Here is a 55963-nt window from a genome sequence, read left to right as displayed (position 1 = left end):
AGCTCGACATCACTGGTCAGCAGATCTTCGTAAGTCAGAGCCGTCAAATCCGCACGGGTTGCCAGAGCGTCTGAAAATGTCAGCAGGTCAATCTGGGCAACGGCCAATGCTTTATAGTCCAGCACAGTCAACGAAATTTCGCTGCCTGTCGCCTCTGACAAAAGCGCGTTCAACAGCCCCTCATTCATCGAAGACAGTCCCGATGCCAGACTGAACGAGGCCAGATCAAAGCTCGCGGCGGTCGCACGGGCCCCCAGCTGCGTCGTGTCTTGCGCTAAAAAACTGCGGGCAAAATACAGCGGCGCGGCCTCTTGCAGGGACACGGTGGCCGCGTTCACATCCAGATCACTCAGCTCACGGTCGGTCAGCCTGTCGTCTGGATCCAGTGCCGGATCGCGTTGGTAATGCCCATAGTTGATGGACGTCATCGCACTCGCATCAAGCCCGTTACCCTCGATGGTGGTCAGGGCGTATGCGGCGGGACTGTCGCTCAGATTGTTCACAGCGCTGACCGCAGCAAGATCAGCGCGCGTTTGCAGCGTCTTTTGCCGGAAGTATAGCGAACTCAGGTCAACCCCCAGCGCGACAAAGCCCAGTAGAACCGTCAGCACCAGCGCAAAGATGATGATGACGGCGCCGCGTTCATCCGCCCAAAACGCCTGAATTCGCAGCTTAATAGGCAAGATAGCTACTCCGCGTCAGAGTGGTCAGCTCAAGCCCGAGAAACCCGCTGGCCACGTCCACCGCTGATCCTTGCAAGTCATAGGACAGTGACACTTGAATCCCGTCCGGATCGGTCCCCGAAAATGTGGTGATGGTGCGGGCCATCTTGTCTTGCCCCAGAAATGTAAACCGCGCGCCTGCATTGGTTATGAACGCATTCGCAAGATTTTCACGTTCCGTGGTGGTGATCCCGATGGCGGAATAGCGCGCCGCCTCGGCGGCCAGTTGTTGCAGGCTGTTGGCAATCGCAAAATACTGACCAAAGCAGATGATGCCGAACACCATCGACAGCAAAATGGGCAGAACCAACACGAATTCAACCGCCGTGGCGCCGTCTTCGCCTTTTAGGAAGTGGCGTGCCGTTCGTTTCATCCGAACCCACCCTCCATGATATTGTCCAGAATGCTCAGCACTGCGGGACCGATCAAAACGATGAACAAGGGCGGCATGATGAACAGGATCAGCGGCATGGTCATCAATGCGGGCGCGCGGCCCGCCTGTTCTTCGATTTTCAACAGCCGCCCTGCTCTTTCGTCGCGCATCAACGTACGCATGGCCCCGGCAAAGGGTGTGCCATAGCGTTCCGCCTGCATCAGCGCGTTGGAAAAGATCGTGATTTCCGTCAACGGAAGGCGCGTGCTGAAATTGCGCCAAGCATCGTCACGACTGGGCAGAATGCTAAGCTCGATCACCAGTTGTTGCAATTCGAACGCCAATGGTGGGCAGAACATCCGGATTTCATTCGCCACGCGGCTGAGTGACGGATTGGCACTGAGGCCGGATTCACTGGCGATGACCAGCAATTCAAGCATATCAGGGAAGCTTTTGCGCACCTGTTTGAAGCGGCGGTTGCGGATATGGGTCAACACGATGTCCGGCGCCTTGGACAGGGCAAGCGCAATACCACAGGACCAAATCACAACGACCAACCCACTGGTGGGGGTATCACTGCGGGCCACAAGGAACCACAACACAGTCAACAGTGCACCCGCGATCGGCAACACCAGTTTAAGAAAAGCGTGAACCAACACCGCGTCGCGACTGCGAAAACCGGCGGTGCGCAACAGTTCAGCCGAGATTTCAGCCTCGCCGCCGCGCATCACCGAAACCCGCTCAAGCGTTATCGTGGCAAGCCTGCGAAACACCTGTGCAATCCGCTGAAGAATGGATTGACGCTGCGAGGCACGGCGCGCAGGCATACGCCCCAGACTGCGGTTGATGCGTGCGACGCGGGCGTGTCTGTCAATCATGTGCAGCACACCAAGCTGCACAAGGATCAGGGCCGGCACACCGACAGCAAACTGGACAAGCAAGGGAGGAAGATCAAACATCGATACGCGACAATTTATACATGCTGTAAATTCCCAACCCAAGGCTGAGCAAAGCTGCAGCAGCCATGACCTGACCGCGCGCGTCGGTGATCAGCGGGTTCAGATAGCCAGGGTTCATAAAGAACAGAACAACAGCCACCACAAAGGGCAGACTGGACAGGATCAACGCGCTTACACGAATTTCGGCAGACAGCGCGGCCGCCTTTCTGCGCAGTTTTTTCCGATCACGCAGCAACTCGGCCAAATTTTCCAGCGTTTCAACCAGATTGCCGCCGGTTTCCGACTGCAGGCTGGTGGCCACAGTAACAAAGTGGGCCTCGGGTGAACCGATCCGTTCTGCAACACCAGTCAGCGCCTTGATCAGCGGCACGCCCAGTTTCAACTCCTCACAGCAGCGTCTGAACTCTTCCTGCGCGATACCCCTTGCGTGCTGTGCCACAACAGCAAGGGCTGCCGGGATGGGCTGACCCGCCCGCAGGCCGCGCGCCAGTATGTCCAGACAATCCGGCAACGCCTCGTTGAAGGTGCGCACCCTGCGGGCGCGCATGGCGCTTAGCAGGACATTGAACACCACCCACCCCGCACCTGCGCCCAAAACAGGGGCCAAAGGCAGAGGGAACAGACCTGACAGCCAGAACCCGCCGCCCGCCACCACCGCAATCGCGCACATCAGCCCGATCGCGGCCATTGGTGAAATCTCCAGCCCCGCCTCCTTCAAACGCACTTCAAGCAAGCCGATCAGCCCGCCCTTGGTGTGGCGCAACCCGTCCTTCTCAGCAGTCTGCGTGGCCTCAAGACGGCGCATCACACGGGCCGATGTCCTGCCCGGATGATCCGAACTGAAGCGGACAAGACGCGCGCGGCGCACGCGACGGGACCGGTCAATCAATATGATCCCGGAAAACCCCAGAGCAAGACAGGTCATAAAGGTCAGCCCGAAATAGACGGTGATCGGCGTCATGTGCTGCCCACCAGAATATCCCGAACCGCATTTTCCAGACCGTGGTCTTTGGCGCGTTCGATAAAATGGGGCAGCGTGCGGGTGCTTTGGAATTCCCCGACAATCTCTTCGCCAACCTTGCCCTGAGTGCGGTGAAACCGGAACAGTTCCTGCATGCTGATGATATTACCCTCCATGCCGACCACCTCGGCAATAGAGGTTACCCGCCGCACCCCGTCGTGCATCCGCGAAATTTGCACGATCAGATGCAGTGCTTCTTTCAACTGGTCGCGGACAAAATCAGCAGACAGTTGCACCCCTGACATCGCGATCAGATTTTCCATCCGCGTCAACGCCTCGCGGGGGTTGTTGGCATGCAAAGTGCTCATCGAGCCGTCGTGGCCGGTGTTCATTGCCTGAAGCATATCAAGGGCTTCGTCGCTGCGAACCTCGCCGATGATGATCCGGTCGGGGCGCATCCGCAACGCGTTGCGGAACAGGTGGCGCATGGTGACTTCACCGGTCCCCTCAAGTGTCGGTGGACGGGTTTCCAAACGCACCACATGCGGCTGTTGCAGACGCAGTTCTGCCGCATCCTCGATTGTAACAATCCGCTCGTTTGCAGGAATCTCGCGGGATACGGCGTTCAGCAATGTCGTTTTACCCGCGCCGGTCCCACCCGAAAACAGGATGTTCAGCCGCAGGTAGGCCGCAATCCTCAGAAGCTCGGCCATTTGCGGCGACAGGGTGTTCCGGCTGGCCAGATCGGCCAGCGTCAACTCGTCCTTGGGGAATTTACGGATCGTTATGGTGGGTCCATCCACCGCCAGTGGCGGAATGGTCACGTTGATCCGGCTGCCGTCGGCCAGACGCGTGTCCACCAACGGCGTGCTTTCGTCGACCCGCCGACCCGCAGCCGATACGATGCGGCTGGCGATGTTCATCACATGCTGATCATCGCGAAACGACACATCGGTCAGTTCCAGACGCCCGGCGCGTTCGACATAGACCTTTTGCGGTCCGTTCACTAGAATATCGGACACTTCGTCGTCAGCAAGCAGACGTTCCAAGGGGCCGAACCCCATCATGTCATCGACCACATAGCTGACCAGATCAGCGCTTTCTGCGCCGTTCAACTCAAGCTTTTGCGACGCGCAAATGCTGAGAACCGCATCGCGGATGGTGTCACGCTGCGCCTCGGCCGAAAGACCCGCCAGCGCTTGCAGGTCCAGAAGGGTCAACGCCTCGGGCAGAATCCTGCGGCTGAGCGCATTCAGGCGTTTGGCAAATCCCGGCATATAGCTGGTCGGCGCGACGCGCACCTTGGATTGGGGTCCGGCCAACGCCTCGGTTTCGGTCGGGGGCGCGAAATGTTGCATCAACTGGCGCTGGCTTTCGCGCGGGACGGTCTGGCCCGTCTGCGTTTCGTACCAGTCGATTGCACTGCTGATCTCGTGCAGCCCAACGCTCTCTCCCGCGCGCGCCACTTCGGTCAGCCGCGTCTCGATGAGGGCACGAAGTCGTTCCAGATCGTCCATTGGCAAGGTTGCGACGTCAGTCATGCCCGCCTGCCTTCTTCCAACGCCAGATGCTGCGTTTGGTATCCGTGGGGTTGAACAGCGGGGTTTCCAACCGCGACACCAACTGCGACACCGACCGAGAATACCCGTTGCGCGGAGCCAGTTTTTGCAACGGGATCCCCTTGACCGACGCCCGCGCCAATTCCGATCCGCATTGCGGCAGCACCATGTCGATATCCCGATCCAGCGCGGTCGTGATTTCGGATTTGCGAAGCCCTGCGTCGCGCCGTGTCTGCGACAGCACACAAGAGATACGTGGCCCGTTTGTCTGGTCCGCGATCCGGTGCAACAGCCTGCTGCAACTACGAATAGACGTGAACCCTTGCCCCAGAACCAGGACCAGCTCGTCCAAGCCCTCTGCGATCGTCGGCGTCTCGGCCAAAAGCGTGCGCGGCAGGTCCACGATCAAGGTGGGGTAGTCGGCCTTGATCTGCTGAAGCAACGCGGGGAACCCCGCTTCAAGAGCACGTATCCGGCTATGCTCGCTTGCCTCGGCGGAATACACCGCCAGTCCTGCCAATGGCGTGGCCATCGTCGCATTCAGAAATGTGCGATCCACACGTTCGGGCGCCAGCAATGCTTCAAGCAGGCCGGGGGTGATGTCCATGTCGAAATCTATCGCCAACGAGCCAAAACACAGGTCCGCATCCACCAATGCAACGCTGCCCACACTGTCACGCGCCAGCTTGCCCGACCGTGCGTGGCCCAGATAGCCGACCGCCAGATTTGCCGCCAGAACGCTGGCGCCGACGCCGCCGCTGACACCGCAAATGCCGATTGTGCGGGCGCTGGCAACCTTGGGAGTTGCAAGAGTGGGTGTTTCATCCAGACCCAACGCCACTTCGGTTCCGTCTGCAAGCGGCAGCACCAGATAGTCTCGCGCGCCAGCGGCGATAAAGCTTCTGTAGGTTTCAACACTGTTCTGTCGTCCCAACAGGACCAGACCGACACCCTCTGCGGCTAGATCCTGTATCATCGGCAGACTGGCCGCCGCATCCTCGGACCCCAGTTCGACCACAAGCACGTCGCCCAATGATGTCATGCCTATCAAACGGGCGGCCGTCGCCAACGAACCTGCATGAAAGTTGACGGTGCCGCCGCGCCCGATCTGGCGACCGATCTGTTCGACGGCGGTCTTTGCGTCTTCGGAATTGATGAATGCCTCGACCCGCACGGTGCCGTTGCGGATGGTCGCGGCAGATATGGGACGATTCACATCATTCTCCTTGCCAGCGGCATTATTGCAGCGCCGTTCGCGCCGTTGGTGCGGGGGCCAGAACATCACCCGGCTCGTCAATCATGACCGCAAGGTTGATCGCATTTGCACAACCCAGATCGTCAGCGCCCGGCGTGCAGTCCACACGAATACCACTGGCCCGCACCAACCGGATAAGGCCCGTTTGCCTTGGCACCGTCGGATAAGTGGCAAAGCTTTGATCCATACCGATACGAACGCGCGACGGCACAAAGGCCAGTGCGGCGTGTATGGTTTCCACGCGCCCCGCGTCTGTCTTGGGCGATCCGCTGGTTGGGATGGTCACAATCAGCACATCCCCTTTGCGCAGGGCATTGCGGTTCAGGAAATGGTTGATCCCGTGCCGTTCCGATTTTGACAGTCCCGACGATTTCGCCCCGAACCGGTAGGTATGCTGCGTTTCGACATAGTCAGCCGACAGCCGGTCAACGACCCCGACATCGGGTTGCGGAGTGCTGCACCCTGCCAACAATGCGCCAAGGGCAAACACTACGATTGCAATACGACCTGAAAGAAATTGCATGATCATTGAAGAAGAAGCCCCGCCTTGCCATTGATGCTTTTGACCGAAACCGGCCCCCCGTCATCCGCTGCGCCAAAAGTCAGTTCACCAAGAAAATTGCGGCTCAGACGGTCCGCAGGGGCGAACTTTTCCAGCGGCGTCTTAAGCTTGCCGGGCGCGCTGGGTTCGACAAGATAAGGTGTGACGATGATGACCAACTCGGTCTCGCCCTTTTGAAAGCTGGTGGACCGGAACAGCGCCCCCAGCAGGGGAATCTCGCCCAGTCCGGGGATCTGTTTGATGTTCTGTTGCGATGTCGCCTTGAACAGTCCCGCGATGGCAAAGCTTTGGCCGCTGCTGACCTCGATGGTGGTGGCCGCACTGCGTTCCAGAATCAGCGGCAGGTTCTGAAGATCTGTCGTGCTGCCATTGGAAAAATCCAGTTCGCGGATCTTGGTGTTTACCATCAACTTGATCTTGTCCGACCGCATAACCTCGGGTTCGAAATCCAGTTCGACACCGAAGGGTTCAAAAACAACGCGCACTTCGCCGTCACCCGATTGGGTCTGGTACGGGAAACGACCACCGGCCAGGAACGTCGCCTTGTCACCGGAACGTGCTGTCAGGTTCGGCTCGGACAGGATGGTCACAAGCCCCTCGTTCTTCAGCGCCTCAAGCGTTACCCCTTGAAGCGAGTTGCCAACACTGAACTGGGATGCCAGAGAATAACCGCCCGATACGGCGTTGCCGCCCGTCAGCCCGTTGCCAGAAAGCGTTGTCCAGTTGGTGCCCAGATCTTCTGTCACCGTGCGCGAAACCTCGGCGATCTTGACCTGAAGATTGACCTGCGCGGGTGTGTCCAGCGACAGGCTGTTGACCACCGGCACGGCATCGCCAGCCAATGTCTGCACGATGTTTTGCACCTGTTCCGCGTCGCGGATTGTGCCGACGCGGCCGGTCATAACCAACGCCCCGTCCACTTCCACAATCGAAAATTTCCCGCCTTGCACCGACGCCCGCGCCGCGCCGTTCAACGCTTTTACATTCGTGGAGACCTTGACCGAACTGGCAACCGAAACCTCGTCCGATGCATCAATGACGAACAACGTCGTCTCGCCCATAGACTTGCCGTAGATATACAACAATGTGGGAGACTTGATCTCGACATCTGCAATTTCGGGGTTAGCCAGAAACACCGTCTCGGACGGGGTATCAAGCTTTATCAGCTTGCCTTCACCAGCAAACAACTGGACCGGACGGCCATTGCTTTCGATAAAGGTCTGCGCGTGACTTGCTGCGGGCAGGTACAGCAGAAACGCACCCAGCATGAAAATCACATGAAATTTTGTGGCAGGGGGCAACAATCGTAACAACGTAATGATCCTAATTAAAAGCAGACCAGGGGTTAGTCAGACCCCGTTGTGCTGGGTGGAGGACTGTTGGCGGAAGCGCTTGGGTCAGGAGCAGATTGTCCCAAAATGCCTTTTACACGGGTGGCGGTGCTTCCCCGAATGATCCGCACGTTGGGCGGCTTGGCCGGTTCAGTACGCGGCGCAGCCAGTCCGGAAATCTGCGTCGCAAGCATCGGTGTATCGTTTACGATGGTCGGCATGTCGTCACCTGTCCGATCGCTCAGCACCAGAATAATTTCCCCGGTATGCTTGGCCAGCGCGAGTACCTTTGCGCCTTCTGGATGCAGTTCAAGCGTGATGGTCTTGGGCATTCCCGCGCGCCCCTGCCCTGCGGGCGCGTTCGTTTGATCCGTGGCAAGCACCTGAACATTGTGCAGAACCGTGCGCACAGCCCGCACGCCATCCTGATTGTCGTAAGATACCAGAACGTCGATCCTGTCCCCCTGAGCAATTAACCCCGCAACCGCCGTTTCCCCCGTAAGCGGAAGGGCAATTGCCCGCATTCCCGGCCGCAGCAGTGCGGCGGCGCCTTCGATCATAGGAGGTTCCGGTACTTCTTCGGCAACAACCTCAGGAGGTGAATATACCGCAGGTTGTAAATCCGACTTGACGAAAGGCGTGCCCATCGGGATCATCCGGTTCGCGCTTAATTGAATAAGAGCAGACCGGTTTTCTGAACTGTCTTCAATTAGATTCTCGCCCGCCTGATCAATCTGCATTTCCACAGGCTTTAATTGATCATCCGAAATAACTCCGCCCTGCTCAATTACCGCATTGGCGAAAAGATAGGTTTCTCTGGGCGGCACGGATAGCGCAATTGGCTGGCTTACAGGAAGTGGCTCAGGCGCATTGTTTGCCTGAACACCAACCCAAGCCACGCCTCCGGCAAGCACGAAGGAGGTTATGACGACAACGAGTGTGCGCGCTGAGAACTCCATGATCAGGGCACTGCGATGCCCGCGGTAGTCAAAGCAGTGCGTACTGCTTCAAACCCTGAGTTTACTTGTCCGCCAATATTGCTTACAGCCACAACAATTACCGCAGCAATCAGGGCTGCAAACAAACCGTATTCAATTGCAGTTGCGCCGTCTTCATCACGTGCGAATTTTTTGATAAATTTCAATGTCATGATTTTTACTTAACCTCGCTCATTATCAACATTACAATTCGCAACAGTCCTTCTGGCTGCCACGAATGACCATAGGCAGCTTCCCGCCTAAGAGATTAGGCGCACAACCTGAACGGTCGTGCAACAATGATTGATAAAAATTGACCCCAACAACTATGTTTTTGTTGAGTTTGGGGAATATGCCACACAAGTTACATACTTACGTATTTCGCAAATACATACTTTTGATTTCAATTAAATACTAAAGAATATATTCGGAATCCGGCCCAGGCGCTCGCATCCACGGCGCATTGACGAATCTTTCGTGCAGATGCGACAGCGACGCACTGACCAGCCCAAGACACACCTACAGGCGGGGTATCCGGCCCGAAATGGCCCGGACCATAGTCAAAAGGCGCAGGCTAAAATCAAGCCTTACCTGCTTTCCCCGCAGCCATATCACGACGCATCTGGCCCGAGAATGTCTTGAAATCCACCTCAAGCACATAACGCTTGCTATCAAGATAGGTCTTGCGCTGAACCTGCTGGTGCCGCTCGATCTCTTCTGTCCGGGCCGCCCGATCGGGCATTCTCATCGCGCCAGAAAGATAGGCGGCGATCCACTTGCCCTGAATTTCCACCAGCGGAATCGTCGGGCCAACTGGCTGTACCAATCCGGCAAAGATCAATCCGGGATATTTGAGTGAAACCATCCGCCGATAAAGCGCACCCACTTCTTGCGCCGGATCAAAAACTGTCTCTGGCAAAAAGGGAAAGGTGATCTTGTAGCCCGTCGCAAAAATGATCGCGTCCAGCTTTTCCGTACTGCCGTCGGCAAAGGCCACGCTGTCACCGCGCAGCTCTTTCACGTTGGGCTTCACACTGATGTAGCCATGACCGATGTACGGCAAAAGTTCTTGGCTCAGAGTCGCATGTTCGCGCCACATCGGATGCGCGGGGCGCGGCAGATTAAAGCGGCGCTGGTCACCCACACCCAGCCTGATAAGCCATGACATCACCAGCCGGGTCGTCTTTGTCGGCAACCGTAAACGGCGCGACAGTCCGGCCGACACCTGGTCAATCGGAATGCCCCAAAGATATTTCGGTATCACCCAGCCACTGCGCCGCGTGGACACAAAAACATGCTCTGTCCGTCGCGCGATATCCACGGCGATATCCACCGCCGAGTTGCCCAGCCCCACCACCATCACCCGCTTGCCCTCATAGGGGTCGGCGTTGCGGTAGTGGTGCGAATGGATCACCGGCCCATTAAAGCTGCCGGAAAAGTCAGGCATCTGCGGGTCTGCAAGATGGCCGTTGGCAACAATCACCGTGCCGAAATTCAGCACCTCACCCGTAGCAAGCCGCACGTCAAAACGGCCATCTTTGGGAATAACCTCTGCCACCTCGGTGCGAAAACGCACCAGTTTGCGCAGCCCGAAATGGTCGGCATATCGTTCCAGATGGGCAAGAAACTGGCGGTGGCTTGGAAAGTCCGGCAGCGTTTCATCAAGCGGAAAGTCGCTATAGCCTAGGTTGGGCCGCGAGGTATCAATATGCAGCGAGGCGTAACACGAGCTTTGCCCGTTGTCGTTCTCGTACCGCCACATGCCCCCAATGTCCGAACCCTTCTCAAAGACCTGCACCGCTAGCCCCCGTTCCTGAAGCGACTTGGCCACTGTCATCCCCGAGGAACCGGCGCCGATGATACAAATATCGGCCTGTTTTTCCGCGGCTGACACTGCGTGCGTCGGGGTCACTGTTTCAGCCATTGTGGCTTTCCTTCTGGCTCTGAAAATCATCAATCACCGCCTCGATATCCGTGTCCGGCCCGATCCCCAGCCGCGCAGCGGCAACCGAAGTAAAGCGACGGGGCCAACCATCGACAATCCGCTGTACTTGCGTATCGGGGGCATAGGTCACTGCGCCCTTTGCCCCCTTGCGAACACCTGCGGCAACCATCTCTGCGACGGTTACGGTCAGGGCGGGCAGGTTGAACGCCCGCTTGGGCGGCAGCGCTTCGGCAGGTAGGTCGACCAACGTGAGAAAGGCCGAGATGGCAGCACCGGCAGAGACGATGGGCACCGGCGTTTCCGGCGCGAGCGGGGCGGCAAGGTCGTGTCCCGTCAACGGCTCGCGCAGGATGCCGGCGACACGGTCAGAAATGGCAGCAGCAGGGGCGCCGGGCCGCGTGACCACAATGGGCAGGCGCAGACAGCACCCGTCAATCCGTCCAAGGCGGGAATGATCGGCAATTAACAACTCGCAAATTGCCTTCTGGGTGCCATAGGTTGTCTGCGGCAGCGGAACGACGTCGTCACCCACCTCTTCGGGCAGTGCGCCACCGAAAATGGCGATCGACGAGGCATAGATCACCTTTGGCGCACCCTCTGCCGTTTCGATCAGATACCGCAACGACTCCACACTGACGTCCCACGCAAGGCCGGAGTTCTGCTCGGCCTCAATGGTCAAAAGAGAGGCGAAATGAAACAGGGCGTCAAAGCCATCGGCAACCAACGCGGCCAGATATGCTCGATCCGATAGATCACCCTCGCGCCCTACAATTTCCACACCTTTGGCATTTGGCAACTCCGGCAGCCGTCGGTCTGCCAGTGTGATCCGGCCAATCGCCTGTCCCCCCAACCGTCCCTGCGCCAGCAAGGACGAGACCAGCCGTTGGCCCAAAAAGCCTCCTGCACCCGTGATCAGAACATGGATCATATCTTCAGCATCTTCTAAACATCCTACTAAGTCGTATGTTTTTGTGAAAAAGTCACCTCCCCCTAGAGAGGTTTCTTGAACCATTTTGCCAGGATGCCGACGATCCCTTCGCGGAACAAAAGTACCCCAATCACAAAGATCACGCCCTGAATCACCGTGACCCATGCGCCAAAACCAGCAAGATAGTTTTGCATCGTCACGATGATCGCCGCACCCACAATCGGACCAAAGATTGTGCCCATGCCACCAAGCAGCGTCATCAACACCACCTCGCCCGACATCGACCAATGCACATCCGTCAACGAGGCAAGCTGGAACACCTGACTTTTGGTCGCCCCCGCCAGCCCGGCAAAGGTGGCCGAGATCACAAAAACCGTCAGCTTATAGCGGTTCACGTTATAGCCCAGCGAGACGGCCCGCGCCTCGTTCTGGCGAATGGCCTTCAGCACATGCCCAAAGGGCGAATGTGTGACCCTGTAAAGGAACAATATCCCACCAAAGGTGATAACAAGCACCAGCCAGTAAAGCGCCATATTGTCAGCCAAGCTGAAGATGCCAAACAGCGCATTGCGCGGCACCGACTGGATTCCGTCCTCCCCGCCAGTAAACTCGGCCTGAAGTGCAAAGAAATAAACCATCTGCGCAAAGGCCAGCGTGACCATCGCAAAATAGATCCCCTGCCGCCGGATCGAAAGCGCCCCGATCAACAGTCCCAACGCGGCGGCCACCGCAGTGCCCGACAAAATCGAAAGTTCGGGCGTCAGCCCCCAGACCTTTGCGGCATGGGCAGCAACATAACTGGCAGAACCGAAAAAGGCCGCGTGTCCAAAACTGAGCAATCCGCCAAAGCCAAGCAGCAAGTTGAAGGCACAGGCAAAGAGCGCAAAGCACATCACCTTCATCGCAAACACCGGATAAACCAGCCACGGCAGCACAACGAGCAAAGCCAGAAGCAGGGTGAACAGGATCAGATGGTGGCGCGGGGTTCCCGTGCGCTGCGCAGTGGTGGTCACAGGGGTGGCACCAGTATCGTTGTCCGTTGTCATGGTCATGCTTGCCTCCCGAACAAACCTTCAGGTTTCACCAGCAGCACGATCGCCATTATTACAAAAATCACCACTGACGAGCCTTCCGGGTAGACCACACGCGTAAGCCCCTCAATGATGCCAAGGCCAAACCCTGTCAGGATCGCCCCGATGATCGAACCCATGCCGCCAATCACGACCACGGCAAAAACAAGGATAATAAGATCGGCACCCATGTTGGGATTTACCGAATAGATCGGCGCGGCCAGCACACCCGCCAGACCCGCCAGCGCGGCACCAAAACCATAGGTCAGCGTCACCATGCGCGGCACGTTGATGCCAAAGGCACCGACAAGTTCCGGATTTTCGGTCGCGGCACGCAGATAGGCGCCCAATTTCGTTTTCTCGATCATGAACCATGTGCCAAAGCACACCACAACCGACACCACAATCACCCATGCACGGTAGTTTGGCAGGAACATAAAGCCCAGATTCTGCCCCCCGCTCAACGCGGGTGGGATGGTATAGGGCAGGCCCGAAATACCATAGTAGTTCCGGAAAAGCCCCTGAATGATCAGCGCAAGGCCGAATGTCAGGAGCAACCCGTAAAGGTGATCAAGCTTGTAGAGGCGGGCAAGCATCAGCCGCTCTGCGAGCATCCCGAAGGCGCCCACCACCAGCGGCGCAAGCACCAGAGCGAACCAGTAATTTACGCCGAGATAGTTCAGCATCATCCACGCCACGAACGCACCCATCATGTATTGCGCGCCGTGGGTAAAGTTGATGATGTTCAGCAACCCGAAGATCACAGCCAGCCCCAGCGACAATACCGCGTAGAACGACCCGTTGATCAGCCCGATCAGCAACTGGCCGAACAGAACCTGCACCGGTATCCCGAAAATATCCATTTGGAGAGCCCCTTGGCCATTGCCGGCAGCGCGATCCGCACCGCGCCGCCCTGTGTTTCTCTGGACTTATTCGCTCATCGCAAATTCACAGCCGCCATCCTCAAGCGCACGAAACGCTTCTTCTCCTGGGATCGTGGCCAGTGTTTTATACAGATCCCATTCGCCGGTGCTTTCTTCCGGGGTTTTCACCTCGAAAAGGTACATGTCGTGGATCACCCGGCCATCCTTGCGGACATAGCCTTCGCCGAATAGAGGATCAGAGGTTGGCATTTCCTTCATCTTCTCGACCACAGCAATGTTGTCATCGGCCGAGCCCAATGCCTCGACTGCCTTGAGATAGTGCAGCGCTGCGGCGTAGTTGCCCGCCTGCACCATAGTTGGCTTCGCGCCCATCTTCTCTTCGAAGCGGGCAGACCATTCGCGGGTTTCGTCGTTAAGATCCCAATAGAACGCCTCGGTCAGCACCAGCCCCTGCGCAGTCTGCGCGCCCAGCGAGTGCACGTCGGTCAGGAACATCAGCAGAGAGGCCAGCGACTGGCCCGCCTGCGTTACGCCAAACTCAGACGATTGTTTGATCGAGTTCACCGTATCCGAACCGGCATTGGCAAGGCCAATCACCTTGGCGCCGCTGGCCTGGGCCTGAAGAATGAACGAACTGAAGTCGGTCCCCGGAAAGGGATGCGCGACCGAACCGACAACCGTGCCGCCATTGGCCTCGATCACCTGCGTTGCGTCACGCTCAAGCGCGTGACCAAAGGCGTAATCCGCAGTCAGAAAGAACCACGTGTCGCCACCGCTTTGCGTCACCGCCTTGGCGGTTCCGTTCGCCAGCGCAGCGGTGTCATAGGTCCAGTGAACCGTGGTCTCTTCGCAAGCCTCACCAGTCAGGTCCGAAGTGGCGGCGCCCGAGTTCAACATGATCCCGCCCATCTCGGCAGTGATCCCTGCGACGGCAAGCGCGGTGGACGATGTCGGCAGATCCATGATCACATCCACCCCGTCCTGATCGTACCACTGCCGTGCAATGGTCGAAGCGATGTCAGGCTTGTTCTGGTGATCCGCCGAGATCACCTCGACGTTGATCCCCTTACCCGCGGCGTCGAAATCTTCGATCGCCATCCTCACCGCCACGACCGAACCCTCACCGGCCAAGTCGGCATAGGTGCCCGAACGGTCGTTCAGAACCCCGATCTTGATGTCGAAAGCCTGAGCTGGCAGCGCCAGCGCGATACTTGCGACTGTTGAAAGTGCCAATGTGCGTACCATGTTTTTCCTCCCAGAAATGACGCCCAGCTTGCGCTGGCGCCGGTTGCAGATTTTTTACACGCCCAGATAGGCGTGCAGCTTGTCGATATTTGCCTCCAGATCCTCGTTCGGGATCATGTCCACGACCTTGCCTTGGTCGATCACCATGTGGCGGTTTGCAACCGAGGCGGCAAAGCGAAAGTTCTGCTCCACCAGAACGATCGTAAAGCCTTCTTGCTTCAGCGCGGCGATGGTGCGACCGATCTGCTGCACGATCACCGGAGCCAGCCCTTCCGTCGGCTCGTCCAGCAACAGCAGCTTGGCACCTGTGCGCAGGATGCGCGCAATCGCCAGCATCTGCTGTTCGCCACCAGAAAGCTTTGTGCCTTGGCTGCGGCGCCGGTCCTTCAGATTTGGGAACAGATCATAGATGCGCCCCAGCGTCAGCCCGCCTTCTGCGATCTTCGGCGGTAGCATCAGATTTTCTTCCACCGAAAGCGACGCAAATATGCCGCGCTCCTCGGGGCAAATGGCATTGCCAAGCCGCGCAATATGGCGCGGCTCCATGTTGATGGTTTCGGTTTCGCCGACCTTCACCGAACCGGCGCGGCGGCCAATCATGCCCATGATCGCGCGGATCGTCGTCGTCTTGCCCGCACCGTTGCGCCCAAGCAGGGTCACGACCTCGCCGGGCCAGACCTCGAAATTTACACCATGCAGCACATGACTCTCGCCATACCACGCCTCAAGGTCGCGCACAGTCAGGGCGGGCGTCCCGCTGTGCGGCACATCGGTAGAGGCACTGGCGATCAACACCGTCTCACTCATGGTCAACTCCGATATAGGCCTCGATCACCTTCGGCGACTTCGAGACTGTCTCGTAATCGCCCTCTTCCAGAACTTCGCCTTGGGCCAGCACCGTGATCTTGTCCGAAAGATCGGCCACCACCGAAAGATTGTGTTCCACCATCAAAATGGTCCGCCCCTCCGAAATGCGCCGGATCAGCACCGAAATCAGTTCCACATCCTGCTGCGCCATTCCGGCCATCGGCTCGTCGAGCAACAACATTTTGGGTTCAAGCGCCAGTGTCGTCGCGATCTCGAGCGCCCGCTTGCGTCCATAGGAAAGTTCCGCCGCCCGATGATCGACAAACTCGGAGAGTCCCACGTCGTCGATATAGCGCCGCGCATCGCCGTCGAACTGGTTCAAGGTGCGGTCAGAACGCCAAAAATCATAGCTTTCGCCCCGCTGCCGCTGAAGCGCAACGCGGACATTTTCCAGCACGGTCATCTCGCCAAATACGGCAGAAATCTGGAAAGAGCGCACCAGCCCAAGCCGCGCGATATCTGTGGGCGACATCGCAGTGATATCGCGCCCGTCATAGGTGATCTTGCCCGACGTCGGGCGCAAAAACTTGGTCAGAAGGTTGAAACAGGTCGTTTTTCCAGCACCGTTCGGCCCGATTAGGGCATGAATCGTTCCGCGCTCGACTGTCAGGTCGACATCACGCACAGCCAGAAAGCCATTAAATTCCTTCGTCAATCCGCGCGCTTCTAGCATGGATGGTCGTTCCCCTCCCCTGTGGCAGCACCTGTCCGGGGCGTAGTCCGGAGTTCCGCACCGCCCGATAACATACTACCAAGTAGGTTTCTAGGATGGTATTGGGAACTGTGTCAACGCTTCATTCCCGGACCAACCGCCTATCGTATAATGCACGCGGGCAACCGGGAAATTTGCACGTTTTATGTGCGCTGGTCATGGCACTTTCAGGGCCGTTGCGGTGGGTGCCACCGAACGGCTAATATGGGTTTTTCGCGACCGAACAAGGAGAAGGCGAAGGTGGACAAACCGACCATGGGCAATGCGGGGGAACTGCGCCCCACCCAGCGCAAGCGCAACAAGGCGCGGCGCAAAGACGAAATCATCGAGAGCGCCGCCAACTGCTTTATGGAGCGCGGCTACCATGCCACCTCGATTGATGACGTGGCCCGTCGTCTCGACAGCACCAAGGGCCATATCTATCACTACTACAGTTCGAAAACCGACCTGTTCTTTGATGTGCATCGCGTGGGCATGGATTACCTTTTTCGCGCCCTCGCACCGGCGCTTGAGATCCAGAGCACAGCCGCCGCCCGCCTTGAGGCTATGCTGCTGGCACATGCCAACGCCTTGTTGAAATACCACACCTATGAAAACGTAGTTGCGCAGGGTGTGCAGGTCCACCGTTTTGGCAAGACAACACCCGCACAACGCGAGACAGTACAAAGCCTGATCGACGAGCGCGACCGTTTCGAGACCCATTTCAAAGAAGTGCTGGCGGCAGGTGTCGCGGACGGATCACTGCGCAAAACCGATATCGCAGTCACCGCCAAAGTGCTTTTGGGCGGGCTGCAATGGTCGATTTTCTGGTATCGCCCCACCGCAAAGGACACCATCAAAAGCCGCGGACAACTGGCACGGGCGATGGTTGACCCCCTGATGCGTGGCCTACTGCCATAGCGCACCAATGCTGAGGACACCCGTTAATCTACTGTGCCGGTATCGTTTCAAACTTCGCGGATGCGACCTGCTTGGATCCAAGAACGCTTTCCAGAATTTCAATGTTTTTGGACAGGGCTCTGACCTGAACACGACTACAACCCGGCATCCGGAAACCTCGGCACAAATCTCCGGCACCCAAGCAAGGCCATCCCGCACCGGATTGCACGAGAGGGGTATTCACACGGTGCGATCTCCATCTGATAAGGGACCAAGCCGCCTACATCCACCGCACCCTATGGCAGATTTTCGCGAAAATAGATATCAAGCTTGAGCGGTCGGGGCCTACAGACCGGCAGGGACAGAAGTTGGATGGCCCTGTCGATCAACGTGTCAGGGTCCAGATCAAAGATGGCATCGACTGTGCCGTCCAGCATCGCGCGACGGGTGTCTGGCGTCAGGCCATGCCCGATGAACACCAGTTCCTCGCGCTGTCTTTCGCAAATGGCGCGGGTGATCCCGCCGGACGATCCGCCCACGTTGTAGATTCCGACAAGATCGGGAACCTGCTCGAACAGATCCAGCGCATGCCGGTAATTCTCGGCGGCGTCATCGTGGCCTTCGCGCATCCCCACAACCCGCAAATCGGGGAACATCTCGTCCAGAATACTCAGAAAGCCCGCTTCGCGCTCTGAATGTGCCCGATAGTGCCGCGAGCCCGCAACAAGCGCCACAGACCCCGTCGTGGTTTTGGCAAGCCGTCCAATCAACAGCCCCGCAGTACGGCCCACCGCCCTGTTGTCCAATCCTAAATGGCTGACCTCAGGGCTGTTCCCCAGGTCCGAGACAATCGTGACCAGACGGGTTCCCGACGCCGCGATTTCGGCGGCGGCATCGCGCACCTCGGGATGTTCGATGGCGAAAAAAATGATCCCGTCCGACCAGTCCGCATTCTTGTGCAGCGCCTTGACCAGTGCGGCGGCATTGAAACTCTCGATAAAAAAGCACCGCAGAAACGGATCATTAACGCCAGACTGGCCGATGCGCCCTTTTACGCGCGCGCCCAACAGCCGAAGATAGGGATTGGTGCCCGCAGGCAGCAGCACGGTGACATTCAGCGGTCGCACCGCACCATACAGTTCCGCATCCTCGGCACTGAGAAAGCCCATGTCACGGGCAACGTCCAGAATATGACGGCGCGTGCGGTCCTTGACTCCCTTGCGCCGGTTGATCACCCGATCAACGGTCGCAAGCGACACGCCCGCGCGGTCGGCCACGTCTGCAAGCTGGGGACGCTGGATCTCGGTCGTTCGGGATTTCACATTTGAAGCACCTCAAAAACCATCAACCAAATTTCTTTGACGAAAGCTGACCCAAAACCCTACCCTGCGTCAATACCGTGTTTATTGGGGAACTCTCGACGCTTCCGTTGTTCGACACCTCAAAACACATCAGAAACTCTGGGAGGAGAAAAGATGCAAAAGTCGAATTTGATGAACCGCCGCACGGTGATGGTGGCCGGTGCCAGTGCATTGGCCGCGCCCTTTCTGGTCCGTCCGGCATGGGCTGCAACGCAACTGCGCTATGGCCACAACAACGAAGTCTCGTCTGTTGCAGGGGCCCAAGCCGACTGGTTCGCCGAAGCGCTTGGCCAGACCTCGGGCGGCAACATCGAAGTACAGGTCTTTCCCAACAGCCAGCTTGGCAAGCTTCAGGAACTGGCCGAGGCTGTGTCCCTTGGCACCATCGCGTTTTCCCACAATACGGCCGGTGCGCTGGGGTCGCTCTATCAGCCCTTCGCGGCGCTCGACACGCCCTATCTGTACCGCGATGTGGATCACCTGATGGCGGTGACGGACGTTGACAGCCCTGTGATGCAAGAGCTGAACCAAGGTCTGATCGCCGCCGCAAACGTGCGGGTGATCTATGCCCACTACTTTGGCCGCCGGAACCTGACCTGCAACAAGGCAGTAATGTCGCCCGACGACCTTGCGGGCACCAAAATCCGCGCGGTGCCCTTCCCGATCTATACCACCGCCGTTGAAGGGATGGGCGCCGTTGCCGTGCCCGTCGACTGGTCCGAAGTTCCCACCGCTCTGGCCACCGGAGTGGTGCAGGGACAGGAAAATCCGGTCAACGTGGTGCTGAACGTCAAACTGTACGAGGTGCAATCGCACCTGATGCTGACCGGCCATATGTCCAACGCCGAGGTCGTCGTAATGAACGAAGATGCGTGGCAGGGTCTGGACGACGTCGGCAAAGATGCCGTGCGCAAGGCCGCCAACCAGACACGCGAAAAGGCAACTCGGGCCATTCTTGACAACGAAGAGTCCGAAACACAGCAGCTGCGCGATCTGGGCATGACAGTGATCGGTGCCGAAGACGGGCTGGACGTCGACGCCTTCCGCACCTCGGTAAAGACCTTGGTGGATGAACGGTTCGGCGCGGAATATGGCGACCTTTATGCCAAGATCGCGGCTGTCTCCTGATGCCGGATACAACAACGGGCCGCGCATTTCTTGCGCGGCTCGCCCGGTTCGGCGTTGTCTTGGGCATGATCCTTCTGGCGCTGATTGCCAGTCTGATCGTGCTACAGGTTGCCGCACGAAATTTCTTTGACGCGGGCCTGCCCTGGGCCGACGAGCTGGCGCGGTTCAGCGGCATCGGACTGGTGTTTTTTGTCGTGCCCTGTCTGGCGGGCCGTCAGGTTCTGGTCACGGTGTCGCTGGTGCCCGACCTGCTGGGGGCTGCGGCACGGCGCTGGCTGGTGTTGGTCGCGGATATGGCAACATTGGCCTTTGCCGGTCTGATGATCTGGAGCTTTGCCGAATTTCTGCCGCGCGCGGGCAAGTTTCTGACCCCTGCGATGCGTCTGCCCAACTGGGTGTATTACAGCCTTGCCCTTGCCGGTTGTCTGGTGCTGGCCCTGATCGCGATCCTGCGCGTGGTGGACGCACTGCGCGGCCACGACCCCACCGAACCCTATCGCGACGCGCGCGACGCTGACGGATTGCCCCTATGAGCTTGATCCTCGTTTCCATCTTTCTGGTGCTGCTGATCCTTGGCGCGCCGATTGCAGTATGCCTTGGTCTGTCCTCGGCCGTCGTTATCGTGACCCACGGCCTGCCGGTGTCGGTCGTCGCACAGCGCAGCCTGAATGCGCTCGACAGCTCACCCCTGCTGGCGGTGCCACTGTTTATCTTTGCGGCCAGCCTGCTGAACGCCACCGGTGTCACCACCCATTTGTTCGAACTGGTGCGCATGGTCTTTGGCCGTATCCGTGGCGCTGTGGCACAGGTCAGCATTCTGGTTTCACTGATCTTTTCCGGCATCTCGGGCGCGGCACTGGCCGACATCGGCGCACTTGGCGCGATCCAGATCAAACAAATGAAAGCACAAGGCTACCGCGAGGAATTTGCGGCGGGCCTTACTGTCGCCGCCGCAACGATCGGCCCGATCTTTCCCCCCTCGATCCCGATCATCATCTACGCCTCTGTTGCCAACGTTTCAGCGGTAAAGCTGCTGATTGCAGGGATCATTCCGGCGCTGATGCTGACTGCCCTGCTTATGATTCAGGTCGCCATCATCGCCCGCATCAAGGATCTGCCGCGTGACGATGTGCGCCCCAGCCGTCGCGACGTGGCGCAAAAGGCACTGATTTCCTTTCCCGCGCTTCTGGCTCCGGTCCTGCTGATTGGTGGATTGGTCAGTGGCTATTTTGGCCCCACCGAAGTGGCAGGCGTGACCGTGGCCTATGCCACGCTGATTGGCATCTTTGTGTACCGTACCCTGACAGTGCGCGGCATTATCGGCGCGCTGCGTGAAACCGCTGAATCAACGGCAAATATTCTGTTCGTCGTGTCCACCGCCGCACTGTTTGCATGGGTTCTGACGCTGGATCAGGTGCCGATGAAAGTGTCGGGAATGTTGCTGGCCCTGTCTGACAATCCGCTGGTTCTGCTGTTGCTTGTGAATATCCTGCTGCTTGTCGTCGGCATGGTTCTGGAAAGCATCGCAGCCATTCTGATCATCGCGCCGATCATCGCGCCAGCCCTGACGGCGGCCGGGGTCGATCCGCTGCAACTTGGCATTGTCTTCGTGCTGAACCTGATGATCGGGCTGCTGACGCCCCCCGTCGGCATGAGCCTTTACATGATCACGATCATAACACGCATGCCCATCGGGCGTGTCATCGCCGGGGTGATGCCGTTTTTTATCCCGCTCCTGCTGTCGCTGCTTGTGGTGTCCGCCGTTCCGGCGCTGTCGACCTGGCTGCCTGAACTATTGATGAAATGAGGTCTGAAATGAGCAACCTTCTGGGGCCGATCCGCCAATTGGGCTATGTGGTCGACGATATCGAAGCGGGCATGAAACACTGGTCCGAGGTCATGGGCGTCGGACCGTGGTTCTACAACCCGCGCGTGCCGATCCAAGATTACACCTATGACGGTGAACGCTACGAGCCGCACAATTCGGTGGCGCTGGCCAATTCCGGCGATATGCAGGTCGAGTTGATCCAGATCCGCAACGACGTGCCGTCGATGTACCGCGATTTCCGCGAAAAGGGTCTGCGCGGCTTGCAGCATGTCGCGTTCTGGACCACCGATTATGACGCCGATCTGGCCAAGATGCTGGCGCGCGACTTCACAGTGAAAATGAGCGGTTGCGTAGGCAAGAACGGGCGGTTCGCCTATTTTTCCGAACAGGACCACCCCGGAACCTGCATCGAACTGTCCGAGGTGCTGGGCCCAAAGGGCAAGATGTTCGATCTGATCCGCGACTCCTCGGTCGACTGGGACGGCACAGACCCCATACGCCCGTTCCCGGATTTGTCGGCGCTTTGAGGATCACATGGAACGCGTAATCGCAGAATACCTTCTTGAAACACCCTTTCCGCTGGAGGATGTCGCCGCCATGATGGCGGGCGAACAGTCCAGCGGAACCTTTGTACGCGTCACAGGGGAAACGGACGAACTGCGCGCCCGCGCCGCCGCGCAAGTGCTGTCCATCATCCCGCAGGACGTGGTCGCAGAGCCCACCCTGTCGTCGGCCTATGTGGACCGTAAAGCCAAGACCGGCCCGTTCCGTCAGGCGCGTGTGCGCATCGCCTATCCCACCGCCAACATCGGTCGCAATTTGCCAACGCTCGCGGCAACCGTCTCGGGCAACCTCTATGACATAGGCCAGATAACCGGCCTGAAACTCCTGTCGCTGGAAATCCCCTCTGCCTATCGGATGCGCTATCCCCTGCCAGCGGTCGGGGTTCAGGGCACGCGGGACAGCCTCGGCGTCGCCAATGGCCCGATCTTTGGCACGATTATCAAACCCAACGTCGGCATGTGTTCCGCAGACATCGCGACCCTTGTCGATCAATTGTGTCAGGCTGGCGTCGATTTCATCAAGGATGACGAAGTCTGCGCCAATCCCGACTGCGCGCCGCTGGCAGAGCGCGTGCCCGCCGTCATGGCCGTGATCCGAAAATGGCAGGACCGGACCGGCCGCCGCGTCATGATGGCCTTCAACATCACCGATGAAACAGATGCGATGCGCCGCCACGCCGACCTTGTCGCATCCGAAGGTGGCAGTTGTGTCATGGCCAGCCTCAACTGGTGCGGACTGTCAGGGATGCAAACGCTGCGGGCGCACACACCCCTGGCGATTCATGCTCATCGCAACGGTTTCGGCGCAATGAGCCGCCACCCTCTGCTGGGCATGGGCTTTACGGCCTATCAAGCGCTCTACCGGCTGGCGGGGATCGACCACATGCACGTCCACGGCATCGGCGGCAAATTTGTCGATTCTGCCGAAGACGTCATCGAAGCCGTCCGTGCCTGCCTGCGTCCCTTGTCGGGTGACGGGCCGGATGATCGGGTGATGCCCGCGTTTTCGTCAGGGCAATGGGCGGGCACCCTACCCCAGACCATCGCAGCAGCGGAAAGTCCGGATTTCATGTTCATGTGCGGCGGCGGTATTCTGGCCCATCCCGACGGTGCCGCTGCCGGCACCAGGTCGCTACGCGAAGCCTATGATGCCCTGACCGGTGGCGAAACTTTGGAACAGGCCGCAGCATCGCGTCCGGCCCTTGACGCCGCGATGCAGTTCTTCGGGAAAGAATAGCGTGGCCGAGGTTGTCTTTCTTGGCGATGACTTTACCGGCGCTTCGGACACCCTTGCCACCTATGCGCGCAAGGGCTGGCCTGCGCGGTTGGTGTTGAACCCGAGCGGCGCCACCGACGGCCTTGCCGCACTGGGTCTGGCCACCGATCTGCGCGCGCGCCCCCCCAAAGCGGCACAGGCAGAGATCGCTCACCTGTGGCCCCGGATTGCCAAAGCCGATCCCCGCGTTCTGCACCTGAAGGTCTGTTCGACCTTCGATTCCGCTCCTCACACCGGATCAATCGGCGCGGTGGCCTTAGACCTGATCGACAGGTTCAAACCGGACGTGATTGCGGTGATCGGCGGCCAGCCCAGCCTTGGGCGCTATTGCATATTCGGCAATTTGTTCGCGACAGGTCCGGACAATATGGTCCACCGTATCGACCGCCATTCAGTGATGGGCCACCACCCCGTGACCCCCATGACCGAAGCTGACCTGCGTCAGCATCTTGCCGCCCAAGGTCTGACCGGTCTTGATTTGGTGCCCTTCACCGATTTGGGAAACACCGCAGCACTGGCGCGCAGGGTGGGGCACGGTCCGGTTCTGATCGACGTGGCGACACCGCAAGATCAGCGCCTGATCGCTGACGCACTCCGCGTTGCGGGCGGGCGGCAATTGCTAATCGGCGCAAGTTCTGTGGCCGAAATCCTGACTGCGACATCGGACCGAACCGACCAGCCGTCGATCATGGCACCGCCTGCGTCGGACAACCTTCTGGTCTTTGCTGGCAGCCGGTCGGCAAACACGCGGACACAGGTTCAAAACGCCCGAACCTTACGAAAACTTCCCCTGACACCCGAAGCGCTGCACACAGACCACCTGATAAACGAGGCGGCCCAATTGCTGAAATCCGGCACCCCTGTCCTTGTCCATCTGTGCCCCGACATTTCCTACGGCCTGGCTCCGGACGCGCTGGCGGATGCGTCGGCAAACTTCGTAGCGACCGTGATACAGCGCAGCAATGTCGGCCATCTGGGACTGGCTGGCGGCGACACCTCCAGCCGCATCTCGGCCCGACTCGGTTTTGACTCTCTGGACTTTGAACGCAGCTTCAGCGCTGGGGCCTGCATCTGCGTGGCACGGCACAGGGACGCACGTCTCGATCGTATGCGCGTCATGCTCAAGGGGGGTCAGATGGGTCAACCCGACCTCTTTGATGCCTTTGCGGAGCGTGCGCCCGTCAGCCCGTAAAGTCTGCCCGGCCTTCATTTATTCCATCACAGCATGCGCAAGCGCCGTTGCCTCATTTTCAGGCAGCGCCAAAAGGCGTTTGGTGTGTCTTGAAAAAACCTGAACAAATAGTTTGATCAATTGGTATGAAAATGTCTACGCTGACCCCAACCAGGGGGAAACATGACCTATATCAGCAAGAAAAAGAGTAATCGCACGGTGCCCGCATGAAGCGGTTCTGGGCCGATCACAGCCAACGTGAATTTGCGGCACTGGATCACGACCGGCTGATCGCGGTGCTGCCCATCGGGGCCATCGAACAACACGGGCCGCACCTGCCGATGTCGGTGGACAGTTGCACCGTCAGCGGCGTATCCCGCCGTTTGGCCGAGGCATTGCCCGGCGATAGTCCGGTTATTTTTCTGCCCACGCAGGCAGTGTGCAAAAGTGACGAGCACATTGATTTTCCCGGCACTCTGACCCTGTCGGCAGAAACGTTGATCCGTGTACTGTGCGAAATCGGGGCCAGCGTGGCCCGCGCGGGCGTGAACAAACTGGTGCTGCTCAACGGGCATGGCGGCAACATTCCGGTCATGGACATCGTGGCGCGTCAGTTGCGCATCTCGTACGGGATGATGGTGTTTTCTGTGAACTGGTTCGGCTTCGGGATGCCCGAAGGGATCTTTTCCGAAACCGAACGCACCCACGGTATTCACGCGGGGGATATGGAAACATCCGTGATGCTGGCGCTTGACCCCGACAATGTCGACATGCGCCACGCCCGAAATTTTCGCTCGCGCGGGCAGGATCTGTTTGAAAACACCACCCATCTGGGGCTGGGTCGTGCAGGCAAACCCGCATGGAAAACCCAGGATCTGAACCCCGCCGGTGCCTGCGGCGAGGCGCAACTGGCCACAGCAGCCAAGGGCGAGGCCACACTGGATCACGCGGTTGCACGTCTGGTCGAGGCGATGGCCGAGATTGACGCCATGCCAGCCGACTGGCTGCACACCAAACCGGAGGTCTGAAAATATGACAGTCACCCCAGCACCCGTCGACGGGTCTGCGCTGATCGACATGCGCGGCGTCGACAAACAATTCGGCAATGGCACCGTTGCAGTGCGGGATATGTCGCTGACCATCGGGCAGGGCGAATTCGTCAGCTTTCTCGGGCCTTCTGGCTGCGGCAAAAGCACGGCACTCAAGATGATCTCGGGGCTTTTATCGGTCTCTGCGGGGTCAATCACCGTCAACGGCCACCGACCGGGCCAAAGCAGCGATGGCAGCGACATCGGCTATGTCTTCCAAGAGGCGACTTTGATGCCGTGGGCCACCGTTTACGACAACGTCTATCTACCGCTCAAATTGCAAGGCATCGGCAAAGTCGAAGGCCGCGCCCGCGTCGAAGAAGCACTTTCGATGGTGGGCCTTGCCAATTTTGCAAAATCCTATCCGCGCGAACTGTCGGGCGGGATGAAAATGCGAGTATCCATCGCCCGCGCGATGGTGACAAAACCAAAGCTGTTGCTGATGGACGAACCCTTTGCCGCACTCGACGAAATGTCGCGGACAAAGCTGAACGACGAGGTGCTGTCGCTGTGGCAATCGTTGGGGCTGACGGTGATTTTTGTCACCCACTCGGTCTTTGAATCCGTCTACCTGTCCAGCCGCGTTGTGGTCATGGCTGCACGTCCGGGCCGCGTGGTCCACGACATCGCACTAACGGGGGGCTATCCGCGCAACTCGGCCTACCGGATGTCACCGGAATACGCCGAAAGCTGCCGCACAGTCAGTAAAGCACTGGAAGGGACCATGGAAAATGTCGCACTCAACCACTGACACAGCGCCCGTGATCGGGGCCACCACGCTCGCCACACAGGTCGACCCGCGTATCCTGCGCGACCGCCGTGACCGCCGCCTGCAGTACATCCTGCCCATCTCGGCGATCATCCTTGCGCTTGGCATTTGGGAGTTTCTTGTCTGGTACAACGAGGTGCCACACTACCTGATCCCCGCCCCCAGCCTGATCGCCCAAACACTGGTGACCGATTGGTCCAGCCTGATGCAAAGCGCCATGTTCACCATCAAACTGACGCTGATGTCGCTGGTGCTGGCCATCATTGGCGGCGTGGCACTGGGCATGTTGTTTGCCCTGTCCCGCCCGGTTGAAATGAGCCTGTTTCCCTTTGCCGTTATCCTTCAGGTAACGCCAGTTGTGGCCATCGCGCCGCTAATCCTGATCTATGTCAGCAACACATTCGTGGCCTTGCTGATCTGTGCGTGGATTGTCGCGTTTTTCCCGATCCTGTCGAACACCGCCATTGGTTTGCGCAGTGCCGACCACAATCTGCGCGATTTGTTTCGGCTGTATCAGGCAACCCCGTGGCAACGATTGCGGTATCTGCTGATCCCCTCGGCGCTGCCCTATTTTATGGCCGCGCTGAAAATCGCGGGGGGTCTGGCGCTGATCGGGGCTGTGGTGGCGGAATTCGTGGCAGGCACGGCGGGTCAAAACACCGGCCTTGCATCGCGCATCCTTGAATCCAGTTTTCGCAACGAAATTCCGCGCATGTTCGCCGCCCTGTTCTTGGTCTCGGTGCTGGGCGTTGGCATTTTCCTGATCACCGCATGGCTGTCGCGCGCCGTTCTTGGCCACTGGCACGAGAGCGAAATCAAGCGCGAGAATTAAGATGGTCAACGAAACCAGTTCAGGCGTGTTGGCGGGTGTGTCCGTCGCCGGGCGCAGCGGTCATTGGGATATCGCTTACGACGCAGGGCGCATCACGGCGCTGCGCCCTGCGCAGACGGGCGGGGGCGGCTTTGTGATGCCCCTGCTGGCCGACATCCACACCCATCTGGACAAGACAATGACCGCCGCGCGGATGCCGCGCCGCGCGCAATCGCTGTTCGACGCCATCGAGATGATGGGACAGGACGCAGCCCGATGGACCGATGACGATCTGCGCGCCCGCGCGACACAAGCATTGGACAAGGCACATCGCCACGGAACCGCCCTGATGCGCAGCCATGTGGACTGGCCCACCGCCGACACGCCGCGCGGCTGGCATGTGCTGCGCGAACTGGCGCAAGATTGGCGCGGGCGTGTCGATCTGCAACTGTCGTCGCTGACCGCTCTGGATGATCTGCTGCGCATCGGAGTCGATGTTGCCCCTGCCCTGCGCCATGATGGCGGGGTTCTGGGCGCCTTTGTCTATCGCAATGCCAATCAGGCGGCAGACATCTCTACCCTGTTCGATCTGGCCGAAAGCCACGATCTGCACCTCGATTTCCACGTTGACGAAGGGCTGGACGCAGACGCCCGCGGTATCGACGCAATTATCGACCAGACCGCCAAGCGCGGCATGGGGGGGCGTGTGCTATGCGGACACGGCTGCGCGCTGTCGGTGCGTGACCCCGCCGAAGTCGAAACGCTTTTGACCCGCGCCGCCGATGCGGGTATCGGGCTGACCGTTCTGCCCGGTGCCAACAGCTATCTTCAGGACGCCCGCACTGGTCGCACACCCCGTTTGCGTGGCCTCGCCCCGCTGCAAGAGGCCGACGCCGCAGGGGTTCCGGTCATGTTAGGGTCGGACAACGTGCGGGACGCGTTCTTTCCCTATGGCGACTACGACCTGATCGACGTGCTGCGCATGGGCGTCCTGATGGGACACCTGCCGCCCGACAACTGGCTGGACGCCATCAGCGCACGGCCCGCCGCATGGATGGGCACCACGCTGGACATCCGCGTGGATGGCCCCGCCAGCTTTATCCACTTTGACGCAACCGATCTGAATGACGTGATCAGCCGCGCGACCGCCACGCGGCGTGTCTGGCGCGATGGCGCGGTTCTGCACCCCTTTCAAGGAGACCTTTAATGTCCGACAATCCGGATCTAACCGCTTTCAAGGCCGCACTTGACGGCATCCGCTTTCACGACAGCCAAAAGCATCTGGCCGCACGGTCCCATGATTATTTCTGGTACAGCCCGATCCTGAACGACCAGCTTAAGGACAAGATCGGCGATCTGCTGGTTGTCCCGCAATCGGTCGAAGAGGTGATGCAGGTGGCATCGCTGATTGCCAAATACAAACTGCCCCTGACCCTGCGCGGCGGCGGCACCGGAAACTACGGGCAATGTGTGCCGATGAACGGCGGTGTCATCATGGACCTGACCCGACTGGACAAGGTGCTGGAGATTACCAAGGGCCACGTGCGCGTACAGGCAGGCGCGCGGATTTCGCGGCTGGATGATGCGGCCCACGAGACAGGGCAGGAACTGCTGATGTATCCGTCAACCCGCCAGATGGCCACGATCGGCGGATTTCTTGCGGGCGGATCGGGCGGCATCGGATCGCTGCGCCACGGCATGCTGCGCGATCCGGGCAATGTCAGCTACGTCAAGATTATCACCGTCGAGGAAGACCCGCAGGTAATCGAACTGCACGGCGGCGACATCCAGAAGGTACAGCACGCCTTTGGCACCAACGGGATCATGGTCGAACTGGGCCTTGCCCTGACCCCGAAAACCGACTGGATTCACACCGCAGCCCTGTTTGACGGCTATGACCGCGCGCTGAACTTTGCCACCAAGGCGCAAAAGGACGGCATGGACTGCTATCTTCTCACGGCAGTCGAACGACGCTTTGCCTCCTATTACACCAAATTTGGTGATCTGTTTCCCGCTGACCGCGATGCGATCTTTGCCATGGTCGCACCGGACGAAATGGATCGCTTCACCGCCGAAGCCAAGGCACAAGGCGGGCGCGTGTCCTTCGCCATGACCAAGGAGAAAATCCGCGAAGCGGGCCTGCAACCGGCTTATGAATGCGGTTGGAACCACACCACCTTGCAGGCGCTCAAGGTTGATCCGGGCTGGACCTATCTTCAGGTCGCCTATCCCCGCCCCTTTGATGTGGATGTGGTGATGCGTCAGATGGCACGATACGGCGACGATATATTCTGGCACCACGAAATGGCGCGACAAGACGGAGATATCCAGATTTTTGCCCTGCCGCTGGTGCGTTATCGCGGCAAAGACGAGATGTACCGCCTGATCGCCGAGCTGGAACAAACCGACGGCTGCACGATCTTTGACCCCCATGTCATCACCATCGAAGACGGCGGCATGAAGGAAATCGACACCGCACAAATAGATTTCAAAAAACGGGCAGACCCCTACGGGCTGATGAACCCCGGAAAAACACGCGGCTGGACCGACGATATGGCCCGCCGCGATGACCAACACCAACAAGGAGAAACAGCATGAAAAAAACACTGACAGCATTCAGCGCAGCCTGCGCCCTGCTTGCCGCATCGACGGCTTGGGCCAATGACAAGGTTGTTATGGGCACCAACTGGCTGGCCCAGGGCGGGCACGGCGGATTTTATCAGGCGGTGGCCGATGGCACCTATGAAAAATACGGGTTGGATGTCGAAATCAGCCCCGGCGGGCCGCAGGTCAACAACCGCCCGATGCTGTCTGCGGGGCGGCTGGATTTTTTGATGGCGGGCAACCTGTTGTTGTCATTTGACAATGTGCGCAACGGCATCCCAACTACGGTCATTGCGGCATTGTACCAAAAAGACCCCCAAGCCCTGATGGCACACAAGGGCCAGTATACCGATTTTGAAGCGCTCAAGGAGGCCCCGACTGTTCTGGTGTCAAAAGACGGCCAGTTCAGTTTTTGGGAATGGATGGTGCAAAGCAACGGTTTCCGCAACGAACAGCTGCGCCCCTATGGCTACAACCTTGCCCAGTTTCTGGCCGACGACAAAATGGTGCAACAGGCCTATGGCACCGCCGAGCCGATCTATGCGGTCGAACAGGGCGCCGAGGTCGACGTGTTCCTGCTGGCCGACAATGGCTGGAACACCTATGCCGCCACGATTGAAACGCGCCAGCAGTTGATCGACGAAAACCCCGAGCTGGTGCAGCGGTTTGTCGATGCTACCATCGAAGGTTGGGTCAACTTTCTGTACGGTGATCGCGCGCCCGCCTATCAGGCAATCATGGCGGCCAACCCCGAAATGACCGTTGAAAAACTGGACAAGGAAGTGGCCCAGCTTCAGGCGCTTGAAATCATCGACAGCGGCGACGCGCTGGAAATGGGCATCGGGGCGATGTCCGAAGAGCGGATCAAAGCGTTTCACGATCTGGCCGTGTCCAGCGGCATCATCGAAGACGGCGCGGTTGATCTGTCCAAGGTCGCCACCAGCCAGTTCGTCAACAAAGGGCGCGGGCTGGACCTCAAGGCCAAGCTGACAGGCAACTAAGACGGGCAAGGCCGTATCCTTTTGCAAACAGAACTTTGCCCCCGTCCGGTTGCGCGCTGGCGCGGGGGCACGGTTTTCTGTTAGACCTGCACAGCCGCAAAGACTGCACTACACGGATCAATCAAAGCCTTGCGGGTTTGTAACAAAACCAATTCAGGACTGCCAATGACCACAGCAAAAATACGGCGCAGCGCCATTCACGAGGCGATCCGCGATGCGGCCATCCGCGAATTCGCGCGCAACGGGCTGGCAGGCACCTCAACGCAGGTCATTGCCAAATCCGCAGGCATATCCAAGGCGCAGCTGCACTACTACATCACCTCCAAAGAGGACCTCTACCAAGAGGTGCTTGGCTATATCGTGTCGCACTGGCGCGAGCTTTTCTCGCTGTCTTCTGCGCTGGAAGACCCCGCCGAGGCGATCACCAACTACATCCGCCGCAAGATCGAGCACGCGCTGGATCATCCCGATGTGTCGCGGTTCTTTGCCAATGAAATGGCGCGCGGCGCGCCTGAAATGGGCGACCACTGGGGGGAACTGCGCACCTCGGTCGAAGAGGCGAACGACACCATTCGCGCATGGATCGACGCAGGGAAAATCGCGCCGGTCGATCCGCTACTGTTCCAGATCAACATGTGGGCCGTCACGCAACATTACGCCGAATACGAAGCACAGGCGCGGATGCTGATGGGCGTGGCCCCAGATCAACCAATGGACGCCGACCGCATCACCGCCGAGGCCAGCGCGCTGTTTTTGCGCCGCTGCGGGCTGGACGAAAAGGGGAGACGTATATGAAGGCGCTAACTCCCGACAGCCTGCCCGCGCCCTTCGGGGCCTATGAGCACGGCGTTCAGGCTGGGCGCTTGATTGCCACCTCGGGCCAGTTGGCGTTGGCGACAGATGGCACCATTCCGCTCGATGTCACAGTACAGGCCGAACTGTGTTTTGACAACATCCGCGCCATTCTGGACGCAGCAGGTACGGATTTTTCCCACGTCCTCCGCTTTACCGGCTATGTCACCCGCCGCGAGGATTTCACCCCCTATATGGCCGTGCGCGACAGGCTAGTGCAGGATCTGGCAGTAAAACCCGCCTCAACCCTGTTGATCGTCACCGGATTTACCCGCCCCGAATTTCTGGTCGAAGTCGAAGCACTGGCGATGGTCCCCGCCTGAACCGCCCTAACCCAGCCGCGCCTGCCCCGACTTCACCCGCCGCAACGGAATCGAGCTTTCAATCGACGCAACACCCGGAATCTTGGTGAAAGTACCGACCAGAAAACGTTCGAATTCTTCCAGTCCGCTGGTGGCAATGCGCAACAGATAATCGCGATTTCCTGTCATCAGCCAACAATCCACAACCTCGGGATGGCCCGCGATCGCCTGTTCAAACCGTGCCAGCGCATCATCCACCTGCTTTTCCAGTTTAACCGACAAAAACACTGAAAAGCCGAAACCCAATGACGTCTCGTCGATCAGCGCGGCATAGCCCGTAATCACACCTGCCTCTTCCAGCAGCCGCACGCGGCGGGCCACCGGCGACGGACTAAGACCAACCTGCGCCGCAATCTCTTGAATCGATGCACGCCCGTTGGTTTGCAAGGCACGCAAAATGCCCAGATCTAATATGTCGGGGTTGGCTGAAACCATCACAAAATCCGCCTTCGTTGGATACTTCCACCAATACAGATGCAATAGCAGCAAAGAAAGCAGAGAATCACGGCACGACACGCGATATATAGCAATGAAACGCCAAATTGATGGAATTTCTATGACCCGCTTCCACCACCTCAAGACGATCGAACAGCGCCTTTTGTGGCTGTCGCACTGGATGATCCACAACGCCAACCACATCCGCCCAAAGACCGAAGGCATCAAGACCGGCGGGCATCAGGCGTCGTCGGCGTCGATGGTTTCGATCATGTCTGCCCTGTATTTCTCGGCGCTGCGGCCCGAAGACCGCGTCGCGGTCAAACCCCACGCCTCGCCAGTGTTCCATGCCATGCAGTATCTGATCGGCCAACAGACACTGGAAAAGATGCAGAACTTTCGCGGCCTGAACGGCGTGCAGTCCTATCCGTCGCGAACCAAAGACATCGACGACGTGGATTTTTCGACCGGCTCGGTCGGTCTGGGCGTAGCGATCACATCCTTTGCGTCGCTGGTGCAGGATTACATCCATGCCAAACGCTGGGGCAATGACATTCCCTTGGGCCGGATGGTGGCGCTGGTGGGTGATGCTGAACTTGACGAAGGCAACATTTACGAATGCCTGCAAGAAGGTTGGAAAAACGATCTGCGCAACGCGTGGTGGATTATCGACTATAACCGCCAGTCGCTGGACGGCGTGGTGCGCGAGGGGCTGTTCAAACGGGTCGAAAAGATATTCGAGGCCTTCGGCTGGGACGTGGTACGCATCAAGTACGGCCACTTGCAGCGCGCCGCCTTCAAGGAACCGGGCGGTGAGACATTGCGCGATTGGATCGACAACTGCCCCAACCAGCTTTATTCGGCGCTGACCTTCATGGGGGGGGCGGCATGGCGCGACCGGCTGATGGACAGTCTGGGCGATCAGGGCGATGTGACCCGACTGATCGAAGGGCGCAGTGATGACGAACTGGCCGAGCTGATGGAAAACCTTGGCGGCAACTGCGTGCACACGATGGCCGAAACCTTTGACGCCATCGACCACGACCGCCCCGTCTGTTTCCTTGCTTACACAATCAAGGGCTGGGGCACGCCGATTGCGGGCCACAAGGACAACCACGGCGGGCTGATGAACCCCACGCAGATGGCCGCGTGGCAAAAACTGATGGGTGTGCCGCAAGGTCAGGAATGGGACAGGTTCGCAACCGTCGAAGACCCCGACACCCTGCGCGATTTCCTTGCAACGGTGCCGTTCTTTGCCAAAGGGCCACGGCGCTACAGCGATGACGTGCTGGACGTTCCCACAATCGAAATTGCCACCGACCGCGAAATTTCAACCCAGATGGGCTTTGGCAAGATCCTTGACGACCTGTCCAAAGGCGACAGTGCGCTGGCCGCGCGCATCGTCACCACATCACCCGATGTGACGGGCACAACCAACCTTGGCCCGTGGGTCAATCGCCGCAAACTGTTTGCACGAGCTGAACAACAAGACACATTCATCAACGAAAAAATCCCCTCGACCGCGAAATGGGAATTCACACCACAAGGGCAGCACATCGAACTGGGCATTGCCGAAATGAACCTGTTCCTGCTGCTGGCCGCTGCGGGCCTGTCCCATTCGCTGTTCGGCAAACGGCTGATCCCCATCGGCACGGTCTATGATCCCTTTGTGGCACGCGGATTGGATGCGCTGAACTACGCCTGCTACCAAGACGCCCGCTTTATGATCGTCGGCACCCCGTCCGGCATCACGCTGGCCCCCGAGGGCGGCGCGCACCAATCCATCGGCACCCCCCTGATCGGGATGAGCCAAGACGGTCTTGCCGCGTTCGAGCCTGCCTTTGTCGACGAGTTGGCGGTCATTATGCAGTGGTCGTTCGAATACCTGCAACGCAGCGGCGAGGGTGATCCGGATGAACGCACATGGCTGCGCGACGAAACCGGCGGATCGGTCTATCTGCGGCTGTCCACCAACCCCATCGAACAGCCCGGAAAACGCGTTGACGACGACTTTCGGCAGGGCGCCATCGACGGGGCATACTGGCTGCGTAAACCCGGACCCAATTGCGAGGTGGTGATTGCCTATCAGGGTGTTGTCGCACCCGAAGCCATCCGCGCGGCCGGTATCATCGCCGAAGGCCGCCGCGATGTCGCTGTTCTGGCCGTCACTTCCGCCGACCGGCTGAACGCAGGCTGGACCGCAGCACAACGCGCTAGGGCACGGGGCAATCCCGCCGCGCGATCGCATGTCGAAACCCTGCTCGGTGGCCTTTCGCGCGATTGCAAACTTGTCACCGTGATCGACGGCCATCCCGCCACGTTGGCTTGGTTGGGGTCGGTTATCGGCCATCAGACGGTATCGCTGGGCGTCGAACATTTTGGCCAGACGGGCACCATCGCAGACCTGTACCGCCATTTCGGCATCGACGCACATGGCATCGTGGAAAAGGTAAACGGCCTGACACATGGCCGCCCGATCAGCCCGCCGCGATCTCTGTGATCGCAACGGCGGTGCAGTCCGGCGGACAGATCAATAGATGGCAACCAGACGCCCTTCGAGGAAATGCACAGAAACCGGCGTGTCATAGACATCGCTCAGCAACTCTGCCGTCATGATATCATCCGTTGCGCCGTGGCGGATGATGCTGCCGTCCTTCATGACCACAATCCGGTCACAGTAGGCCGCCGCCATGTTGATGTCGTGCAGCACCACCATGATTGTCTTGCCCAGATCACGCGCCGCGTCACCAATCAGTTGCATGATCCGCACCGCATGACGAATATCAAGGTTGTTCAAAGGCTCGCCCAGCAAGATATAATCAGTGTCCTGCGCCAGAACCATCGCGATAAACGCACGTTGCCGCTGCCCGCCCGACAATTCGTCAAGAAACCGGTCGGCCAGCACTTCAAGCCCCAGATATACCAGCGCCCGCGCCACATGGTCCGCGTCCTCGGTCGTCGGGCGACCGTGTGAATGGGGATAGCGCCCGAAAAAGACCAGATCGCGCACAGTCAGGCGGGCAGAGGGATGATTGTCCTGCCGCAACACAGCAAGGCGTTTGGCGATCATCGCACCCGACGTATAACCAAGGTCCATCCCTTCCAACGTCACGCGCCCCGCATCAGCTTTGATCATCCGTCCGATGATCGCCGTGACGCCTCAGGCTGGCAGGGAAAAGCAGACATCGTCCAACACAGCCTTGCCATCGTAAGATTTTGATATCTTGTCGAGTTGAATCACCGCGTAGCCCCCCGAATGACGAGAGAAAGACAATGCCGCCGATGAACTCGATCACCACCGCAAGAACTGTGTCATAGGATAGAACCCGTTCAAGGATGACTTGCCCGCCGATCAGGCTGACCATTGCCATCAATGCAGCACCGGGCAGGATCACAGCATGGCGCGACGTTGGCAAAAGCAGATAAGCAAGGTTCGCCACCAATGCAATCACAGATGCCACCAGCATCCGCCCCGCCACAGGCAGGTCCGGTGCCAGAAGCATGACCAGCAAAATCTGCAAATCTTCGCCGTCCCCTCACGGCCGATGGCGGCGTCACGATCCACCACGAACAACCAGTCTGGGTTTGTCTCGCGAATAAACTCATGCGAGATCGCCTGCCCGTGGTTGCCCGTGTCCTGCCTGTCGCCACGGGCACTAAACCGAATTCCTAGTGTACAACGCCAAAACGCGATCCGGGGCCATGCGCGCTCATCCGGCCGCCCGTAGTCAGCATAACCAGAACACGGCGCGTCCTCAACAGCAGCGTTCAGTTTGGCCACATCCGCGTCAAGCGCGCCCAATTCCACCGCAGCCTCGGCTTCTTTGCCGAACACGCGGCCTGATGCGCCGGCAATATCCCCGACGGCCCACCCGCAACAGGAACCCGAAGGGCATCCAGTGTATCAAGCGTTTGCAGATCAAAAACCAACACCTTTTCGGGCGGTTCCGGCAGCACCGTTTCGCCTTGGGCATGAGAGATTGTGATGTAAGCAGATGCGCTTGTCAGCGCTGCCAAGCGTGACAGCAAGCGCTGCAAGGGAAGTTCGCAAGTTTATCATGTGTTGTCCTTCAGATTGGCGTCAAAAGCAGGGCCGGTTGGTCGCGGGATCAGAATGTGGTCGTCGCGCCGATCCACAGGCGGCAGCCTTCAACCAAAGTGTTGTGGGTGTCCTGCTCGACCCGTTTGTCGAACAGGTTGTAAATGGCACCATTCACGGTCACCGCATCGCAGCCTGACCAACGAAGACAGCAGCCAGCCCCCGAAAACCCCGCCCGTTCCCAAGGCACTAATCAGGGTTCGCCTTAAATCTGTGCCCTCCTGTCAACGAAAATCATAAATCGCGCGGGAAAGGTTGGCTTTCCAGAAAACAGCAGTTAAGGGCTGGCCAACAAACACGGAGCTGGGTGAGATTCCCGGCTGGCTCCTCCGGCCGCCTATCCGCCGGACAACCCATCAACAGATGACTTCAAAAAAGACCGCAAGCACCAGCAGGCGGCCTATGGATACAGAACTGTTCATGATTTCTCTTTCTCAATACCGGCGTCAGTGGACGCACAACATTCGCGGTGATCTTCTTTCTGGGCTGGTGGTCGCACTCGCCCTCATTCCCGAAGCGATCGCCTTTTCCATCATCGCGGGGGTGGACCCCAAAGTGGGGCTGTACGCCTCTTTCTCCATCGCCGTTATCGTTGCGATAACCGGCGGTCGGCCGGGCATGATTTCGGCGGCCACAGCGGCCACGGCTGTCCTTATGGTGACCCTCGTAAAAGAACACGGGCTGGAATACTTGCTTGCCGCCACCGTGCTTGCGGGTCTTTTGCAAATCGGCGCAGGCCTGTTAAAGCTTGGCTATGTCATGCGGTTCGTTTCGAAATCCGTCATGACCGGCTTTGTGAATGCTCTCGCCATCCTGATTTTTATGGCCCAGTTGCCAGAACTCGATCCATCAAAAGTACCAATGCTGACCTATGCGCTGGTGGTTGGCGGTCTTACGATCATCTATCTTTTTCCGCGTCTGACCACGGCTGTCCCGTCGCCCTTGGTAACCATCATCGTGTTGACGGTCCTGACCCTGCTTATGGGCTGGGATGTGCGCACAGTCGGTGACATGGGTGAACTTCCCGACACGCTACCGGTCTTCCTGATACCTGACATTCCGCTGAACTTCGAAACGCTGGCAATCATCTTTCCCTATTCGGTGGCCGTTGCTGTCGTGGGCCTGCTGGAAAGCCTGATGACCCAGCAGATCGTCGATGACCTGACCGACACCACATCCGATCGAAATCAGGAATGTATCGGACAGGGCATCGCCAACACCGCCACTGGCTTTATCGGCGGCATGGCGGGCTGTGCCATGATCGGCCAGTCGATCATCAATGTGAAATCCGGCGGTCGCGGGCGGCTTTCCAGCTTTGCTGCCGGTGTCTTTCTATTGATCATGGTCGTGATGGTCGGTGATATCGTCGCGATGGTGCCGATGGCTGCATTGGTCGCCATCATGATCATGGTCTCGATCGGGACATTTTCATGGTCGTCGATCAAGAACCTGCGCGATCACCCCCGATCCTCGTCCATCGTGATGTTGGCGACGGTGTTTTTCGTGGTCTACACCCACAACCTCGCCATCGGCGTTCTTGTCGGTGTCCTGTTGTCAGGCATTTTCTTTGCTTGGAAAATCGCCCAGCTTTTCCGTGTCCGCTCGGCGATCACGGCAGATGGAAACCACCGCACCTATACCATCGAAGGGCAGCTTTTCTTTGCCTCCTCCGAAGATTTCATGAAGGCCTTCGACTTCAAGGAAGCACCGGAAAAGGTGACGATCGACGTCAGCCGCGCCCATATCTGGGACATTTCATCGGTTGCGGCACTGGACATGGCTGTGCTCAAGTTCCGCCGTGAAGGGGCCGAAGTCGAGATTATCGGGCTGAACAAAGCATCCGAGACCATCGTCGACAAGCTTGCCATCCATGACAAGCCGGGCGCGATGGATCAATTGATGGGTCACTGATGGAGGACCACGACATGACAACGAGTACATTAATCGCCCTTGTCGACGGCTCCGCCTATTCGGAAAGCGTGTGCCATCACGCGGCATGGATCGCGGGCAAAGCCAACTGGAAGGTCAAAGTCTATCATGTGATGGGCCGCCGCGATGGCCTCGAAAAACAGGACTTGTCAGGGGCCATCCAGCTGGGTGCGCGCACCGAGCTTCTCAAAAAGCTGACGGAACTGGATGCGGCGCGGGCCAAGCTCGCCCATGAACACGGGCGGGCCATTCTCGACGACGCCAGCGTGCTGATCAAGGGCGACGGCGACCTCGAAGTGGAAACCCGTCTCAGGCAGGGTGATCTGGTCGAAACGGTAACCGCCAAGGGCGAAACCGGCGAAATGATCGTTATCGGCAAACGCGGCGAGGCCGCAGGCCTTGCGATGGAACATCTTGGTTCAAACCTCGAACGCGTCGTGCGGGCCAGCCACAAACCGGTCTTTATCGCCAATCGGGCGTTCAAACCCATCGAAAAGGTGCTGGTTGCCTTTGACGGCGCCGCGTCGTCGCTCAGCGCAGTGGACTTTATCGCCCGCAGCCCGCTGTTTGCCGGTCTCGAAGTCGCCCTTGTTTTTGCAGGCAAAGAGACGCCCGAAATCCGCAAGTCGATGGACAATGCCGTTGCCACCCTGAACGCTGGTGGTCTGGACGCCGAGATCATCATTCGAAGCGGCGAACCGGAAAAAGTGCTGGCGCAGCTTACGGCACAGGAAGATCACGAACTTCTGGTCATGGGCGCCTACGGGCACAGCCGGATCCGGTCGCTGCTGATCGGGTCGACCACGACAGAAATGATCAGATCCTGCCGCGTGCCCATCTTGATCATGCGATAGGGCACCCAAAACCCTGAAGATAAACTTCTCGACAACGCGCCCTCCCACCCCTGCGGGGGGCGCGCGACCTGACGACCTTTTTCAGCCCGACGGGTTATTCCCCGTACAAGAGCGCGCGCTCAGGTCAAAATAGCGCTGCGGCTTCCGTATGCACCCGAACATTCCGATAATCTTGATCCAAATCAAAGCTCATATGCGGGCAGGCGCATATTGCACGCATCATGCAAGATATTCTGACCGCCATCTACGACCCGACCCGCCGCGCTGCACTCGCCCTTTTGTGGGCGGGGGGCGAACATTGCGTTTGCGAATTGATGGACCGGCTGGATGCCAGCCAAAGCCGGATGTCACGACACATGAAAGTGCTGCGCGACGCCGGTCTGGTGCTGGACCGACGCGACGCGCAATGGGTGCGCTACCGCCAGAATCCCGACCTTGCACCCGAATTCAGGGCCGTGATTGAAGCAATTCTGGCCGCCGAACGCACTTACGAAAGGGAGGTCGCATGACCGTCGAAACACACGACCCCGCCCTGCAGCGTGGCGCACCCGACTGGGCTTGGTACGTCGGCATCCCTACCGTGGGCGTGCTGCTCTATCTGCTATACGGCCAGTTGATCCCGATCTCGGAATGGGTAACCGCCCTGTTTCCAGTAGCGCGCGACAGCCACACCGGCGAGGCCATCGCATTTTTTGTCTATGACGTGCCCAAGGTGCTGTTGCTGCTGACCGGTATCGTCTTTGTTACCGGTGTTCTGCGCAGCTGGTTCAGCCCCGAAAAATCCCGCGCAATCCTTGCGGGCAAACGTGAAATTCTCGGTTATCCCTTGGCGGCCCTTTTGGGTGTGCTGACACCCTTCTGTTCGTGTTCCTCGGTGCCGCTGTTCATCGGCTTTGTCTCGGCGGGTATTCCGCTGGGCGTGACGTTTTCCTTTCTGATTGCGGGGCCGATGGTGGGGCCGGTAGGGCTTGGGCTGCTCTACGGTCTGGTCGGCTGGAAGATCGCCACGATCTATCTGGTTTTCGGGTTCACCATCGCCACCGTCGCCGGCTTTATCCTTGGTCGGATGGGGCTGGAACGGTATCTTCAGGATTGGGTGCGCGAATTGAACGCAGGGCCAGGGGGCGACCTGCCCGAAGAACGGTTGACGCTGGTCGACCGTTTGAAAATGGGACTGGAACAGGTCCGCGAGATCGTCGGCAAAGTCTGGATCTGGGTGCTGGTCGGCATCGGTATCGGTGCCGCCATCCACGGCTATGTGCCCCAAGAAATGATGTTGCGGATCATGGGCGGCGAGGCGTGGTGGTCTGTTCCCGCCGCTGTGGTGGTCGGCGTGCCGATGTACACCAACGCCGCTGGCGTCATTCCCATCGTCGAGGCGCTGCTGGGCAAGGGCGCGGCCCTTGGCACAACGCTGGCCTTCATGATGTCGGTAATTGCCCTGTCACTGCCCGAAATGATCATCCTGAAACAAGTTCTGACATGGCGTCTGATTGCGATCTTCATCGCGGTTGTCGCGGCGGGCATCCTTGCCACCGGCTTTCTCTTTAACGCACTTCTCTGAAAGGACTTCTTATGAAACACGTCAAGGTTTACGGCCCCGGCTGCGCGCGCTGCGCCACCACCGAACAGATGATCAAGGATGCCGCCGCCAAACTGGGCATTCAGGTCGAGGTCGAGAAAGTCACCGATGCAAAATCCATCGCGATGGCGGGCATCATGTCGACGCCCGGCATTACCGTCGATGGCAAGCTGGTCCATGCAGGCGGCCTGCCGGATGCCGCGAAGCTGAACGGGTGCCTCGGCACCTAGGCCGGATCAACCATCTGCCAGCGCATATCCAAAGCCACGAATGGCACACAACGGATCAATACCGATTTGCGCCTTCACCCGCTTGCGCATCCGGATAACGTGAAAGTCGATCGACCGGCTTCCCGTCCTCCAGCCGTTGTTCGCAAAGGCCAGACTTTCAAGGGATTGGCGGTCGATCCTGCTGGTCTTTAAATCGAAAAACGGGCCCAGCACGCACAGTTCGGTTTTGCTCAACTCGGCTGACAGGTCTTGGAAGTGCATTTTAAACCCTGATTCATCAAGCTGGAAACAACCCGACTCACGGCGCCCGCTCAACGCACTGGGCCGCTCTCTGCGCAAAAGGGCTCTAAGCTTCAGAAAAATCTCGCCATCGTTGCTGGCGGGCGTAAGCGACAGCGCATTCGGGCAGGCTTCACCCCGCGACATGATAGGAAGAACAGGCAAGGTTTCGGTCGCGCGTGAACGGTCAACCTGTTCACGAAAATCGGAAATGGCATTGCTGACAACAAGATCATGCAACAGCACATCGGGTTTACGGGCTGCGATGTTGTCCAGGCAGGCCTGCAAATCATCAACTTCAAGCAGATCGAAACGGGCCTGATCCAAACCGTCCCGCAGCCTGTCCGACAAACTGCCCCGCCGCCCGAACGCAAGCGCCAGTGCGCGCCTGCTTGAAGTCAGTTCGACAACTTCAAGTTCGGGGTCATCCCAAAGCATATCCGGCACCGCGTATCGTCCGGATCAGATCGTCGCCTCCGTGCGTACTAAGGGCTTTGCGCAGACGTCCGATATGAACGTCGACTGTTCTGGTATCGACATAGATTTCGCGCCCCCAGACCCGATCAAGCAATTGCTCCCGACTCCAGACGCGCCCCGGCTTTTCCATAAAGGTCGTAAGCAGCCGAAATTCCGTCGGGCCCAACTTCAGCTCGTGCTCGTCACGGAAAACCTTATGGGTCTCCGCATCCAGCATGACATCGCCAAAAATCAACCGCTCGCCGACCGACGCAGGCCGCGAACGCCGCAACTGCGCCCTGACGCGGGCCAGCAGTTCCAGAACCGAATAGGGCTTGCAGACATAATCATCTGCTCCGGTTTCAAGGCCGCGCACCTTGTCGACTTCTTCGGAACGGGCAGAAATCATGATCACCGGCGTGGCGCGCAAGGCGGGCTTCATCTTGATCTGCCGACAAATCTCGATGCCAGAGGTGCCCGGCAACATCCAGTCCAGCAAGATAATATCAGGCTGCTCTTCTTCGATCAGAAGAAGCGCTTCGTTGCCGTCTCCTGCCTTGATAACGCGAAATCCATCATTCTCAAGATTGTAAACCAGCACTTCTCGCTGCGCCAGTTCGTCTTCAACCACCAGAACGGAAGGCTGCATTTCGGCCATCAGTCATCACTTTCGTGAAATGCCATCGTCGTTTTATCGTGCTTGGGGCGGTCGTCTTCAGGCATCTCACCTGTCACCAGATAAATTGTCTGTTCCGCAATCCCCGTTGCGTGATCGCCCACGCGCTCGATGTTCTTTGCGATGAAATGCAGGTGCATCCCGACCGCGATATTGCGGTGGTCTTCCATCATGTGCGTCAAAAGCGACCGGAACAAAGTGTTATAAATCTGGTCGGCTTCCATATCTCTTTCGATGATCTCTTCGGCCTTGGCCGCATCGCGGTGGATATAGGCGTCCAGCGCGTCCTTGATCATACCCTCGACAAACTTGGACATCCGCCCAAGCGCAGTCAGCGTTTCGTCAATTTCGACGCTTCCGGCCATTGCGATTGTGCGTTTGCTGATGTTCTTGGCATAATCGCCGCAACGCTCCAGATGCGAGCTGATTTCCATCACCGACAAAACCGTGCGCAAGTCACCCGCCGTAGGGGACCGCAACGCAAGCAGACTGGCCGCATCGGTTTTCACACTCTGATCAAGCTCATCCACCAGCCGGTCGCCCAAGCGGACCTTTTCAGCCAGCTCGACGTCCTGCGTTTTCAGCGCTGTCGCTGCTTCGGACAGGGCAACTTCTACGATACCGCCCATTTTCATGACCGCAGCTTGGATCCCTTCAAGATCACGGTCGAACGAGGATACGATGTGTTGTTCGCTCATTGGTCTGTTCCTTACCCGATCCGGCCAGTGATATAGCTTTCAGTGCGGCTATCCTGAGGATTGGTGAAAATCTGGTTGGTTTCGTTAAATTCGACCAGCGTACCAAGGTGGAAAAACGCTGTGTTCTGGCTCACCCGTGCCGCTTGCTGCATCGAGTGCGTGACGATGACGACCGAATATTCGCGGCGCAGTTCATCAATCAGCTCTTCAACCTGTGCCGTGGCAATCGGGTCAAGCGCCGAACAGGGCTCATCCATCAGCAGAACTTCGGGTTCGGTGGCAACAGCGCGTGCAATGCACAGACGTTGTTGTTGTCCGCCCGACAACCCTGTTCCGGGTTGATCCAGCCGGTCCTTGACCTCATCCCAGATCGCACCGCGACGCAGCGACTTTTCCACGATCACATCAAGGTCGGCTTTTGATTTGGCCAGCCCGTGAATGCGCGGGCCATATGCGACGTTGTCATAGATCGACTTTGGGAACGGGTTGGGTTTTTGGAAAACCATGCCAACCTGCGCACGCAACTGTACGGGATCGACGGATTTTGCGTTGATGTCGCTTCCGTCCAGCTCGATTTGCCCTGTAACACGGCAGATGTCGATCGTGTCGTTCATCCGGTTCAGACACCGCAGAAAGGTGGATTTACCGCACCCCGACGGGCCGATAAAGGCCGTAACAGTCTTGTCCGCAATATCCACATCGACGTTCTTAAGGGCGTGTGTATCGGCGTAATAGACGTTGACATCCCGCGCTGTAATCTTGCTGTCAGTCATTTTAACGTCCCGTTCGATCTTTCTCATGTCGTTCATATCGTTATCCTTTTTCGGGTCGCTTACCATTTGCGTTCAAATTTTTGACGAAGGTAAATCGCGATGCCATTCATGAAGATCAAGAAGCCAAGCAAAACCAGAATGGCTGCCGAAGTACGCGAGACAAAGCCCCGCTCGGGGCTGTCCGCCCAGATAAAGATCTGGGTTGGCAGCGCTGTGGCACTGTCAAACGGTGATGACGGTGCAGATGTGATAAAGGCGTTCATCCCGATCAGCAAAAGCGGGGCGGTTTCACCCAAAGCCTGTGCAAGACCGATGATGGTGCCTGTCAGGATACCCGGCATGGCCAGTGGCAGAACGTGCTGGAACACAACCTGATGCTTGGACGCGCCTACACCCAATGCCGCCTCGCGGATCGACGGTGGCACCGCCTTAAGTGCTGCGCGGGTCGCGATGATGATTGTCGGCAGGGTCATCAGCGCCAGCGTCAGACCACCGACCAACGGCGCAGATCGCGGCATACCGAACCAGCCGATAAACACCGCCAAGGCAAGCAAACCAAACACAACCGACGGAACCGCAGCAAGGTTGTTGATATTCACCTCGATGAAATCGCTCACCTTGTTCTTGGGCGCGAATTCCTCAAGATAGATCGCGGCACCGATCCCCAAAGGGAAAGAAATCAAAAAGCACGTCAGCAGCGCCCAGAACGACCCGACGATTGCGCCCTTCAAACCGGCAAGCTCCGGAAAGCGCGAGTCCGCATTGGTCAGAAGTCCGGTGTTCAGCGGCTTCGAAATCATGCCCAGTTCTTGCAGACGGTCAAAGCGTTCGATGGCTGCATCGTCCAACCGGCGGTTCGCTTCAAGAGTGTCACGCTTGACCAGCCCTTTGGCCAACTGGTCATAGGGGTCCGATGTCGGCACCTTGATCGTGATAGTCTGCCCGATCAGCGACGGATCAGCCACAACCATATCGCGCAGCGAAAATTGCGCCCCGTTCGACAGGATCATGGACAGGTCACGGGCATCGGCCCGACTGGTCATGTCGACATCCGGAAAATACTTGCCCAGCGACGCGCTCAGAACATCGTCAAAACCGCCACGCGGCAAACCGGACGCCGGAACTTCTTCGGGGTCAACAAAAACTTCAAGCTGGACATGCGTCTGCGTAAAGGCCTGATACCCTGAACTGACCAGCGATCCGATCAGGATCACAAGCATCATGATGGCAAATGAAATCGCAGCGATGCCAAACCCTTGCAGAATGACCTGCTTGCGATTGCGGCGCGCCAGACTGTTGCGCACTGCCTCGGTTGTTGCGTTGGTCGGACGGGGTCCGTTCTGATTGGAAGTAATATCGGTCATGTCTGCGCGACCCTCAATCGTAGATTTCACGGTACTTACGGACAATCCGCAGTGCCAGGATGTTGATCAGCAGCGTGGCGATGAAAAGCATCATACCAAGCGCGAAAGCTGCCAGTGTTTTCGGGTTGTCGAACGAGGTGTCACCGATCAACAGTGTCACGATCTGAACGGTAACGGCTGTAACGCTGTCCAGCGGGTTGATGGTCATCTTGGCGATCAGGCCTGCGGCCATCACCACGATCATCGTCTCGCCGATGGCGCGGCTGACAGCCAGAAGAACACCGCCCACAATCCCCGGAATGGCCGCGGGAAACAGGACGTTCAACATCGTCTCTGCCCGCGTCGCTCCCAGCGCAAGCGCCCCGTCCCGCAAGCTTTGCGGCACCGCCGACAATGCATCATCAGCAAAGGACGAGATAAAGGGGATCAGCATCACACCCATCACACTGCCCGCCGCAAGCGCGGTATTGGGCGCCACGTCCAGACCGATGCTTTGACCGAACTGGCGAATGGCAGGGGCAATGACAAGAATGGCAAAGAAGCCATAAACAACCGTGGGAACACCGGCGAGGATTTCCATAACCGGTTTGATAACCTGACGCACCTTGTGGGGTGCAAATTCGTTCAGGTAAATCGCGGTCAACAGCCCGACAGGCACGGCGACCGTCAACGCGACGGTGGCAATCACGATCGTGCCAAGAAACACCGGCACCGCACCGAACGCGCCTTCGGCGGCAATCTGGTCAGCGCGGATGGGAATCTGCGGCTCCCAGCTTGTCCCGAACAGGAATTCGGTAAAGGAAACCATCGAAAAGAACTTTGCCGTCTCGAACATCAACGCGGCAACAATCCCGATGGTGGTAAAGATGGCGACTGTGGCGCAAAAAATCATCAAGCCAGAGGTGATCTTTTCAACCTGCTGGCGCGCCCGGAATTCCGCAGCAACGCGGCGGCGCGCGGCAAACATCAAAACGACCACCAGAACCGCGACAACTGCCAGCATCAGCGCTGTCGAGGTTGCCTGATAGGTAACCAGACGATCTGCCGCCACCAGTTTCCAGTCTTCGGGTGTGCCAAAAATAGTGCCTCGGCTGATCGACTTGATTTCGGCAAGGATCAGTTGAACTGCCCCCGTGCCCAACCCGTCCAGCGTCCCCTCAGGCAGGCTTGCCATCAAAAGGCGGTCCACGACCGGACCCTGAAGCATCAACCACAGAAGCAAAAGCACGAACACCGGCACAAGCACGGTCAATGCCGAATAAAGCCCGTGGAAATTTTCCAGCGAATGCAGACGCATTCCATTGTTCCGGATGGCCTGTGCGGCACGCCGGTTGATGAAGTAGCCGGCCAGAGTGGCGGCAAAAAGAAGCAGGAAGGCCGCGAGAGTCATGTCTTGGCTTTCAATTTAATGAATAATATCTGCCCGGACTTACGCCCGGGCAGGCAAGATCGAGTACGCTTACTCGGGTGCTTCCATGGAAACGGCGTTCAGCACGTTTTCCTGAACTGTCTTGCGACGCTCGTCACCCAAAGCAACCATGCCGCGCTCGGTCAGGTAACCACCGGGGGCCATCGCGTCTTCGGACATGTACTCTTCGATGAACTCGTTCAAACCGGGGATCACGCCACGGTGCGCGTTCTTGACGTAGAAGAACAGCGGACGCGACACCGGATAATCGCCAGAAGCGATTGTTTCGGGATCGGGCTCGACAGCGTCGATTTTAACAGCCTTCAGGGTATCAAGGTTTTCGAACAGGAACGAATACCCGAAGATGCCCATCGCGTTCTTGTCAGAGTTCAGACGCTGAACGATCAGGTTGTCGTTTTCACCGGCTTCGATGAAAGGACCGTCTGTACGCATACGCGAGCAGTTCTCTTCAACCCAGTCGCCGTCGAAATCGCCATTGGCAACATAGTCCAGCTCTTCGCAACCGGCGTGCATCGCCAGTTCGACAAACGCGTCGCGTGTGCCGGATGTCGGGGGCGGGCCAAGCACTGTGATGTCGACCGCAGGCAGACGCGAGTCGATTTCCGACCACATGCTGTAGGGGTTGGCAACCCACGCACCGTCAACGGGAACTTCAGCGGCCAGCGCCAGATAGATTTCAGCCAGCGACAGATCCCAATCAAATTCGTTCGAGCTGGAAATCGCGATCGACAGACCGTCCGAACCGATGTTCGCTTGTGTGATGTCGGTTACGCCGTTCTGGGCGCAAAGCTCGAACTCGGACGGTTTCATACCGCGCGACGCGCCGGTGATGTCGGGGTGTGTTTCGCCGATGCCCCCGCAGAAAATCTGCATGCCGCCGCCGGTGCCTGTGGATTCAACGATGGGCGACGGGCTGCCTGTGTTGTTGGCAAACTGTTCGGAAACCGCTTGGGTATATGGGAAAACCGTGGACGAACCGACGATGCGGATTTCGTCACGCGCAGCAGCAGCAGTGGCGGAAACAGCGGCAAGCGCCAGCGCCGACACGGAAAGCTTTGTAAAAGACATGGTATCTCCTGATTGTCGTTTAGGGCCGGAGCATTCGACCTCGGCTGTTGGTTAGTGAGATTCTGTGATGCTTTTGCAAAAGTTTCGTTACAGTTTTGTGACAGTATCCAAATCACTGCAGAAACCTGCCCCCGCCCCGTTCTCAACACGGGCCGGATGCCATGACAAAAGAAGCCTTTACAAAACTAGATATATGGTTATATTAGCCCCATGACAATAAACACCTCATATGCCTCAGCCCTTGCTGCCCTTGGCCACGACGCCCGGCTTTCGATCTTTCGCCTTCTGGTCAAGGCGGGGAATGACGGCCTTCGGGTCAGTGACATCGGTGCCCATTTGGGCCTTGCGCCCTCTACCCTGGCACATCACCTGTCAACCTTGGTGGATGCGGGCCTTGTGATTCAGGACAAACAGGGGCGCGAGGTCTTCAACCGCGTCGATTTTCCGGCCATGCGACACATTCTTTCTTTTCTGACGGCTGAATGCTGTTCTGGCGTTACCGTACAATCCGCCGAGGATGCCGCATGACACAGAAAACCGATTTTTCTTACCCAAAAACACCTACAATTCCGGAGATTTAGTTATGACCGACACCACCCTGTCCTCCCCCGGCCTTCGGACCACGCTGCGCCACATCTGGCAAGACCAGCGCGTCTGGCTTGCCTCGGCGCTGATTCTGGCGGCGCTGGCCCTGTTCGACCCGACACAGGCCACAGACAGCGCAACCTTTGCCGGACGCGCCCTTTTGGGCACCGCGCCCTTCCTGATCCTGTCGATTGCAATTGCCGCTTGGGCGGGGGCAACCGGCGCCGACAACCTGATCGCCCGCGCCTTTACCGGAGCCCCGCTTCTGATGATCGGGCTGGGCGCGCTGGCCGGGGGCGTCTCGCCCTTTTGCTCTTGCGGGGTGATCCCGCTGATCGCTGCACTGCTTGCGATGGGCGTGCCCTTGTCTGCCGTCATGGCCTTTTGGCTGGCATCGCCCATCATGGACCCGTCGATGTTCGTGCTGACAACGGGCGTTCTTGGTCTGGAATTCGCCATCGCCAAAACCGTGGCCGCTGTCGGGCTCGGGATCTTTGGCGGGCTTGTCGTGCTGGTCCTGTCGCGAGGCGGTGCGCTGGCCGATCCACTGCGTGACGGCATCGGCAACGGCGGTTGCGGCGGATCAAAGGTACGCACACCCGGTCCCGTCGTCTGGCGTTTCTGGGACGAACCAGAGCGGCGCGCCAAGTTCGGCAAGACGGCCATGACCACAACCCTGTTCCTTGCCAAATGGCTGACGCTCGCCTTTATCCTCGAAAGCCTGATGCTGGCGTGGATTCCGGCTGAAACCGTGACCGCCTCGCTCGGTGGCGAGGGACTTGCCCCGATCGCGCTTGCAACGCTGGTGGGTGTTCCGGCCTATCTGAACGGTTACGCCGCCCTGCCGCTGGTCGGCGGGCTGATCGGTCAAGGCATGGCACCGGGGGCCGGAATGTCCTTCCTTGTGGCGGGCGGCGTCACGTCGATCCCTGCCGCAATGGCCGTCTGGGCGCTGGCACGGCCGCAGGTCTTTGCCCTCTATATCGCCTTGTCCCTGACAGGTGCCTTTGCCTCTGGCCTGTTGTTCCAGTTCTGGACAGTCACCTAAGGACACGTCCCAACCCCCGAGTTCCACCACCCTTCAACTGCCAGAGAATTTTTCATGCTCCCAAGACTTGTCTCGGGGCGGCGCGGTCTGACCGTCGCCGCCCTCGGCTCTTCGCTGACGGTCAGCTGGGCGTCGAGCTACTATATCCCCGGGCAGCCGACACTGAGGCTATCTGAAGCATTCGACAAGTAGGACTCATGCACTTGACCGTCTCACTCAGCTCAACGCTCCCTTGACGGTCCGCGCCCCCGCTCGGGCCGTTTTTCGTCATCTGGCCGGTCTTTTCCCTGGCTACGATCAACGAAAGGCTGGCGTTGAACTTCAGAGCGGGCCACAGAGGCGCTAAGCACCATTGTGGCCCGTTCGGTCGCCACATCTGTTAATCGCCCTGAGAACGCCGCCACGGCCCACCCTAGCGCCCTGTCGCCTGGATCATGAGATTCCGCCAAAACTGCCGCCGCAGCGCTATAGGTTCTCATCACACGATTGCGGCGCTCGACAATCGCACCGTCCCAAGGCTGGCTAGGCAGACGGCCCCCATTGTCCTGCATGTCGCGCTTCACTTCCCGTTGCTTTGCCTTATCAACATACGGGGTTATGCCGCGCTGACGCATTTTATAGACTGGGGTTCTCGCACCCTGTCGAGTTACGCCGCGCGCATGCCGGGGTGTCGATTCCGCCTCTACCCCTCTTTTCCGTAGCTTTTCCGCAAACGTGTCCCGCAAGTGCTGTAAGTCGGCTTTGCGAAGATTCAGCTTCACACCATCATGCCCAACGGTGCGAACCGTAAAATGAACATGCGGGTGCTTTGTGTCAGTGTGCAAGGCCATCACATAATCATGACGTCCGCCAAACTCTTGCTGAGCCAAATCGCGAACCGCGTCCTTTACGGCCGTGGCGTTGGTGTTCCCCGGCATTGAAAAAAATATGCTCGTTGTGATCCGGGTGCGGTCTGTCGCATCGCCGTTGGCTCTGTCATCGTCATGGCGCTGCATCCAGTCACGGTATAAACCTGCGGTTGCTTCCTTGCCGGTAAGGATCACGCCGTCACTGGTCTCAACATCTAGTTGGCCGTTCCTGCTGATATAGTCGATATGAGCGCTGACCCTGGCTCCCTCAGTACGTCTGTTTACAGTGATGGTGTTGCCGTTCTTGTCAGTTTTCGCAGGCCGGGAAACCTTAACCATGACTTCGGGCGCTTTATTGACAACCCGCGAGAGGCGGGCCTTGTCGGCAGCGCTGATTGTTGTCCCGCGACTGCCTGTCCCTGCCTCCGTTTTTTCCGCGCCGCCCAAGTCCGACTTCTTACCAGTCGTAAAATACCCTGCTGCCGGAGAACGAACTGTGCGCGGGCGTCCGGGCTGGGTCCAACAGTCTTGAAAGCCAAACTCGGATTTAAAATCACTCATGGCTCAGCTCTTCGCCCAACTGAAATTCCAAACGTCCCGCCGCGTACAATCTCAGCAGCTCCCGAAGGCCATCAACCGTATTGCGCAACTCGTGCAGCTCCTGCCGTTTCGGCGCATAGCGTCCCCCGGTGAAAACGTCCCGGTTCATAGCGGTGGCGATTTGGTTCAGGTTTGTCGTCGCGCCTCGAAGCTGCCGGAAACCCCAACGGATTGCTTTGCGCTCACCTTTGATGGGTTGCGGTGCTGCCTGCGCTCGGGCTGTCAGAATGCGCGCGGCCCAAGTTGAGGGCGGTACACCCTGGCTTTTGGCTTCGCGCTCGATCTTCGCCCTAACATCTTTCCCGACACGCACGGTCAGCTTGCCCTCTCTTTTCGCTTTGGTCTGCCTCGTCTCGGAAACTTCCGCGTCCTCTGAAACCGTTTCAATCAATTGCCGAAGAAACTCCGAAGGAGACAAACCGTGCCCTGCAGCGACCGCCTCAAAGCGGGCCTTGCTGTTGGGCGAAATACGGGTTTTGGCGACTTCGGATTTCTGAGGCATGACAATTTGTGTCCCATTGCTGGCGCTTAGCCTATCCCGCATTAGAACACTTCACTACCGGATTTGTGCTCCCAGAGCACTTTTGCCCATTTGCGCCCTTGCCCGGGGAAATGCGCCAAGCGCATCACGTTCAAAGAACGTGCCGGAGCTGTCTGCCCCGGACCCCCCATGTCTTGCGCCATACCGCCGCAATGCAGCTTCTGCAGAGCGGTGTTGACCGAACAATCATTGCTCTTTGGCTGGGCCATGAATCGGTCGAGACGACGCAGGTCTACATCCACGCCGATATCGAACTGAAGGAAAGAGCGATGGCCCTGACGATGTGCCTGCTTCGATGCTGGCAATGATGCTGTCGGTGACGTGGGCGTAAAGATCGAATTTGTCAGCCATATCTGGCCTCCTTGTGGTGATGCCCTACCGGTCTGGTGCCGAAAATTGGGGCGGGGTTTCTGGCGAGGAAGCGCGAAGCGCGCCCCTCTCCTGAAATCCTGCCTCCCGGCGAGGGCCGGGGGGGAACCGCCGCAATGGGAAAATCAAGCAGACAAGGGGGTGGTGCGGCCCGCAGCCGAAGGCGAGGACACGGCCCCGCAGGATGCGCAGCATTTTCTTGTTGCGGTGGGGGACCGGCGGTCCCCTAGACGGACGCGCCAAAGGCGCGGCCCAGGGATGCAGGGGGCGTTCGGGCAAGCCCCGAATCCCCCCTGCCAGTGTGATCGCCGCGCAAGCGCGGGGATCTCCGAACCTTCGTGATCAGAGCCCTCCATCCCTGCCCCGTCCCCTAGCCGGGGCAGGACCTTGCAGGCAACGAGCTGGACGCGCGCCAATATTGCGCAGGACAGCGAGGCGACCTGTGGTAAGGTCTGGCAAGTCAACCGCAATCGCGGCGTGGGGCTGTCGGCCCCCGCGCCTATCTGAATGCCTTTGAGACGGGTTCACAGATGCGGATGGGGATCAGCAATTGGCTGGCCTACTACAACGCTGAACGGCCTCACTCGACGCACGGTATATTGACCCCAGATGAAACCTATGCGAGCCAAACAGAACCGATGAGATTGGCAGCCTAAATGAAACCCTGATCCATCTTAGCAAGGCTGCAAACTGGTCTAAAATCTAGAACCACCTCTCTCTTTCGGGCAACGGTCTGTTGGCCGCGGTCACATTGGGATACGTCGCGGGCAGAGGTCAGCCCCACGCTATTTGACGAAATGCTACGTGCGCTCGGCTGTCATATCCAACGCGCGCAACCGCTGGATGACGGCATCGTCTACGCTGGCCACAAGCGCCTCGGGGAACCCGGTAGGCAGAGTCGCGGCGGTCACATCCAGCGCGGACTGGGCCCGCTCTGCAACTGTTTCGATGATCTGCATGGCACGCTTCCTAGACAGACCCGCACGCATGGCCGTCTGCACGAAATGGCGCCCGTGGATCTGATCGAAACGGTAGTGTCTGTTGTCGCCTGCGGACATCGCCATCTTCATCTGGCTGCGCCGGACAAGGCCCGCGTTCAGTGCAGGCTGCGCGGTCAGTATGTCATAAAGCGGCGTCATCCGGTAGCTGCCTCCGGGGCTCAGGAACACGCTGAAGTTCTTTGCATGGCCATCCGTTGCTCCGATGAGCCAGAAAATGACCTGCGCCTTCAAAAACGTCTCCTGGTCCGCGCCCGGTGTATCGCTGCCTTCAAGCAGGTTAAGGACGTCAACCATCCCTGGCCCGCCCTCGTTTTGATATTTAAGCGTCGGCGGCACGGATCGGGCCTGGCAGATATCCTCTTGCGGCAACCTCAGCAGGCGTCCGGTCTTGGTCCACCTGCGATCAAAACGCTCGATGACAAGCGCCTTTGTCCTGCCGAAAGTCTCGATCCTGGCCTCGTTCGTGGCCAACCCGAATGCCGCGACCAGTTTCAGGCAGTAGTATTCGTTCTCCACGCTGTCCGACAGATCAATACCGCCCGGCAGCTCTCCGATCTGCGTCTTGATGATGTGCGTCGTGGGGGTCGTGCCATGGGGTTTGAACCACTGCCCGTCCTTCAACAAAAGCGCTGTCTTTTCCTGGGCTCCGGCGATGGAAATTCGGAACGCGTCATCAGGGGCAAGCCCGAGGGGCGCGCGACCAAGCCCTTGAAGTATCCTTTCGATGGCGTCTGCGTCTACCGCTTCCCCCGTGATCTCACCACTGGCATCGGGCGCATCGCCATCGCCCGCGACAAATTGCAGGGCGCCCACGCAGTCATGCCCGATTTTCGAAAGCATGCTGTATGCATCCGTGCCACGGGCCCCTACCCGCTCTGCAACCAGCCGGCGCAGCCTGTCGGAATCCGGGAGCAGGTTTTCGAACACCACGGAAACCGGCTCGCCCCTATAGGATGTTTCGCGCAACGGCAGTGACAGCGAAATCGGAAAGCTGTGCGCCCAACGCAGCCAGTCGTCGTCATATTTGAATGCAATTGCGCCGTTGGCTTCGCGGATCAGGGTCCCGACCCGTCGATTGTTCAGGTACACGCGAAGAGGTGCATGGGCCGGTAGGCGCCCCATCAGAAGATGTCCTCGATGGTCTTGTCGCTGCCTTTCGTGCGCAGACCAACCCTCAATTCCAGATCCAATGCCGCCATGACAGCAAGGATGGATGGCAGCTTTGACGAGGTCTCTCCGATCTCGATTGTGGAGACTGTCGCCTGCCTCAGCCCTGCCCGCTCGGCCAGCATCGCCTGCGTCCAGCCACGCTTCTTGCGTTCGCGCAAGATGATGTTCCCAAGTTGCCGTGATGTGCGTGCCAGTTCATCCATATGACCCGACTACGCCACAGCGCATAAAATGTCCATATGCGCTATAGCGGGTAAATGGCGCTTATACGCCAAAACGTATATAACGCATTTATACGATCCTGCGTATGAAACGGTCTGCCGATACGACCCAATGCAATCACGAGGTTCCGAACGGTACGGCCTTTCCTTTATCCGGCCTCACGCCAGACCAAGGATCGTTTCGTCCAGCAACGTCATCAGATCGCCGAAATACCCTTCTGTCCGGGCGGGCAAGGTTGGATCGGACGTGATCGCCACGGCAAGATTCTTCTCGCGATGCGCTGCGATGATCTGTCCGCCATAGCCCCTTGCAAGCACATAGCCCGAAGGGGACAGGAACCAGCCATAGCCATACGACAGCCCCGACCAGGGCGACCGCGCGCGGGGCCGAAGCGACGCCTCGATCCAGGGCTTCGGCACAACCTGCACTCCATTGAACGCGCCGCCGTCCCGCACCATCGTCGCGATATCCAGCATCGCGGTCGGGCGCAGCGCCATCTCATTTCCGCCCAGGTAATAGCCCTGCGGGTCGCGCGTCCAGGCGGGAATCTCCATACCCATCGGATCGCCGATCCGTGCGCGCGCTTGCGCCAAAAGGCTCAGTCCGTTCGCCTCTGCCAGCGCTGCACCCAGGATGTGGGTCGAGCCTGTGGAATACAGCATCCGGCCTCCAGGTTCGGCGACCATCGGTCTGCTCAACGCATCGGAAAGCCAGTCGCGCGAATTCACCCAAGCCCCGTAATTCGCGCCCGAGGTCCGCTCAAGCCCTGCCCGCAGCGTCACCAGATCCTCCATCGAGATATCGGCCGCACCGGGCGTGGCATCGGCTGGCAGAATGCCGGGTGCCACCTCGCCAATCGTAGCGCTCACTGATCGCACTTCGTCCCGGTCGATCGCGACCCCCAAAAGCAGGGCAACGATGCTCTTGGAACAGGACTTGATGTTCGCTGGCCGATCCAGCCCCGGACCACGCGGCGCCTTGGCAAAGATCAGGTCATTGCCGCGCCGGATCTGAAGGGAATGCAGCTGCGACAGGTTCTGGACAGCTGCCGCCAGATCATCCGATTGGGCGCGAAGGACATGCGGCACCGCAAGCGGTGCGGCAGTCGCAAGCAGGAATGAGCGGCGATTCATCATGCCTCATAGGTTGGTACGCGCGGCAGCAAAGTCCACAGCGTGGGAGAATTCATTTGGAAGGAGCTGGTATTCCTCCCTCAGCCAGCCTCGTGATCGTCCTCCTGCCAGTCACAAATGCGCGGTTCGGGTCAGGTGGCCAAATCGCCAGAGATGGTGGCGGGTTGGCCTGCCACATTCCGACACCGCCTCCGACGCGGCGCTTTGTGGAGCATTACGTCCCGAAAACCGCCGCCCCTTACCATTCTCCATTATGTCCAATAAGTTTGCCTTATCGGACGTAAAAAGCTACGCTGAAAAACAGTTCAATGTCGTTTTAGTTTCATGGGTGGATTCGGCCGAAATCGCCTCTCTCGTCGAGGGAATTTCCATTTAATCGGTGGACGGGCCTCTTGCTCAATCTGTGGACTCGTTCTGCGCTGGCGTCAATCGTGCGCTTTCCTTTGCGGTTCCGCGCATCTCGACTTTGCGCCAGCCACGGCATAGGTGCCGCACGTCTGAACAGGATGCGGGCTGCCTCCGGCAGGTTCG

The 55963-nt window shown here is 58.7% G+C and carries 58 protein-coding genes, 2 pseudogenes and 1 other annotated feature (2 of these 61 cut by a window edge); of the genes and pseudogenes, 26 read left to right on the top strand and 34 right to left on the bottom strand.

Going from position 1 to position 55963, the window contains the following annotated elements; all coding sequences use genetic code 11:
* The 17 genes from SULPSESMR1_RS20640 to SULPSESMR1_RS20560 all read right to left on the bottom strand — a co-directional run.
* On the bottom strand, positions 1-683 hold the 5' end (the start) of the coding sequence (locus tag SULPSESMR1_RS20640; protein WP_157729071.1) for a pilus assembly protein TadG-related protein. The gene continues 1108 nt to the left of window position 1, outside the view; 683 of the gene's 1791 nt are visible here — the first part of the coding sequence; the start codon lies at positions 681-683; the stop codon falls past the left edge of the window.
* The gene (locus SULPSESMR1_RS20635) at positions 673-1095 is read right to left on the bottom strand and encodes a TadE/TadG family type IV pilus assembly protein (protein WP_089422929.1); all 423 of its coding nucleotides are present in this window, start codon (positions 1093-1095) and stop codon (positions 673-675) included. Before SULPSESMR1_RS20635 ends, SULPSESMR1_RS20640 begins: the two co-directional genes overlap by 11 nt.
* A complete protein-coding gene (locus SULPSESMR1_RS20630; RefSeq protein ID WP_240311387.1) occupies positions 1092-1973 on the bottom strand; it encodes a type II secretion system F family protein in 882 nt (293 codons plus the stop codon). Before SULPSESMR1_RS20630 ends, SULPSESMR1_RS20635 begins: the two co-directional genes overlap by 4 nt.
* 73 nt (positions 1974-2046) lie before the next feature.
* Positions 2047-3015 carry a type II secretion system F family protein gene (locus SULPSESMR1_RS20625; RefSeq protein ID WP_240311386.1) on the bottom strand — a complete coding sequence of 323 codons (969 nt, stop codon included), beginning with the start codon at positions 3013-3015 and terminating at the stop codon, positions 2047-2049.
* A complete protein-coding gene (locus tag SULPSESMR1_RS20620) occupies positions 3012-4556 on the bottom strand; it encodes a CpaF family protein (protein ID WP_089422927.1) in 1545 nt (514 codons plus the stop codon). Before SULPSESMR1_RS20620 ends, SULPSESMR1_RS20625 begins: the two co-directional genes overlap by 4 nt.
* Positions 4549-5790 carry an AAA family ATPase gene (locus SULPSESMR1_RS20615; protein ID WP_157729070.1) on the bottom strand — a complete coding sequence of 414 codons (1242 nt, stop codon included), beginning with the start codon at positions 5788-5790 and terminating at the stop codon, positions 4549-4551. The genes SULPSESMR1_RS20620 and SULPSESMR1_RS20615 overlap by 8 nt, the downstream gene beginning before the upstream one ends.
* Before the next feature lie 22 nt (positions 5791-5812).
* Positions 5813-6358: a CpaD family pilus assembly protein gene (locus SULPSESMR1_RS20610; RefSeq protein WP_250161487.1), complete on the bottom strand. Its 546-nt coding sequence runs from the start codon at positions 6356-6358 to the stop codon at positions 5813-5815.
* Positions 6355-7659 carry a type II and III secretion system protein family protein gene (locus SULPSESMR1_RS20605; RefSeq protein WP_089422999.1) on the bottom strand — a complete coding sequence of 435 codons (1305 nt, stop codon included), beginning with the start codon at positions 7657-7659 and terminating at the stop codon, positions 6355-6357. The genes SULPSESMR1_RS20610 and SULPSESMR1_RS20605 overlap by 4 nt, the downstream gene beginning before the upstream one ends.
* Before the next feature lie 77 nt (positions 7660-7736).
* Positions 7737-8681: a Flp pilus assembly protein CpaB gene (gene cpaB, locus SULPSESMR1_RS20600; RefSeq protein WP_089422925.1), complete on the bottom strand. Its 945-nt coding sequence runs from the start codon at positions 8679-8681 to the stop codon at positions 7737-7739.
* A 2-nt stretch (positions 8682-8683) separates the two neighbouring features.
* Complete coding sequence (locus SULPSESMR1_RS20595) at positions 8684-8872, bottom strand: Flp family type IVb pilin (protein ID WP_089422924.1); 189 nt, start codon at positions 8870-8872, stop codon at positions 8684-8686.
* Between the two features lie 407 nt (positions 8873-9279).
* Entirely contained in the window at positions 9280-10623 is a 1344-nt protein-coding gene (locus tag SULPSESMR1_RS20590; protein WP_089422923.1) for a flavin-containing monooxygenase, read from the bottom strand.
* Entirely contained in the window at positions 10616-11572 is a 957-nt protein-coding gene (locus SULPSESMR1_RS20585) for an NAD-dependent epimerase/dehydratase family protein (protein WP_157729069.1), read from the bottom strand. Before SULPSESMR1_RS20585 ends, SULPSESMR1_RS20590 begins: the two co-directional genes overlap by 8 nt.
* Positions 11573-11634: 62 nt before the next feature.
* Entirely contained in the window at positions 11635-12624 is a 990-nt protein-coding gene (locus tag SULPSESMR1_RS20580) for a branched-chain amino acid ABC transporter permease (protein ID WP_434223022.1), read from the bottom strand.
* Complete coding sequence (locus SULPSESMR1_RS20575; RefSeq protein WP_089422921.1) at positions 12621-13505, bottom strand: branched-chain amino acid ABC transporter permease; 885 nt, start codon at positions 13503-13505, stop codon at positions 12621-12623. The genes SULPSESMR1_RS20580 and SULPSESMR1_RS20575 overlap by 4 nt, the downstream gene beginning before the upstream one ends.
* Positions 13506-13571: 66 nt before the next feature.
* On the bottom strand, positions 13572-14771 hold the full coding sequence (locus SULPSESMR1_RS20570) for an ABC transporter substrate-binding protein (protein WP_089422920.1): 1200 nt from the start codon (positions 14769-14771) through the stop codon (positions 13572-13574).
* 54 nt (positions 14772-14825) lie between these two features.
* The gene (locus SULPSESMR1_RS20565) at positions 14826-15578 is read right to left on the bottom strand and encodes an ABC transporter ATP-binding protein (protein ID WP_089422919.1); all 753 of its coding nucleotides are present in this window, start codon (positions 15576-15578) and stop codon (positions 14826-14828) included.
* Positions 15571-16311, bottom strand: a complete 741-nt coding sequence (locus tag SULPSESMR1_RS20560) for an ABC transporter ATP-binding protein (RefSeq protein WP_089422918.1) — start codon at positions 16309-16311, stop codon at positions 15571-15573. The genes SULPSESMR1_RS20565 and SULPSESMR1_RS20560 overlap by 8 nt, the downstream gene beginning before the upstream one ends.
* Positions 16312-16590: 279 nt before the next feature.
* On the opposite strand from SULPSESMR1_RS20560, the gene SULPSESMR1_RS20555 reads away from it, so the two are divergent.
* Positions 16591-17250 (top strand): TetR/AcrR family transcriptional regulator, encoded by a 660-nt coding sequence (locus SULPSESMR1_RS20555; protein ID WP_240311384.1) that lies wholly within the window; start codon positions 16591-16593, stop codon positions 17248-17250.
* Between the two features lie 275 nt (positions 17251-17525).
* Here SULPSESMR1_RS20555 and SULPSESMR1_RS20550 read toward each other — a convergent pair whose 3' ends face one another.
* On the bottom strand, positions 17526-18551 hold the full coding sequence (locus SULPSESMR1_RS20550) for a LacI family DNA-binding transcriptional regulator (RefSeq protein WP_089422917.1): 1026 nt from the start codon (positions 18549-18551) through the stop codon (positions 17526-17528).
* 153 nt (positions 18552-18704) lie between these two features.
* Between SULPSESMR1_RS20550 and SULPSESMR1_RS20545 the strand changes: the two genes are divergently transcribed.
* The 14 genes from SULPSESMR1_RS20545 (at position 18705) to SULPSESMR1_RS20480 (ending at position 32004) form a co-directional block, all read left to right on the top strand.
* Complete coding sequence (locus SULPSESMR1_RS20545) at positions 18705-19718, top strand: TRAP transporter substrate-binding protein (RefSeq protein WP_089422916.1); 1014 nt, start codon at positions 18705-18707, stop codon at positions 19716-19718.
* A complete protein-coding gene (locus SULPSESMR1_RS20540; RefSeq protein WP_089422915.1) occupies positions 19718-20251 on the top strand; it encodes a TRAP transporter small permease in 534 nt (177 codons plus the stop codon). The genes SULPSESMR1_RS20545 and SULPSESMR1_RS20540 overlap by 1 nt, the downstream gene beginning before the upstream one ends.
* Entirely contained in the window at positions 20248-21525 is a 1278-nt protein-coding gene (locus SULPSESMR1_RS20535) for a TRAP transporter large permease (protein WP_089422914.1), read from the top strand. Before SULPSESMR1_RS20540 ends, SULPSESMR1_RS20535 begins: the two co-directional genes overlap by 4 nt.
* A gap of 8 nt (positions 21526-21533) precedes the next feature.
* Positions 21534-22073 (top strand): VOC family protein, encoded by a 540-nt coding sequence (locus SULPSESMR1_RS20530; RefSeq protein ID WP_089422913.1) that lies wholly within the window; start codon positions 21534-21536, stop codon positions 22071-22073.
* A gap of 7 nt (positions 22074-22080) precedes the next feature.
* Positions 22081-23346 carry a RuBisCO large subunit C-terminal-like domain-containing protein gene (locus SULPSESMR1_RS20525; protein ID WP_089422912.1) on the top strand — a complete coding sequence of 422 codons (1266 nt, stop codon included), beginning with the start codon at positions 22081-22083 and terminating at the stop codon, positions 23344-23346.
* Position 23347: 1 nt separating this feature from the next.
* Positions 23348-24577, top strand: coding sequence for a four-carbon acid sugar kinase family protein (locus SULPSESMR1_RS20520; protein ID WP_089422911.1), 1230 nt, complete (start codon positions 23348-23350; stop codon positions 24575-24577).
* A 206-nt stretch (positions 24578-24783) separates the two neighbouring features.
* Entirely contained in the window at positions 24784-25584 is an 801-nt protein-coding gene (locus SULPSESMR1_RS20515; protein ID WP_089422910.1) for a creatininase family protein, read from the top strand.
* A gap of 4 nt (positions 25585-25588) precedes the next feature.
* Complete coding sequence (locus SULPSESMR1_RS20510) at positions 25589-26395, top strand: ABC transporter ATP-binding protein (protein ID WP_089422909.1); 807 nt, start codon at positions 25589-25591, stop codon at positions 26393-26395.
* Positions 26376-27245 carry an ABC transporter permease gene (locus tag SULPSESMR1_RS20505; protein WP_089422908.1) on the top strand — a complete coding sequence of 290 codons (870 nt, stop codon included), beginning with the start codon at positions 26376-26378 and terminating at the stop codon, positions 27243-27245. Before SULPSESMR1_RS20510 ends, SULPSESMR1_RS20505 begins: the two co-directional genes overlap by 20 nt.
* A gap of 1 nt (position 27246) precedes the next feature.
* Complete coding sequence (locus tag SULPSESMR1_RS20500; protein ID WP_205387995.1) at positions 27247-28431, top strand: amidohydrolase family protein; 1185 nt, start codon at positions 27247-27249, stop codon at positions 28429-28431.
* Positions 28431-29822 (top strand): FAD-binding oxidoreductase, encoded by a 1392-nt coding sequence (locus SULPSESMR1_RS20495; protein ID WP_089422907.1) that lies wholly within the window; start codon positions 28431-28433, stop codon positions 29820-29822. The genes SULPSESMR1_RS20500 and SULPSESMR1_RS20495 overlap by 1 nt, the downstream gene beginning before the upstream one ends.
* Positions 29819-30829: an ABC transporter substrate-binding protein gene (locus tag SULPSESMR1_RS20490; protein ID WP_089422906.1), complete on the top strand. Its 1011-nt coding sequence runs from the start codon at positions 29819-29821 to the stop codon at positions 30827-30829. The genes SULPSESMR1_RS20495 and SULPSESMR1_RS20490 overlap by 4 nt, the downstream gene beginning before the upstream one ends.
* Positions 30830-30994: 165 nt before the next feature.
* Positions 30995-31624 carry a TetR family transcriptional regulator C-terminal domain-containing protein gene (locus tag SULPSESMR1_RS20485; RefSeq protein WP_089422905.1) on the top strand — a complete coding sequence of 210 codons (630 nt, stop codon included), beginning with the start codon at positions 30995-30997 and terminating at the stop codon, positions 31622-31624.
* On the top strand, positions 31621-32004 hold the full coding sequence (locus SULPSESMR1_RS20480) for a RidA family protein (protein WP_089422904.1): 384 nt from the start codon (positions 31621-31623) through the stop codon (positions 32002-32004). Before SULPSESMR1_RS20485 ends, SULPSESMR1_RS20480 begins: the two co-directional genes overlap by 4 nt.
* Positions 32005-32010: 6 nt before the next feature.
* Here SULPSESMR1_RS20480 and SULPSESMR1_RS20475 read toward each other — a convergent pair whose 3' ends face one another.
* Positions 32011-32478: an Lrp/AsnC family transcriptional regulator gene (locus SULPSESMR1_RS20475; protein WP_089422903.1), complete on the bottom strand. Its 468-nt coding sequence runs from the start codon at positions 32476-32478 to the stop codon at positions 32011-32013.
* A gap of 121 nt (positions 32479-32599) precedes the next feature.
* On the opposite strand from SULPSESMR1_RS20475, the gene SULPSESMR1_RS20470 reads away from it, so the two are divergent.
* Entirely contained in the window at positions 32600-34978 is a 2379-nt protein-coding gene (locus SULPSESMR1_RS20470) for a transketolase-like TK C-terminal-containing protein (RefSeq protein WP_198362912.1), read from the top strand.
* A gap of 30 nt (positions 34979-35008) precedes the next feature.
* Here SULPSESMR1_RS20470 and SULPSESMR1_RS20465 read toward each other — a convergent pair whose 3' ends face one another.
* On the bottom strand, positions 35009-35614 hold the full coding sequence (locus tag SULPSESMR1_RS20465) for an ATP-binding cassette domain-containing protein (RefSeq protein ID WP_240311383.1): 606 nt from the start codon (positions 35612-35614) through the stop codon (positions 35009-35011).
* The gene (locus tag SULPSESMR1_RS25290) at positions 35601-35999 is read right to left on the bottom strand and encodes a hypothetical protein (protein WP_162791894.1); all 399 of its coding nucleotides are present in this window, start codon (positions 35997-35999) and stop codon (positions 35601-35603) included. The genes SULPSESMR1_RS20465 and SULPSESMR1_RS25290 overlap by 14 nt, the downstream gene beginning before the upstream one ends.
* An 874-nt stretch (positions 36000-36873) precedes the next feature.
* Positions 36874-36931, top strand: a sequence feature (sul1 is cis-regulatory element that is thought to sense ions involved in sulfur or methionine metabolism; They are found in Alphaproteobacteria).
* A 66-nt stretch (positions 36932-36997) separates the two neighbouring features.
* On the opposite strand from SULPSESMR1_RS25290, the gene SULPSESMR1_RS20455 reads away from it, so the two are divergent.
* The 5 genes from SULPSESMR1_RS20455 to SULPSESMR1_RS20435 all read left to right on the top strand — a co-directional run bounded on the left by SULPSESMR1_RS20455 (position 36998) and on the right by SULPSESMR1_RS20435 (position 41172).
* Positions 36998-38488, top strand: coding sequence for a SulP family inorganic anion transporter (locus SULPSESMR1_RS20455; RefSeq protein WP_089422995.1), 1491 nt, complete (start codon positions 36998-37000; stop codon positions 38486-38488).
* Between the two features lie 14 nt (positions 38489-38502).
* On the top strand, positions 38503-39360 hold the full coding sequence (locus SULPSESMR1_RS20450) for a universal stress protein (protein WP_089422994.1): 858 nt from the start codon (positions 38503-38505) through the stop codon (positions 39358-39360).
* 221 nt (positions 39361-39581) lie between these two features.
* Positions 39582-39869: an ArsR/SmtB family transcription factor gene (locus SULPSESMR1_RS20445; protein WP_089422900.1), complete on the top strand. Its 288-nt coding sequence runs from the start codon at positions 39582-39584 to the stop codon at positions 39867-39869.
* Positions 39866-40924 carry a permease gene (locus tag SULPSESMR1_RS20440; RefSeq protein WP_089422899.1) on the top strand — a complete coding sequence of 353 codons (1059 nt, stop codon included), beginning with the start codon at positions 39866-39868 and terminating at the stop codon, positions 40922-40924. The genes SULPSESMR1_RS20445 and SULPSESMR1_RS20440 overlap by 4 nt, the downstream gene beginning before the upstream one ends.
* Before the next feature lie 11 nt (positions 40925-40935).
* Positions 40936-41172, top strand: a complete 237-nt coding sequence (locus tag SULPSESMR1_RS20435; RefSeq protein WP_089422898.1) for a thioredoxin family protein — start codon at positions 40936-40938, stop codon at positions 41170-41172.
* 6 nt (positions 41173-41178) lie between these two features.
* Here the strand turns inward: SULPSESMR1_RS20435 and SULPSESMR1_RS20430 are convergent, their stop codons facing one another.
* The 7 genes from SULPSESMR1_RS20430 to SULPSESMR1_RS20400 form a co-directional block, all read right to left on the bottom strand.
* Entirely contained in the window at positions 41179-41889 is a 711-nt protein-coding gene (locus SULPSESMR1_RS20430; protein ID WP_089422897.1) for a hypothetical protein, read from the bottom strand.
* Positions 41876-42565 carry a phosphate regulon transcriptional regulator PhoB gene (phoB, locus tag SULPSESMR1_RS20425; RefSeq protein ID WP_089422896.1) on the bottom strand — a complete coding sequence of 230 codons (690 nt, stop codon included), beginning with the start codon at positions 42563-42565 and terminating at the stop codon, positions 41876-41878. Before phoB ends, SULPSESMR1_RS20430 begins: the two co-directional genes overlap by 14 nt.
* Complete coding sequence (gene phoU, locus SULPSESMR1_RS20420; protein WP_089422895.1) at positions 42565-43281, bottom strand: phosphate signaling complex protein PhoU; 717 nt, start codon at positions 43279-43281, stop codon at positions 42565-42567. Before phoU ends, phoB begins: the two co-directional genes overlap by 1 nt.
* An 11-nt stretch (positions 43282-43292) precedes the next feature.
* Positions 43293-44090 (bottom strand): phosphate ABC transporter ATP-binding protein PstB, encoded by a 798-nt coding sequence (pstB, locus tag SULPSESMR1_RS20415; protein ID WP_089422993.1) that lies wholly within the window; start codon positions 44088-44090, stop codon positions 43293-43295.
* Positions 44091-44113: 23 nt separating this feature from the next.
* Positions 44114-45418: a phosphate ABC transporter permease PstA gene (pstA, locus tag SULPSESMR1_RS20410; RefSeq protein ID WP_089422894.1), complete on the bottom strand. Its 1305-nt coding sequence runs from the start codon at positions 45416-45418 to the stop codon at positions 44114-44116.
* Between the two features lie 13 nt (positions 45419-45431).
* Positions 45432-46808, bottom strand: coding sequence for a phosphate ABC transporter permease subunit PstC (gene pstC, locus SULPSESMR1_RS20405; RefSeq protein WP_089422893.1), 1377 nt, complete (start codon positions 46806-46808; stop codon positions 45432-45434).
* A gap of 69 nt (positions 46809-46877) precedes the next feature.
* A complete protein-coding gene (locus SULPSESMR1_RS20400) occupies positions 46878-47915 on the bottom strand; it encodes a substrate-binding domain-containing protein (RefSeq protein ID WP_089422892.1) in 1038 nt (345 codons plus the stop codon).
* 210 nt (positions 47916-48125) lie between these two features.
* Here SULPSESMR1_RS20400 and SULPSESMR1_RS20395 point away from each other — a divergent pair, with 210 nt between their 5' ends.
* Genes SULPSESMR1_RS20395 through SULPSESMR1_RS25085 form a run of 3 tightly spaced genes read left to right on the top strand, consistent with a single transcriptional unit; the run spans position 48126 to position 49740 of the window.
* Positions 48126-48443 (top strand): ArsR/SmtB family transcription factor, encoded by a 318-nt coding sequence (locus SULPSESMR1_RS20395; RefSeq protein WP_089422891.1) that lies wholly within the window; start codon positions 48126-48128, stop codon positions 48441-48443.
* 55 nt (positions 48444-48498) lie between these two features.
* Positions 48499-49548 (top strand): permease, encoded by a 1050-nt coding sequence (locus SULPSESMR1_RS20390; RefSeq protein ID WP_089422890.1) that lies wholly within the window; start codon positions 48499-48501, stop codon positions 49546-49548.
* Between the two features lie 54 nt (positions 49549-49602).
* The gene (locus SULPSESMR1_RS25085; protein WP_157729068.1) at positions 49603-49740 is read left to right on the top strand and encodes a hypothetical protein; all 138 of its coding nucleotides are present in this window, start codon (positions 49603-49605) and stop codon (positions 49738-49740) included.
* A 29-nt stretch (positions 49741-49769) separates the two neighbouring features.
* Here the strand turns inward: SULPSESMR1_RS25085 and SULPSESMR1_RS20385 are convergent, their stop codons facing one another.
* Both SULPSESMR1_RS20385 and SULPSESMR1_RS20380 read right to left on the bottom strand, forming a co-directional pair.
* The gene (locus tag SULPSESMR1_RS20385) at positions 49770-50957 is read right to left on the bottom strand and encodes a relaxase/mobilization nuclease domain-containing protein (protein WP_089422889.1); all 1188 of its coding nucleotides are present in this window, start codon (positions 50955-50957) and stop codon (positions 49770-49772) included.
* Positions 50950-51498: a toxin-antitoxin system HicB family antitoxin gene (locus tag SULPSESMR1_RS20380; protein WP_240311380.1), complete on the bottom strand. Its 549-nt coding sequence runs from the start codon at positions 51496-51498 to the stop codon at positions 50950-50952. The genes SULPSESMR1_RS20385 and SULPSESMR1_RS20380 overlap by 8 nt, the downstream gene beginning before the upstream one ends.
* A 158-nt stretch (positions 51499-51656) precedes the next feature.
* Here SULPSESMR1_RS20380 and SULPSESMR1_RS25605 point away from each other — a divergent pair.
* Positions 51657-51818: pseudogene (locus SULPSESMR1_RS25605) on the top strand (tyrosine-type recombinase/integrase); the annotation flags it as partial.
* 588 nt (positions 51819-52406) lie between these two features.
* Positions 52407-52562, top strand: a pseudogene (locus SULPSESMR1_RS25600) (integrase core domain-containing protein); the annotation flags it as partial.
* Between the two features lie 144 nt (positions 52563-52706).
* Here SULPSESMR1_RS25600 and SULPSESMR1_RS20365 read toward each other — a convergent pair.
* From SULPSESMR1_RS20365 to SULPSESMR1_RS20350, 4 genes are all read right to left on the bottom strand, one after another.
* Positions 52707-54029, bottom strand: coding sequence for a type II toxin-antitoxin system HipA family toxin (locus SULPSESMR1_RS20365; RefSeq protein WP_089422465.1), 1323 nt, complete (start codon positions 54027-54029; stop codon positions 52707-52709).
* Entirely contained in the window at positions 54029-54280 is a 252-nt protein-coding gene (locus SULPSESMR1_RS20360; RefSeq protein ID WP_089422464.1) for a helix-turn-helix domain-containing protein, read from the bottom strand. The genes SULPSESMR1_RS20365 and SULPSESMR1_RS20360 overlap by 1 nt, the downstream gene beginning before the upstream one ends.
* A gap of 177 nt (positions 54281-54457) precedes the next feature.
* Complete coding sequence (locus SULPSESMR1_RS20355) at positions 54458-55435, bottom strand: serine hydrolase domain-containing protein (protein ID WP_089422463.1); 978 nt, start codon at positions 55433-55435, stop codon at positions 54458-54460.
* Between the two features lie 319 nt (positions 55436-55754).
* Positions 55755-55963: the 3' portion of a TniQ family protein gene (locus tag SULPSESMR1_RS20350; RefSeq protein ID WP_089422885.1), read on the bottom strand. The gene runs 850 nt beyond the window's last position; only the last 209 of its 1059 coding nucleotides appear in the window; its start codon lies off the right edge, out of view; its stop codon occupies positions 55755-55757.

This window comes from Pseudosulfitobacter pseudonitzschiae (assembly GCF_002222635.1).
GTDB classification, from domain to species: Bacteria; Pseudomonadota; Alphaproteobacteria; order Rhodobacterales; family Rhodobacteraceae; genus Pseudosulfitobacter; species Pseudosulfitobacter pseudonitzschiae_A.
The sequence above is the reverse complement of the archived record's forward strand: the minus strand, read 5'-3'. Positions and strand labels throughout refer to the sequence as shown.

Bases quoted from the DNA above. Each gene is read 5' to 3' on its own strand.
- SULPSESMR1_RS20635 (WP_089422929.1), bottom strand. From the start codon at position 1,095: ATGAAACGAACGGCACGCCACTTCCTAAAAGGCGAAGACGGCGCCACG.
- SULPSESMR1_RS20630 (WP_240311387.1), bottom strand. From the start codon at position 1,973: ATGATTGACAGACACGCCCGCGTCGCACGCATCAACCGCAGTCTGGGG.
- SULPSESMR1_RS20625 (WP_240311386.1), bottom strand. From the start codon at position 3,015: ATGACGCCGATCACCGTCTATTTCGGGCTGACCTTTATGACCTGTCTT.
- SULPSESMR1_RS20620 (WP_089422927.1), bottom strand. From the start codon at position 4,556: ATGACTGACGTCGCAACCTTGCCAATGGACGATCTGGAACGACTTCGT.
- SULPSESMR1_RS20610 (WP_250161487.1), bottom strand. From the start codon at position 6,358: ATGATCATGCAATTTCTTTCAGGTCGTATTGCAATCGTAGTGTTTGCC.
- SULPSESMR1_RS20605 (WP_089422999.1), bottom strand. From the start codon at position 7,659: ATGCTGGGTGCGTTTCTGCTGTACCTGCCCGCAGCAAGTCACGCGCAG.
- cpaB (WP_089422925.1), bottom strand. From the start codon at position 8,681: ATGGAGTTCTCAGCGCGCACACTCGTTGTCGTCATAACCTCCTTCGTG.
- SULPSESMR1_RS20595 (WP_089422924.1), bottom strand. From the start codon at position 8,872: ATGACATTGAAATTTATCAAAAAATTCGCACGTGATGAAGACGGCGCA.
- SULPSESMR1_RS20590 (WP_089422923.1), bottom strand. From the start codon at position 10,623: ATGGCTGAAACAGTGACCCCGACGCACGCAGTGTCAGCCGCGGAAAAA.
- SULPSESMR1_RS20585 (WP_157729069.1), bottom strand. From the start codon at position 11,572: ATGATCCATGTTCTGATCACGGGTGCAGGAGGCTTTTTGGGCCAACGG.
- SULPSESMR1_RS20580 (WP_434223022.1), bottom strand. From the start codon at position 12,624: ATGACCATGACAACGGACAACGATACTGGTGCCACCCCTGTGACCACC.
- SULPSESMR1_RS20575 (WP_089422921.1), bottom strand. From the start codon at position 13,505: ATGGATATTTTCGGGATACCGGTGCAGGTTCTGTTCGGCCAGTTGCTG.
- SULPSESMR1_RS20570 (WP_089422920.1), bottom strand. From the start codon at position 14,771: ATGGTACGCACATTGGCACTTTCAACAGTCGCAAGTATCGCGCTGGCG.
- SULPSESMR1_RS20565 (WP_089422919.1), bottom strand. From the start codon at position 15,578: ATGAGTGAGACGGTGTTGATCGCCAGTGCCTCTACCGATGTGCCGCAC.
- SULPSESMR1_RS20560 (WP_089422918.1), bottom strand. From the start codon at position 16,311: ATGCTAGAAGCGCGCGGATTGACGAAGGAATTTAATGGCTTTCTGGCT.
- SULPSESMR1_RS20545 (WP_089422916.1), top strand. From the start codon at position 18,705: ATGCAAAAGTCGAATTTGATGAACCGCCGCACGGTGATGGTGGCCGGT.
- SULPSESMR1_RS20540 (WP_089422915.1), top strand. From the start codon at position 19,718: ATGCCGGATACAACAACGGGCCGCGCATTTCTTGCGCGGCTCGCCCGG.
- SULPSESMR1_RS20535 (WP_089422914.1), top strand. From the start codon at position 20,248: ATGAGCTTGATCCTCGTTTCCATCTTTCTGGTGCTGCTGATCCTTGGC.
- SULPSESMR1_RS20530 (WP_089422913.1), top strand. From the start codon at position 21,534: ATGAGCAACCTTCTGGGGCCGATCCGCCAATTGGGCTATGTGGTCGAC.
- SULPSESMR1_RS20525 (WP_089422912.1), top strand. From the start codon at position 22,081: ATGGAACGCGTAATCGCAGAATACCTTCTTGAAACACCCTTTCCGCTG.
- SULPSESMR1_RS20515 (WP_089422910.1), top strand. From the start codon at position 24,784: ATGAAGCGGTTCTGGGCCGATCACAGCCAACGTGAATTTGCGGCACTG.
- SULPSESMR1_RS20510 (WP_089422909.1), top strand. From the start codon at position 25,589: ATGACAGTCACCCCAGCACCCGTCGACGGGTCTGCGCTGATCGACATG.
- SULPSESMR1_RS20505 (WP_089422908.1), top strand. From the start codon at position 26,376: ATGTCGCACTCAACCACTGACACAGCGCCCGTGATCGGGGCCACCACG.
- SULPSESMR1_RS20500 (WP_205387995.1), top strand. From the start codon at position 27,247: ATGGTCAACGAAACCAGTTCAGGCGTGTTGGCGGGTGTGTCCGTCGCC.
- SULPSESMR1_RS20495 (WP_089422907.1), top strand. From the start codon at position 28,431: ATGTCCGACAATCCGGATCTAACCGCTTTCAAGGCCGCACTTGACGGC.
- SULPSESMR1_RS20490 (WP_089422906.1), top strand. From the start codon at position 29,819: ATGAAAAAAACACTGACAGCATTCAGCGCAGCCTGCGCCCTGCTTGCC.
- SULPSESMR1_RS20485 (WP_089422905.1), top strand. From the start codon at position 30,995: ATGACCACAGCAAAAATACGGCGCAGCGCCATTCACGAGGCGATCCGC.
- SULPSESMR1_RS20480 (WP_089422904.1), top strand. From the start codon at position 31,621: ATGAAGGCGCTAACTCCCGACAGCCTGCCCGCGCCCTTCGGGGCCTAT.
- SULPSESMR1_RS20475 (WP_089422903.1), bottom strand. From the start codon at position 32,478: ATGGTTTCAGCCAACCCCGACATATTAGATCTGGGCATTTTGCGTGCC.
- SULPSESMR1_RS20470 (WP_198362912.1), top strand. From the start codon at position 32,600: ATGACCCGCTTCCACCACCTCAAGACGATCGAACAGCGCCTTTTGTGG.
- SULPSESMR1_RS20465 (WP_240311383.1), bottom strand. From the start codon at position 35,614: ATGATCAAAGCTGATGCGGGGCGCGTGACGTTGGAAGGGATGGACCTT.
- SULPSESMR1_RS20455 (WP_089422995.1), top strand. From the start codon at position 36,998: ATGATTTCTCTTTCTCAATACCGGCGTCAGTGGACGCACAACATTCGC.
- SULPSESMR1_RS20450 (WP_089422994.1), top strand. From the start codon at position 38,503: ATGACAACGAGTACATTAATCGCCCTTGTCGACGGCTCCGCCTATTCG.
- SULPSESMR1_RS20445 (WP_089422900.1), top strand. From the start codon at position 39,582: ATGCAAGATATTCTGACCGCCATCTACGACCCGACCCGCCGCGCTGCA.
- SULPSESMR1_RS20440 (WP_089422899.1), top strand. From the start codon at position 39,866: ATGACCGTCGAAACACACGACCCCGCCCTGCAGCGTGGCGCACCCGAC.
- SULPSESMR1_RS20435 (WP_089422898.1), top strand. From the start codon at position 40,936: ATGAAACACGTCAAGGTTTACGGCCCCGGCTGCGCGCGCTGCGCCACC.
- SULPSESMR1_RS20430 (WP_089422897.1), bottom strand. From the start codon at position 41,889: ATGCTTTGGGATGACCCCGAACTTGAAGTTGTCGAACTGACTTCAAGC.
- phoB (WP_089422896.1), bottom strand. From the start codon at position 42,565: ATGGCCGAAATGCAGCCTTCCGTTCTGGTGGTTGAAGACGAACTGGCG.
- phoU (WP_089422895.1), bottom strand. From the start codon at position 43,281: ATGAGCGAACAACACATCGTATCCTCGTTCGACCGTGATCTTGAAGGG.
- pstB (WP_089422993.1), bottom strand. From the start codon at position 44,090: ATGAACGACATGAGAAAGATCGAACGGGACGTTAAAATGACTGACAGC.
- pstA (WP_089422894.1), bottom strand. From the start codon at position 45,418: ATGACCGATATTACTTCCAATCAGAACGGACCCCGTCCGACCAACGCA.
- pstC (WP_089422893.1), bottom strand. From the start codon at position 46,808: ATGACTCTCGCGGCCTTCCTGCTTCTTTTTGCCGCCACTCTGGCCGGC.
- SULPSESMR1_RS20400 (WP_089422892.1), bottom strand. From the start codon at position 47,915: ATGTCTTTTACAAAGCTTTCCGTGTCGGCGCTGGCGCTTGCCGCTGTT.
- SULPSESMR1_RS20395 (WP_089422891.1), top strand. From the start codon at position 48,126: ATGACAATAAACACCTCATATGCCTCAGCCCTTGCTGCCCTTGGCCAC.
- SULPSESMR1_RS20390 (WP_089422890.1), top strand. From the start codon at position 48,499: ATGACCGACACCACCCTGTCCTCCCCCGGCCTTCGGACCACGCTGCGC.
- SULPSESMR1_RS25085 (WP_157729068.1), top strand. From the start codon at position 49,603: ATGCTCCCAAGACTTGTCTCGGGGCGGCGCGGTCTGACCGTCGCCGCC.
- SULPSESMR1_RS20385 (WP_089422889.1), bottom strand. From the start codon at position 50,957: ATGAGTGATTTTAAATCCGAGTTTGGCTTTCAAGACTGTTGGACCCAG.
- SULPSESMR1_RS20380 (WP_240311380.1), bottom strand. From the start codon at position 51,498: ATGCCTCAGAAATCCGAAGTCGCCAAAACCCGTATTTCGCCCAACAGC.
- SULPSESMR1_RS20365 (WP_089422465.1), bottom strand. From the start codon at position 54,029: ATGGGGCGCCTACCGGCCCATGCACCTCTTCGCGTGTACCTGAACAAT.
- SULPSESMR1_RS20360 (WP_089422464.1), bottom strand. From the start codon at position 54,280: ATGGATGAACTGGCACGCACATCACGGCAACTTGGGAACATCATCTTG.
- SULPSESMR1_RS20355 (WP_089422463.1), bottom strand. From the start codon at position 55,435: ATGATGAATCGCCGCTCATTCCTGCTTGCGACTGCCGCACCGCTTGCG.